This is a genomic window from Microcoleus sp. K1-B1, from assembly GCF_036704705.1.
Lineage (GTDB): Bacteria > Cyanobacteriota > Cyanobacteriia > Cyanobacteriales > Microcoleaceae > Microcoleus.
Genome location: NZ_JAUBSH010000011.1, coordinates 57184 through 114854, shown reverse-complemented (window position 1 = coordinate 114854; position 57671 = coordinate 57184). Strand labels below are relative to the sequence as shown.

The 57671-nt window shown below is 47.9% G+C and carries 39 protein-coding genes (2 of these 39 only partly in view); 24 read left to right on the top strand and 15 right to left on the bottom strand.

Annotation, left to right across the window (positions count from 1 at the left end):
• A protein-coding gene (locus tag QUA83_RS06235) for a CHAT domain-containing protein (RefSeq protein WP_333292134.1) crosses the window boundary here: on the bottom strand, window positions 1-3252 show its 5' portion. Its footprint begins 1635 nt before the window's first position; 3252 of the gene's 4887 nt are visible here — the first part of the coding sequence; the start codon lies at window positions 3250-3252; its stop codon lies beyond the left edge, outside the window.
• Between the two features lie 413 nt (window positions 3253-3665).
• Between QUA83_RS06235 and QUA83_RS06230 the strand changes: the two genes are divergently transcribed.
• Window positions 3666-3860, top strand: a complete 195-nt coding sequence (locus QUA83_RS06230; protein WP_333162645.1) for a hypothetical protein — start codon at window positions 3666-3668, stop codon at window positions 3858-3860.
• Between the two features lie 105 nt (window positions 3861-3965).
• Here the strand turns inward: QUA83_RS06230 and QUA83_RS06225 are convergent, their stop codons facing one another.
• A complete protein-coding gene (locus QUA83_RS06225; protein ID WP_333292133.1) occupies window positions 3966-4256 on the bottom strand; it encodes a hypothetical protein in 291 nt (96 codons plus the stop codon).
• A gap of 220 nt (window positions 4257-4476) precedes the next feature.
• Between QUA83_RS06225 and QUA83_RS06220 the strand changes: the two genes are divergently transcribed.
• From QUA83_RS06220 to QUA83_RS06210, 3 genes are all read left to right on the top strand, one after another.
• The gene (locus QUA83_RS06220; RefSeq protein ID WP_333292132.1) at window positions 4477-6051 is read left to right on the top strand and encodes a nucleoside transporter C-terminal domain-containing protein; all 1575 of its coding nucleotides are present in this window, start codon (window positions 4477-4479) and stop codon (window positions 6049-6051) included.
• A 380-nt stretch (window positions 6052-6431) separates the two neighbouring features.
• On the top strand, window positions 6432-7037 hold the full coding sequence (locus QUA83_RS06215) for a DUF3318 domain-containing protein (RefSeq protein WP_333292131.1): 606 nt from the start codon (window positions 6432-6434) through the stop codon (window positions 7035-7037).
• A 143-nt stretch (window positions 7038-7180) separates the two neighbouring features.
• Window positions 7181-8368 carry an RNA-guided endonuclease TnpB family protein gene (locus QUA83_RS06210; RefSeq protein ID WP_333292130.1) on the top strand — a complete coding sequence of 396 codons (1188 nt, stop codon included), beginning with the start codon at window positions 7181-7183 and terminating at the stop codon, window positions 8366-8368.
• Here the strand turns inward: QUA83_RS06210 and QUA83_RS06205 are convergent.
• The 3 genes from QUA83_RS06205 to QUA83_RS06195 all read right to left on the bottom strand — a co-directional run bounded on the left by QUA83_RS06205 (window position 8337) and on the right by QUA83_RS06195 (window position 11400).
• Window positions 8337-8663, bottom strand: a complete 327-nt coding sequence (locus QUA83_RS06205; RefSeq protein WP_333292139.1) for a type I restriction endonuclease — start codon at window positions 8661-8663, stop codon at window positions 8337-8339. The two genes, QUA83_RS06210 and QUA83_RS06205, sit on opposite strands and share 32 nt — an antisense overlap.
• A 44-nt stretch (window positions 8664-8707) precedes the next feature.
• Complete coding sequence (locus QUA83_RS06200; RefSeq protein ID WP_333292129.1) at window positions 8708-10849, bottom strand: DUF3352 domain-containing protein; 2142 nt, start codon at window positions 10847-10849, stop codon at window positions 8708-8710.
• A 293-nt stretch (window positions 10850-11142) separates the two neighbouring features.
• Window positions 11143-11400: a helix-turn-helix transcriptional regulator gene (locus QUA83_RS06195; protein WP_333292128.1), complete on the bottom strand. Its 258-nt coding sequence runs from the start codon at window positions 11398-11400 to the stop codon at window positions 11143-11145.
• Between the two features lie 151 nt (window positions 11401-11551).
• On the opposite strand from QUA83_RS06195, the gene QUA83_RS06190 reads away from it, so the two are divergent.
• Window positions 11552-11962, top strand: a complete 411-nt coding sequence (locus QUA83_RS06190) for a hypothetical protein (RefSeq protein ID WP_333292127.1) — start codon at window positions 11552-11554, stop codon at window positions 11960-11962.
• 377 nt (window positions 11963-12339) lie between these two features.
• Here QUA83_RS06190 and QUA83_RS06185 read toward each other — a convergent pair whose 3' ends face one another.
• Entirely contained in the window at window positions 12340-14133 is a 1794-nt protein-coding gene (locus QUA83_RS06185) for a glycosyltransferase family 39 protein (RefSeq protein WP_333292126.1), read from the bottom strand.
• A 113-nt stretch (window positions 14134-14246) separates the two neighbouring features.
• Window positions 14247-15464 carry a glycosyltransferase gene (locus QUA83_RS06180; protein WP_333292125.1) on the bottom strand — a complete coding sequence of 406 codons (1218 nt, stop codon included), beginning with the start codon at window positions 15462-15464 and terminating at the stop codon, window positions 14247-14249.
• 140 nt (window positions 15465-15604) lie between these two features.
• On the opposite strand from QUA83_RS06180, the gene cofH reads away from it, so the two are divergent.
• Window positions 15605-16750: a 7,8-didemethyl-8-hydroxy-5-deazariboflavin synthase subunit CofH gene (gene cofH, locus QUA83_RS06175; RefSeq protein WP_333292124.1), complete on the top strand. Its 1146-nt coding sequence runs from the start codon at window positions 15605-15607 to the stop codon at window positions 16748-16750.
• A gap of 44 nt (window positions 16751-16794) precedes the next feature.
• On the opposite strand, the gene QUA83_RS06170 is transcribed toward cofH, so the two are convergent.
• Both QUA83_RS06170 and QUA83_RS06165 read right to left on the bottom strand, forming a co-directional pair.
• Window positions 16795-17457 (bottom strand): Uma2 family endonuclease, encoded by a 663-nt coding sequence (locus tag QUA83_RS06170; RefSeq protein ID WP_333292123.1) that lies wholly within the window; start codon window positions 17455-17457, stop codon window positions 16795-16797.
• A gap of 165 nt (window positions 17458-17622) precedes the next feature.
• Complete coding sequence (locus tag QUA83_RS06165; protein WP_190731698.1) at window positions 17623-17886, bottom strand: hypothetical protein; 264 nt, start codon at window positions 17884-17886, stop codon at window positions 17623-17625.
• A 215-nt stretch (window positions 17887-18101) separates the two neighbouring features.
• Between QUA83_RS06165 and QUA83_RS06160 the strand changes: the two genes are divergently transcribed.
• Genes QUA83_RS06160 through QUA83_RS06150 form a run of 3 tightly spaced genes read left to right on the top strand, consistent with a single transcriptional unit; the run spans window position 18102 to window position 20540 of the window.
• Complete coding sequence (locus tag QUA83_RS06160) at window positions 18102-18344, top strand: helix-turn-helix transcriptional regulator (protein WP_333042059.1); 243 nt, start codon at window positions 18102-18104, stop codon at window positions 18342-18344.
• Window positions 18345-18354: 10 nt separating this feature from the next.
• The gene (locus QUA83_RS06155) at window positions 18355-19080 is read left to right on the top strand and encodes a restriction endonuclease (RefSeq protein WP_333292122.1); all 726 of its coding nucleotides are present in this window, start codon (window positions 18355-18357) and stop codon (window positions 19078-19080) included.
• On the top strand, window positions 19077-20540 hold the full coding sequence (locus QUA83_RS06150; protein WP_333288363.1) for a class I SAM-dependent methyltransferase: 1464 nt from the start codon (window positions 19077-19079) through the stop codon (window positions 20538-20540). The genes QUA83_RS06155 and QUA83_RS06150 overlap by 4 nt, the downstream gene beginning before the upstream one ends.
• A 248-nt stretch (window positions 20541-20788) precedes the next feature.
• Here the strand turns inward: QUA83_RS06150 and QUA83_RS06145 are convergent, their stop codons facing one another.
• On the bottom strand, window positions 20789-22027 hold the full coding sequence (locus tag QUA83_RS06145; RefSeq protein WP_015176997.1) for an LL-diaminopimelate aminotransferase: 1239 nt from the start codon (window positions 22025-22027) through the stop codon (window positions 20789-20791).
• Between the two features lie 213 nt (window positions 22028-22240).
• On the opposite strand from QUA83_RS06145, the gene QUA83_RS06140 reads away from it, so the two are divergent.
• The 4 genes from QUA83_RS06140 (at window position 22241) to ccsB (ending at window position 31987) form a co-directional block, all read left to right on the top strand.
• Window positions 22241-23332 carry a hypothetical protein gene (locus tag QUA83_RS06140; protein WP_333292121.1) on the top strand — a complete coding sequence of 364 codons (1092 nt, stop codon included), beginning with the start codon at window positions 22241-22243 and terminating at the stop codon, window positions 23330-23332.
• 320 nt (window positions 23333-23652) lie between these two features.
• Window positions 23653-25410, top strand: coding sequence for a DUF3352 domain-containing protein (locus QUA83_RS06135; RefSeq protein WP_333292120.1), 1758 nt, complete (start codon window positions 23653-23655; stop codon window positions 25408-25410).
• 1222 nt (window positions 25411-26632) lie between these two features.
• Window positions 26633-30772: a CHAT domain-containing protein gene (locus tag QUA83_RS06130; protein ID WP_333292119.1), complete on the top strand. Its 4140-nt coding sequence runs from the start codon at window positions 26633-26635 to the stop codon at window positions 30770-30772.
• Window positions 30773-30916: 144 nt separating this feature from the next.
• A complete protein-coding gene (gene ccsB, locus QUA83_RS06125; protein WP_333292118.1) occupies window positions 30917-31987 on the top strand; it encodes a c-type cytochrome biogenesis protein CcsB in 1071 nt (356 codons plus the stop codon).
• Window positions 31988-32102: 115 nt separating this feature from the next.
• Here the strand turns inward: ccsB and QUA83_RS06120 are convergent, their stop codons facing one another.
• Window positions 32103-32252, bottom strand: coding sequence for a hypothetical protein (locus tag QUA83_RS06120; protein ID WP_333292117.1), 150 nt, complete (start codon window positions 32250-32252; stop codon window positions 32103-32105).
• A gap of 19 nt (window positions 32253-32271) precedes the next feature.
• Between QUA83_RS06120 and QUA83_RS06115 the strand changes: the two genes are divergently transcribed.
• Window positions 32272-32697, top strand: coding sequence for a KGK domain-containing protein (locus QUA83_RS06115; RefSeq protein WP_333292116.1), 426 nt, complete (start codon window positions 32272-32274; stop codon window positions 32695-32697).
• 127 nt (window positions 32698-32824) lie between these two features.
• Window positions 32825-33970, top strand: a complete 1146-nt coding sequence (tilS, locus tag QUA83_RS06110) for a tRNA lysidine(34) synthetase TilS (protein WP_333292115.1) — start codon at window positions 32825-32827, stop codon at window positions 33968-33970.
• Here tilS and hmpF read toward each other — a convergent pair.
• Window positions 33967-35712: a pilus motility taxis protein HmpF gene (hmpF, locus tag QUA83_RS06105; protein ID WP_333292114.1), complete on the bottom strand. Its 1746-nt coding sequence runs from the start codon at window positions 35710-35712 to the stop codon at window positions 33967-33969. The genes tilS and hmpF overlap by 4 nt on opposite strands.
• A gap of 987 nt (window positions 35713-36699) precedes the next feature.
• Here hmpF and QUA83_RS06100 point away from each other — a divergent pair.
• The 8 genes from QUA83_RS06100 to QUA83_RS06065 all read left to right on the top strand — a co-directional run bounded on the left by QUA83_RS06100 (window position 36700) and on the right by QUA83_RS06065 (window position 50871).
• Window positions 36700-37125: a hypothetical protein gene (locus tag QUA83_RS06100; RefSeq protein ID WP_333292113.1), complete on the top strand. Its 426-nt coding sequence runs from the start codon at window positions 36700-36702 to the stop codon at window positions 37123-37125.
• A 220-nt stretch (window positions 37126-37345) separates the two neighbouring features.
• Window positions 37346-38584, top strand: coding sequence for a response regulator (locus QUA83_RS06095; RefSeq protein ID WP_333037496.1), 1239 nt, complete (start codon window positions 37346-37348; stop codon window positions 38582-38584).
• Between the two features lie 500 nt (window positions 38585-39084).
• Window positions 39085-39282, top strand: a complete 198-nt coding sequence (locus QUA83_RS06090) for a hypothetical protein (RefSeq protein ID WP_333292112.1) — start codon at window positions 39085-39087, stop codon at window positions 39280-39282.
• The gene (locus QUA83_RS06085; RefSeq protein WP_190661936.1) at window positions 39282-39815 is read left to right on the top strand and encodes a chemotaxis protein CheW; all 534 of its coding nucleotides are present in this window, start codon (window positions 39282-39284) and stop codon (window positions 39813-39815) included. Before QUA83_RS06090 ends, QUA83_RS06085 begins: the two co-directional genes overlap by 1 nt.
• A gap of 147 nt (window positions 39816-39962) precedes the next feature.
• A complete protein-coding gene (locus tag QUA83_RS06080; RefSeq protein ID WP_333292111.1) occupies window positions 39963-43055 on the top strand; it encodes a methyl-accepting chemotaxis protein in 3093 nt (1030 codons plus the stop codon).
• Between the two features lie 140 nt (window positions 43056-43195).
• The gene (locus QUA83_RS06075) at window positions 43196-44014 is read left to right on the top strand and encodes an HNH endonuclease (protein ID WP_333292110.1); all 819 of its coding nucleotides are present in this window, start codon (window positions 43196-43198) and stop codon (window positions 44012-44014) included.
• A 78-nt stretch (window positions 44015-44092) separates the two neighbouring features.
• Window positions 44093-49366 (top strand): response regulator, encoded by a 5274-nt coding sequence (locus tag QUA83_RS06070; RefSeq protein ID WP_333292109.1) that lies wholly within the window; start codon window positions 44093-44095, stop codon window positions 49364-49366.
• Window positions 49367-49665: 299 nt separating this feature from the next.
• Entirely contained in the window at window positions 49666-50871 is a 1206-nt protein-coding gene (locus tag QUA83_RS06065) for a Rid family detoxifying hydrolase (RefSeq protein WP_333292108.1), read from the top strand.
• 62 nt (window positions 50872-50933) lie between these two features.
• Here the strand turns inward: QUA83_RS06065 and QUA83_RS06060 are convergent, their stop codons facing one another.
• From QUA83_RS06060 to QUA83_RS06050, 3 genes are all read right to left on the bottom strand, one after another.
• Window positions 50934-51311: a hypothetical protein gene (locus QUA83_RS06060; RefSeq protein WP_333292107.1), complete on the bottom strand. Its 378-nt coding sequence runs from the start codon at window positions 51309-51311 to the stop codon at window positions 50934-50936.
• 4 nt (window positions 51312-51315) lie between these two features.
• Window positions 51316-51531, bottom strand: coding sequence for a hypothetical protein (locus QUA83_RS06055; RefSeq protein ID WP_333225325.1), 216 nt, complete (start codon window positions 51529-51531; stop codon window positions 51316-51318).
• A gap of 376 nt (window positions 51532-51907) precedes the next feature.
• Complete coding sequence (locus tag QUA83_RS06050) at window positions 51908-54061, bottom strand: polyribonucleotide nucleotidyltransferase (RefSeq protein ID WP_333097397.1); 2154 nt, start codon at window positions 54059-54061, stop codon at window positions 51908-51910.
• Window positions 54062-54622: 561 nt separating this feature from the next.
• On the opposite strand from QUA83_RS06050, the gene QUA83_RS06045 reads away from it, so the two are divergent.
• Window positions 54623-57671: the 5' portion of an SNF2-related protein gene (locus QUA83_RS06045; RefSeq protein ID WP_333292106.1), read on the top strand. The gene runs 1652 nt beyond the window's last position; only the first 3049 of its 4701 coding nucleotides appear in the window; its start codon is at window positions 54623-54625; its stop codon lies beyond the right edge, outside the window.

The following is a 57671-nucleotide window of genomic DNA, read 5'->3' as shown; positions in this document are numbered from 1 at the left end:
TGGTGCAGGAGTAGAGGGCGCGTCCGGTGTAATTAGGGAAATCTGATTTGGTAAACTTCCTTGGGTGTAAGTTTGTCCAACAGAAAAAGTGGGCAAAATGGCATTTCCCGCGCCAGCATTAATGCTTCCCAGGGTTCCATTGTCGATCGCACCACCAACTACAAACGGTCGATCGATAGCGCCTCCGTGGCGAATTGCGATCCTCCCCGCCCCCGCACCTCCTGCAGTAGAAATACTCGAAGAATTGCCCGATATATCGTTGAAAACATTGTTCGAGCGAAACAAACCGAGGGTTGTCACATCAACGCTGCCACCAGCGCCACCAGGGCCACCTTGAGCATTGATAAAGCCCAACTGAATGTTATCAGTCGCGTTCAGGGAAACGCCTCCGCCGTTGCCGTTGGAAGTGCCGCTGGAGTTGATATCTAGAGCTGAAATGCCCGCTTTCGAGGTGACATCAATATTTCCGCCGATCGCCCCCGAAGCGTTCAAAGCTCCGGCAGTTAAAGGGCCGGCAGTGGTTTGGAGAGCGATCGCGCCTCCTGTGCCCGCCGATGACGAGTCGATCGCACCTGCCGCAACAGTATTCCCCTCAACCCGAATCCTCCCACCGTTCGAGGTAATATTACCAGTCCGAACCTCGCCGCTTCCTTGCAGGTTCACGCTGCCGCCATCCGTCCTTAAATTACCCTCTAGGAGGACATTTTCTGCCTTGATATCGGCTCCCAAAGCAGCCGTGCTGTCCCCCCCGAAGGTAACGGCATCTCGCGCGTTAACGCTCAAAATGCGGGCGGCAATTGTGGAAACAGCCGTCACACTAGCAGCATCGGCCGAAAGCAGGCCCAACCTCTGAGTTTGACCGACTCTGCCGTCAAAAGTAATGTTGCCGCCAGCGCGCAGCGTCAAATTATTAGCCCGGCCCGGTGTGCTGTCGAGGGTATTGGCAAAAGTGATATTGCCGGTAGTGGCGGCTAGGGCGGCGGTGCGATCGACTGTGACGTTACTATTGAAAGTCATGTCGCCAGATGTCGCAATATTGCCCGATACCTCGGTACTGCCGGCGTTTACAGTCAAACTCGCCAGCGGTGCAGCTTGACCGACTGTACCGCCGAACAGCACTCGCTGAGCGTCTAGTCTTAGGGCGTGAGATCCGTCTAGGCTGCCGGAGAACAGAATGTTGCCGCTAACTTCCGTGCTCAAAGCCACGTCAGCATTGAGGGATGCGTTGCCTGTAAAAGTGAGATCGCCGCCGGATGTCGCAATGTTGGCGTTGAGATCAGTTTGGGGCGCGTCGAGAGTCAAGCTAGCGCTGCCACTGGTTCTCAGGGGATTGTCGATCGCGATCGAGCTGCCTTGAAGTGTCAGCGGGCTGTTGAAGGTAATGGGTGCGACGATCGCGATCGACGAGCTGCTACCGTTTTCGCGCCCGATCGCGATCGAGCCGAAACCCCCCCCCAAAGCGCCGAGATCCCTTGCCGTCAAGTCCAAAATGCCCAAAATATCGCCGGTACCACCGATCCGAATCGCTCGGCTGTCGTTGGGTTGCAAGCGAATTGTTCCCCCCACACTGCTTACGGAATTGCTGCCGCCCCTAAAGTCAATGCCGTTAGCCGTGAGAGCGATATTCCCGCCGTTAGCAGTGACTCCGCCCAGAGAGATGCTGCTGGCGAAAAAGTTGATGTTGCCACCTTGAGTCTCGATTAAATCGTTGGGGTCATTGACAAAAAACACTCCGCCCGCTCTAAATGTTACGGTGTCTCCCGTTCTCGCTTGCAGGGAAAGTTTGTTATCGGGCAAGTCTTGGAGGGTGATGTAGCCGGGGGTTTCTAGAAGCACGTTGCTGCCGGCCGCCATCTGTTCCAACTGCACTTCTGAGATCGATGTTTCATTGGGTTCTGGTTCCGATTCCAGTTCCCCGCCAGTCGAGTCCCCGCTGGTATCGCCGTTACCGCTGACGATCGTAATATTTGCCGGATCGAGGAACAAATTGCCGATCGCACCGTTAGTCGCGCGGGTATCGACCTCTCCTTGGAAAGTTAAAGCATTTTTGCCGGAAACTTCTACTCTGCCGCCGTTACCTGCGGCAGTGCCGCCGCGAGCAGTAATATTGCCCAAGAAGCGAGTTATATTGTCTGACCAAATTACCGCAGTGCCGCCATTGCCACGGTCGATCGCGTTGGCTGCGATCGTAGAATCAGGACTAACATAAGTTACCTGGGCGTTTGGCACTGGTTCCATCCCCCGGAAACCGCCTCCGACGCGCACAGTACCTCCGCCGTCAGTGCCGGAAGCATCGATATTTGCGCCGAAGAGTCCGACTTTTTCCCCTAAAATATTGACTGTGCCGCCAGCATTCCCAGAAGGGCCAAATACATTTACAGAACCGGAGACGATCGCACTTCCCGGAACGGCCGGCACTGTTTGGCCGCCAGTCAGTACCAATTGCCCTTGTTCGTTAGTCGTTAAACCTGTGGCTGACGCTGCGCCGGGCCCCGTTAGCAACTGAGGCAAAGAAACCGGGGCGAGCGCCGAGTTTTCTGACTGCAAAGACGGAGTAATTTCTAAACTTAATAAATTGCCAACTTGACTGATACGGACTGCATTTTCTCCCTGAACAGCAGCCACAGTAATTTGACCGTTGGGAGCGGATAACTGTCCTGTATTAATAACGGTGCCACCGAGCAAAGTTAAACTTTGCCCGTTGCCAACTGCCAAGTTTCCAGCATTTATAATTGCACCAATTTGTGATTTATTAAAATTAAATTGATGGGGATTTCCCAGTAAAGCTTTGTAATCATTAATTTCCGCCGAATTGAACCAGCGATCGCCGAAACCAATACCTGTAGCAGTTGTCGCGAAAAAAGACCCCGGCACGTTTAATCTAGCATTTTGACCGAAGACAATTCCCGCCGGATTCATTAAGAATAAATTTGAGTTGCCACCGCTTACAGAAATCAGACCGTTAATTATGGAAACATTGTCGCCGGAAATCCGCCCTAAAATATTTTGAATATTTGGATTAGTTAGAAAATTAGCTATTTGACCTTCGCTGAGATTAAATTGGCTGAAGCTGTGAAACAGATTTGCCCCGTTTCCTGACAGTTGTCCGCCACTAATGTCTGTGCGGTTTTGCTTGGACTGAACAACAGTATTCGTGCCGTCAGTAGCGGGAACGACAGGTTGCGATCGCACTGCTAGCGGTAGCAGCCCAAAACCTAATGTCAAAATTAGAGCAGAACGAAAATAGGTCATTGGAGGAAGCCATTAGTCATTAGTCATTAGTTCTTAGTCATTAGTCATTAGTCATTAGTCATTAGCCGGAAGGAAGAGGGATTTCAGAAAAGCCAATTCTCCATTACCAATTTTTATCTCTTCTCGTTTTGATTTTTTTTGAGCGGTAATGTTCCGGCAAAGTGCCAATAAACTTAAAAAGCTCGATCGAACACCGCCACCGCCGGGGGTCGATCGCACTCCAAAACCACCCGTTGCCAGAATGTTGGAAATTTAAGGCAAATTTTGTATCGATCTGTAACCAGTGTATTGACAAAAGCCCCCCAGAGTCCTATGATTGGGGCACTGATTGGGTGGGACGGCAAAAACCCGCGCAATAACTGGCTCCTCTAATAAAGTTAAAAACAAAATATTGATGCTTTTAGAGACCAACCATGCAAACTCCAGCTTTCCCATTTCTAACTGAACAAATAGTAGAGCGGATATTTTCGTCAGGCGAACTAACTCGCGATGACAGACAGCGAATTCAGTCAATGCTCTTAAATGAGTCGATCGGCGAAAATGAATTGAGCTTAATTGAAAGAGTCATGGAAGGCGTAGTCAAGGGAATACTTGACGTAATGAATTAGTTGATAACTAGCGCTAACATATCTCAATGTAGGGTGCGACCGGGCGCACCTTACCCTAATTTTAAATAAAATCGAAAAGCGAAAAGCGAATATTCTGTCACCGTTCTAAAAATCATCATCCGGGCCGTCATCCGGGCTCTCATCGGAGCTCTGATCGCGACGCACAAGTTCAGAAGGAGGCCTATCGTTACTCCAGGCCCACCACACGGAATCGCACTGGCAGCGGTAAAATTCTTGCCACTTGCGACGGTTGAACTCGGTGTATACTGGCGATCGGCGATTAATCCAGACCTCAGTGGCATTCGTGCAGCTAGCGCCGCACTTGGGACAGCAAAACTCATTAGCGTGAACCGCCGTCGCAGTCCATTCAGGAGGATGTGGAGCAAAAGCTTCCATGTGTTAGAGTTTCTATCTAAACTGCTGGTAATTACGGCAAATCAAGGCTTGCTAAAGATCCGCAGAGTTCGGAATCACCTAAGCAATGACATAACTACGCTATTGAGTGCGTAATTCATCTGCCCGTTATTTTTTTTAGCATTTGCCGTCAGATGAATAGTATAACTGATGTGGTGCAAGCCGTCGATCGGCATTCTCAACTATTTCAAGGACTAGGCTTATGTCTATCTACAATCTTATCTCGTTTCTGGGCATTTTTGGCTTATGTGCGATCGCCTGGGTTTTTTCAGAAAATCGCAAAGTTCAGTATATACCTTGGCGCGTCATCATCTGGGGCATTGGACTGCAATTAGTCTTAGGATTTTTAGTATTCCTGTTCCCCCCAACTCGCATCGCCCTAGAGTGGTTTACTAGCTTACTGGATGGAGTATTCACCGCTGCTGACGCTGGAGCGAGGTTTGTATTCGGGAGTAATGTTGTACCAATACCTGGTAAAGAGCCGGCAGTTAATTTAGGATATATTTTTGCCTTTCGAGCTTTACCGACAGTCATCTTTTTTTCTGGCCTCATGGCCTTGCTATACAACATCGGCGTGATTCAAATTATCACCGAACTTTTTGCCAAAATCTTTTATACGACAATGCGGTTGAGTGGTGCGGAAGCCCTCAGCGGCGCGGCCAATATTTTCGTAGGAATTGAAGCGGCAATTGTCGTCAAACCTTATTTGCCGAAAATGACTCGTTCCGAACTTTGTGCAATCCTCTCTTGCTGTTTTGGAACTGCAGCTTCTTCAACTTTAGCAATTTACGTCAGTTTTCTTAAGCCTGTTTTTCCCAATATTTTAGGACACTTAGTTTCCGCTTCAATTATCGCCATTCCCGCTTGTTTTGTTCTATCCAAAATCTTAGTACCTGAAACAGGAGTGCCCCTGACAATGGGAGGCATTCCCAAGGAAGAACGGAAGCCTCAAGGCCGCGAGTTTGTGGGCGAAGAAATTTCCGAAAATGACGGTGAGATCCGCCAACAAGAGACAGTTGGGGGAGAACCCATCGAACGAGTCAGCCCTCTCGATGCAGCGATAATTGGTGCATTGGACGGTGTAAAAATGGCAGTGGCAATTGCCGCTGTTTTGATTTTAATCTTAGGCTTAGTTTCTTTAATCAATCAATTCTTTGGTTGGCTGGCAATTTTGCCCAGCCCAATTGGTGGGTTTTTCAAAGTTGTCACCTTAGCCAACATTATGGGATTTTTATTTTATCCCCTGACGCTATTAACAGGAGTTTCCATTGACGACTCTTGGCAAGCATCAGTAATCATCGGACGGCGGCTGTTAGAAACAGCGATTCCGCCCTATCAAAGTTTAGCAGAAGCATCGGCAAAAGGACTCGTGAGCGATCGTACAGTTTTAATTGTCAGTTACGCCCTTTCCGGCTTTGCCCACTTAGCTTCCGTCGGCATATTTGTCGGCGGCACGATCGCCCTAATTCCATCCCGCCGCAAAGACATCTCCGAACTCGGTTGGAAAGCATTATTTGTCGGCACTTTAGCGACAATGATGATCGCTTGCATCGCCGGTACCTTCGACACCGGAGACGCCAGCATTTTAGGCGCTAAAACAGCCCCTGCTGCCCCGCTAACAGCCCCTGAATCTCCAAAATCACCGGCATCCCCAGCCGCAAATTCAAAGCCGTCAGTTGCCCCAGCAATTGCCAGTCCGAAACCTTCGACTAATACCGAAAAAGTGGCTCCGAGAGATCAAGAATCTCCCTCTCCTGCCTCCAAGAAAAACCCTTAATTATCTTCTATGGAGTTGTATGCGCGGGTTTTACGAACCATATTTAACTCCCGTCAAAAATCTACATAAACGCGCCCCCACACAACCAATAACCTAGATCAACTTTGATTTGCATAAGCTCACTTATGGACACGCTCAAACCAAAGAAACCGGGTTGTTCATCAAATCTGTGGTTGTCACAAAGTATTCTCGCAAAAACCCGGTTTCTGGCCACCCGTGCATCAGATTGCGATTTGCCCTTGGGTGAGTGAGGGCGGGTTTTAGAGATTGTAGGTTTTAGACAATTATGGTTGGTGATCCCGCCCCTACAGGCCCCTGATGGATGTTGTTGTTTTTTATGCCGATGCAAGCAATTCCCAATTCCCAATTCCCGAAAATTTATGAATCCCGATCCCGAAATTCGTCGCCTGTTAGATGTGATGCCCGCTTCCGGCCGCATGACGTGTAAAATTATTAATAAACCCCAACAATCAACGGTAATTGACTGCGATTTTCCTTTGCCTTGGAATCAATCTCGCCCGATTTATATTAATTTTGATTTGTGGCGGCTGCTATCTAAGCCGCAGCGGGATTTACTGCTATTGCGGAATGTAAGTTTTCTGTGCAATTTTAAGTGGTTTAAACCGGATATTTATCAAGGTGCGGCTCTGGCGGGAATTGTCGGGACAGTTGTAGAATTGTTGCAGGGAGATGCGATCGGCACTGCGATCGCGGGCGGTTTGACGGGACTCGCGATGACTCGAATTTGGCGCCATAACCGCAGTTCCCAAGTAGAGTTAGATGCTGACGAGGGGGCGATTAGAGTCGCGGGAAGGCGCGGTTACAACGAAGCGGAAGCGGCCGGACATTTGCTGGGGGCGATCGAGACTGTGGCGCAAATTGAAGGGCGCAGTTTGGATTTTAATGAGTTGATTCGGTGTCAAAACTTAAAGGCGATATCGGGTATTTCGGCGGTGGGCGTACCCGATAGTGTGAGGAAAGAGTAATGCGATCGCAAATTATAACCATTCATCAATAAAATGGGGTCTGAAACCCCGTCCTTATAGGACGGCTTTACATTAGCTTTTGTTAAAGCACTCTATTTCACATAATATGTGTTATTATGTGAAACAAGAAATTAAGAGCAAGAATGACACTAAAAGCCTTCAGCTATCGATTATACCCAACACCGGAACAAGAAAGTTTGTTGCGGCGCACATTGGGCTGCACTCGTTTAGTCTACAACCGTGCTTTAGCAGTAAGAACTGAAGCTTGGTACACAGAACAGAAACGAGTGGGGTATGCTGAGACTTCTTCAATGTTGACCGAGTGGAAGAAAACTGAAGAACTAGATTTCCTCAACGAAGTTAGCTGTGTGCCGTTGCAACAATGCTTGAGACATCTACAAACAGCTTATACCAACTTTTTTGATGGACGGGCAAAATATCCTAACTTCAAAAAGAAACGCAACGGTGGCAGTGCAGAATTTACCAAGTCGGCATTCAAGTTCAGGAACGGGGAAGTCTACTTGGCAAAAAGTACACAACCGTTGCCGATTCGTTGGAGCCGTACACTGCCTGATGGCGCAACGCCATCAACTATTACTGTAAAGCTTGCACCGTCCGGTAGGTGGTCGGTTTCTCTGCTGGTAGAGGTTGAAATTGAATCCTTACCCAAAACAGAGAACCAAGTCGGCATTGACCTGGGAATTACAAGCTTGCTCGCTTTAAGTACAGGCGAGAAAATTGCCAATCCCAAAGGTTTCAAAGCAAAGTATCGAAAGCTTAAAAGAACGCAAAAAGCTTTAAACCGCAAGCAAAAAGGGTCAAACAACCGACACAAAGCACGGCTTAAAGTAGCGAAAGTGCATCAAGAAATCGCTGATGCGAGAAAAGACAATCTTCACAAGTTAACGACACGGTTGGTGCGCGAAAACCAAACCATCGCCGTAGAAAACTTAGCTGTGAAGAATATGATCAAGAATCCCAAACTTGCTCTCGCTATAAGTGATGCAAGTTGGGGCGAATTAGTCAGGCAACTTGAATACAAATGCGATTGGTACGGTCGCACTTTAATTAAGATTGACCGCTGGTTTCCTAGTTCAAAACGATGTGGAAATTGCGGTCACATTTTTGAAAAAATGCCGTTAAATATCCGGGAATGGGATTGTCCTAAGTGCGATACGCACCATGACCGAGATATAAATGCGGCAAAAAATATTTTGGCGGCAGGGCTTGCCGTTTCAGTCTGTGGAGCGACTGTAAGACCCCAACAGAGTAAATCTGTTAAGGCTGGTGCGAAATCCCCTAGGGGACAGAAGCAGAAACCCAAGTCGTGAGTCTTGGGAATCCTCGCCCTTCTAGGGCGGGGAGGATGTCAATTAAGCCATTATTGCGACTATTGCAAATACTAAATAAATCTGACAGCGCATATTGATTTATTTCCCCGCGCAGCAGCTTCAGGAAAATATATTCTTCGCCGTTAGTTATCATCCCAAAAGTAGAGTTTTCGGGGTAAGGATTTCCCATCATGTATGCTAAAATCTGGGGAATCGCCCGCGAAACACTGAAACCATATTCTTTACTTTCAATTACCACTATCCAAAATTGATTTTGAATGACTAAAGCATCAATTTGTGTAGACGCGGTTGCAACCGCCGATTTATAAACAGAATAACTTATTCTTCTGCTCGATCGACCGCCAGCTTCGCATACTTCAAATTATTTTGATATTCTACAATCTTTTGCTGGCTAATTTTGTATTTAGGACTATTAGCAGGTATTTTTTTCATGCCAGCAATTGCTTGTTCCCAGGCAACAATCACCTGTTGCCACTGTTGTTTTGTTGTGGCAGTTTGAGTTAAAGAAGCTGCACGAGTTGCTTGATTTACTGCTTGCCGAAAATCATTGTCAGCATTGGTTGGAGTTGCTGGCGGAGTTACTTTTGGATTCGCGGGTAAATTTGTCGGCCCAGGAGTTTTGCTGGGAGTGGGATTCGCAGGTAAGTTTGTCGGTGGAGTAGTTTTGTTGGGAATTGGAGACGGAGTTGCTGTTGGATTCGCGGGTAAATTTGTCGGTGGATTAGTTGGTGAAACAGCGGGCGGAGTAGCAGGTAAATTAGCTGACGGAGTTTGTAGTGATGCCCCGGCAGTTGCTGGCTTGAGTGCGATTAGCATCTCATACCTCTGCGTCGATTTATCTACTTCTGCAGTTGTCATGGCTATGCCGCGTACAGAATTAAGAGCCGCGATCGTCCGATCGAATTCTGCTATATTTTCTTTGGGTACAGATGACTCGATGAAATTTTTAGATGCAGCAGAATTGACCATGGTCAGAATTTGTTCAAAATTGAAATAACCGTAGCCGCTGTTAGGCTTTGGTAAAGAACTCGTAATTGTTTGAAAGTTTTCGCTTTGTGCTAAGGTTGGATTTGATGTAGCTGCGATCGCTGGTAATGTTTTGGCATTCCCTACAGCGATAAATACTGAATTTGCATCTAACCAACCGTGTCCCAATACAAAGTCTTGACTGGGCGCTTGCCATTCAGTTATAGCTCGATCGGCAATCTGTTTTTCAGATACGGCTATACCATTACCTCGGGCAAGCACATTCAATTTAGCAAACGTGCTTTTAGCTGCTTCAGGATTGCTGGTTTGAATTACTATTTTTACCCCGATCGTACTTTCTAAAGATACGTCTGGCAGTGAAATTACTCCGAATCCGTATTCTCCATCCATCCAGCCAAAAATATCTTTATCTAAATCGAGATTTAATGCTGCTAAATTTCCTCTAACTTGAGTAAGTCCCTGGCTGAATTCTGGAATATTTTGTGTTTGGCTGACAAAACTACCCCAATTATTATTGATGCCTTTCCCCGTAAATAAAGCAACTGTTTGCTGGGTAAAATAACTAATTATTTTTTCAGTTGCGGGCTGAAAGTTGGTTTGAGTGGTGGCATTCGGCTGCAAATTGGCAACAGTATTAATCCGAATCCCAGCATCATCAATGCCAATACCGCCGCTTAAAGACTTTATCGGATATAGTTCCGGTCGATCGAGCAGCGGTGCATTTTGAGTTTGAGGAGCATTTGCCACACTCTCCTTTATCAAGGCTAAACTATCAAAAATATAAAATTGAGCTACTGGATTGTCAATTTTTAAATCGCTTGATAATACTTTGGCAACTTCTGCCTTGCTTGCTAAAGATGGTTGTCCTTTGTAGATATCAATAGATTTTTGGACATTTTGCTCTTTGTCACTGCAAACAAGATAACGCTTCACGATCGCGCAGTAGCTTTTATCGCCTTTCTTAGTAGTAGACTCCAGTATTTTAAATCCTTTGTAATCAATCTCTTTAAATTTTTCGTCAGGATTAATCTTGCTGAGCTTTTGATTTAATTGCCACATACTCAGCTTATTTTTAATCGTAATTACCCCGATAAATTCAGGAGTAGGCGATTGCTGTTCTTGGGTTTTAGCTGATGGTAATGCAGCCCAGACAACAGTACCCAGCCAAGGTTTGATATCTCGATCGTAATTCAGTTGAGGACTTTCCTTAGCAACTTCTTTCTCATACTCTTTCCAAGCTCGATCGAAAAGTTCCCTAGCTTCTGGTGTGCCAAATTTCTGTAACTTTGACCAAGACTCAGGGTTGAGATCGATCGTGCCGCCTACTAAAGCATCACTCGGAATCAGTTTAGCATTATCTAGGGGTTTACTATCAGCTCCTAAATAACCATCCGAGTACAGATATGTTGCCGCGCCGCCGATCGCAAGTAAACTCAAAACAGCAACGGTGGTTTTAGCGAATTTGCCAGCCATAATGTTTTTTTAAATAAAGATTGTTTGAGACGATATTAACTTCCAACTGTTTGTAGTGCGGACTTGGTGTCCGTAATTTCGGAGCGGACACCAAGTCCGTACTGCGAACTAATTTTTGAGAAACTAATTTTTTGACGGTCGATCGAGCGGACATTGCATAATACAATATTGTAGTTTTCTAATTTTGGAGCGTCAAGAGCGGCAATCTAGCGGCAACAATTCTTATTAGGTTGTTTGAAAACCATGAATTTGGAACTGAATTGTTTGTATAAAGTTACGATCGATCTATCCCCCTATGACTCCTCCTCATCTACTCGCCGACTGAGATAATCCGGCAACTCATCAAAACATACCCCCACCAAACGGCAAAAATCCCTCATTTGCCGAACAGTCATCGTAGGTTCGTCTCCCTTTTCCCATCGCCGCACCGACGAAGCCGACACCCCCATCCGCACAGCCAACTCTTCTTGGCTCAAATTAGCGTCCTCCCGCAGTCTCCGAAAAGGCAACTCATTTTCTGGTTGCCGTTGACGTTGCCTTTTTTTTACCATATTATTATAACAGATTAAATTAAACGCCTAATTTAAGCGATTAAATAGCTTGTGATAGGCACAGCCATAGCCAGAACAGACTGCACTAAAAATAAAAGGTGCAATTCTGTCACTTTTCTATGGGCAAACATACCCAATTTACAATACAGCCATGAACACCCCAGAAACTGCGAATGCCTGGATTATTTACCGACTGCTGCCCAACTTTCAGCGCTTACCCGTCGCGCAATTTCGCAGCCGCAGCGAAGCAGAATCTTCCCTGACAGTCATCCGGCAAATGCTACCCAATACCGAATTAATACTTGCTTTCGAGGTTGGGCCAGAAAGTCCAACTACCGAACTCAATCAGCCCCCTGCTAAAGAACCAAACTTGCCAACTTCAGTTAACCGAGAACTCTTGAAACTTTTCATTATCAGTTCTCGTCCTGTGGTTTCCCGCGTCATTCATTCTTTTCATCGCGATAATTTTGCCTGCGTTTCTGACTGGAGTCCGCTTGTCCCAACTCAGAATCCAGGTGAAGTGATGAGCGTCTTAATTAAACATTTGGCCGCTGACTCTTAGCGTTTGATTGAACAGTCCCGATCGTATTGATAGCGGTAAGGTGCGCCCAGCGCACCCTACATCTACATCAGCGGGGTGATGCTTATTGGTAATAGCTTTAGCAATGTCACTTTATTGAGTTATAAATTTATCGCTCGCTCTTTCTAGTCGATCGGATCTGATATCTTGTACCATTGTCAGCAACGGGCTAGAAGCCCGTTCCACAAAGAATTGATTGTCTTGTGGGGAGTAGGGGTTGGGCGCGTCAGCAACGGGCTAGAAGCCCGTTCCACAAAGAATGGATTGTCTTGTGGGGTGGGCTTCTAGCCCGCCCATAAAAAACTTATTGAGAATTTTGCAAGATGTAAGTCGGATCGTAGTTGCGGGCGATCGCCAAATCAGGAACAATGATAAACTTGATATTCATACCCATCCACCGCAGGTAAATCGCGCGATTCAACCTGACATTTTTGTGCTTCTAGATTTACAGGTGCGCGAAAATTAACCAACCACAAATCAAGCGGGCGTTCTAATTGACTGAGTGTTTTGTCAAGAGTCCCTGCCGCTATTTCCGGCGCATCCCTTCTCTGATTAGCCAAAAGAAACAGCGGAGAATCAAAGGCTTTAACTTCTTCTTTCTTCCTAACATCCGTTACATCCGTTACATCCGTTACATCCGCTACAAAATCCGTTGCCGAACTTCTTTCCCATTCCCACCCTATCCCCATCAATTCTCCTATTTCTACATGAGTCTTTTGAGTAGTGGCAATTAACACGGGAACTTTCGATAATTCGCTGATAACCGGAATTAAAAGGTCTGGTTTGTAATATTTGCGATAGCCGAGATTGGAATTTACTGTGACACCGCTAAAAAAACCCATTGCTAAAATTAGCACCACTGCTTTTTTGCCAGGAACTTCGATCGCCCGTAAATTAAACCATTGACTTTTTGCTGTAGGTGTGTTAAAAATAACCGCCAAGGTTGCTCCTAAAAGCAATATCACCCCCGGAAAGTAGACGAAATTGTATCGTGCGCCGCGAGTTAGGTCAATCCCTAGAATATATGCAAAGCTGAAAAATAGGAAAATTGCTCCTAGCACAAATCCGCCGAAAATAACAGTACCTAAACGAGTATCGGGCGCTGTTAAGGACTTTTTAAGAGCGCTAAACAGGATGGGAAGCACCAATATAAAAAATACTGTCATTACGATCGCCGATACAACTACTACTGCCAAATTTGGCGATTCCACCGGCAGCAGAGAGATGACAGTGATCCATCCAGCTAAAGCTTGAAAAATCGGCGCGATCCAATTTAAAAATGTGCGATCGCCGCTGACAATCCAATTAGTTAGTTCGCTGCCGTATTTATTTGACAAAAATACCGGCAGCCAAACTAAACCACCAGCCAAAGTGCCCACGGCTACTGCGAAAAGCCGCCACAAGATTTGAAATTGCCAAATATTAGGCTGCTGGCTGTTTGAAATTGGCAACTTTCCAGTAAAATGCTGCCAGATTACAGCAATTAATGCTATTGCTTCGGCACACAAAGTAAGTGCAAAAAAGTAGTGAGCCGCAATCCCTACACAGTTAACAACTACCCACAGCAGCATCGCCCAAATAGGCATGGGAGCGCGCTGTTGCAGCTTTTTTGCAGCTAAGGTGAGGCAAAAAAGAGAGGCAATAACTAATAAGATTCCTAAAGTGTAATGGCGAGCTTCTTGAGCGAGATAAATGCCGTAGGGAGAAACTGCCATCATCGCTGCCGCACATTGACCGACTAAACGAGAACTAAAAGCAAACTTGCCTACAAAGTAGATAGCTGGAACTGAAATCACGCCCAATAACGCAGGAAGAGCTCGCGCAATCCAAACTAAACTATCCTCGGTCGGCCCAAACAGTCGCATCCACCAGTGGGCAAACATAAAATACACTGGTGGATGGTTGCTTTCTAGCAGCAAATTGCGGAGCACGTCGGCGGTGTCAGCATCGGGGCGCAATTGTAGGGGTTGTAATAATGTAGAAAGGTCGATCGCGCGATCGATCGGCACACCGCGAAAACTGTTGCCCAAACTAAAAACTAGAGTGGAAAACTCGTCAGTCCACAGCGGTTTCGAGTCTAAATTGGCAAAGCGCAAAATAAAGGCGATTGCCGTCCACAGAAATAGCAACAACAGTTGTTTGTTCTTAATCATTAATTCATTCATCTCAAGGCAGTTGGCAGTTGGCTGTTGTCAGTTGTCAGTTGGGAGTTTTTAGTTGTCAGTGCCAATAACCACTAACAACTAACGAATAGCCAAACTAAAAACTATTTTTGAACGTCCGTCACCCGCCAACTCAGTTTCATATTGATCCAGAAATTCCACAGAGTCACAGTTGCGATCGCCATCAACTTAGCGCAATATTCGTTTACCTTAAAAACATTAAACAGCAGATTCACCAGCAGCACATTCATAATCAAGCCAATCAAACAAATCACATTAAATTTCAACAGCCGTTTCAAGCGCTGGCGCTTTCCAGGCTGCCGCTTAGAAATATCACGAAAAGTCCATAAATCATTCCACAAGAAATTATTGATAATTGCCACTTCAGCAGAAAAGATTGCACTGCGAGTCAGCCCCAAACCAAGGACAGTCCGCAGCAGGTAAAAAACTCCCATATCCACAAACACGCCGCTGAAACCAACCACGCCAAACCGCAGGAATCGGCCCATCGGCCAGCGGGCAAACCGCAACCGAAGCAAATGTCGCAAATAGTCAATATACTGTTTCCAGGTAACTTTGCTCTCGCCTTCTTGCCGCTCCTGAAACACGTAACCAACTTCTCCAATCCAGCGGATATCGCCTCTGCCGAGCACTTCAATCAATATTTTGTAACCAGCAGGATTCATGGTTTTGCCGGCTATGCAAGTGCGGCGCACCATAAAATAGCCACTCATCGGATCGGAAACTCGGCCCACCACTCCCGGCAGGATCACCAACCCCACGGTTTGAGCGCCCCGCGATAAAAATCGCCTGACAACGCTCCAGTCGCTCACCCCACCCTCGCCCACGTGACGACTTGCAGCAGCTAAATCTGCTCCCCGCTGAATTTCTGCTAAAAGCTGCAACAGCGTCTCCGGGGGATGCTGCAAGTCGGCATCGATGACGCCCAAAACCTCACCGCGAGCGACCTGCCATCCGCGAATTACCGCTGTGGAAAGTCCCCGCTCCTCTTCCCGGCGCATTACCCGCAATTGCGGATATTCCGGTGTCAGGGACAGGGCGGCTTCCCAGGTGCGATCGGGGCTGTCGTCATCGACTACAATTAATTCGTAGTCGCCGGGAAGGATACCATCGAGCAATTGGCTCAATTTTTCCACAATACTCTGGATATTCTTGTACTCGTTGTAGGTGGGAATTACCAGGGAAAAATAAATTGGCGGTTTGCCTGCGTGTACAAAAGTTGAACCGAAAGTCTGTATAGCAGGAATTTGCAAAGGCCCCGACGGCACTGGCAAGACCTGATTTGGTTGGTAGCTGCCCATAATTTCAGTGTTCAGAAAGTCAAGAATAGTTTAGTAGCACTTGAGATTGTAAAATATCGTTCCTCCATAATTGATTAGTTAAAATATAAAAACGCCTTAATTCTAGTCAGTAATTCTGTAGCTGAGTTAAAAAGAAAACTGTGGATGCAATTCTCGATCGAGCTTTACAAGGTTATAACATTTCTTCTGCAGAGGCATTGGTACTTTTGCAGCAAACAGAGCCAGACGCGCGAGCTTCTATTCAAACAACCGCTGACTTGCTCCGTCGCCGACAATCAGGGGATACTGTCACCTACGTTATCAATCGAAATATTAACTTTACTAACATTTGCGAGCAGCATTGCAGTTTTTGTGCATTCCGCCGCGACGAGGGAGATGAGGGCGCTTTTTGGTTAGACGCAGCTCAAATTCAGGAAAAGGCAACTGATGCAGTGCAGCGGGGTGCCACGGAAATTTGTATGCAGGGGGGCTTAAATCTTCAAGCTAAGCTCAATGGCGCATCTTTGCCTTATTATGTGCAATTGGTGAAAACTATTAAGGATAAGTTTCCTCAGTTGCACTTGCACGCTTTTTCACCTCAAGAGATAGAATTTATTGCCAGAGAAGATAATCTTAGTTTCAGCTATGTAATTTCGGCTTTGCAGGATGCGGGAGTTGGTTCGATGCCGGGAACCGCTGCGGAAGTTCTCGACGATGCTGTGCGACGGGTGATTTGCCCGGAAAAACTCAATTCGGCAACTTGGCTGGAAATTGTGGGAACTGCTCACAGTCTCGGTTTGCCGACAACGAGTACGATGCTTTGCGGGCATATTGAGACGGCCCAACAGCAGGTTTTGCATTTAGAAAAAGTGCGATCGCTCCAACAAACTGCGATCGACAAAAACTATCCAGCACGCATAACAGAATTTATTTTACTACCATTTGTCGGGCAAGAAGCACCGGCTCCTTTGCGGAGTCGAGTCGGTCGCAACCAACCAATTTTAGCAGATACATTGTTACTCACCGCTGTATCGAGAATCTTCTTAGGCAATTTGATTTCCAATCATCAACCGAGTTGGGTAAAATTAGGTTTAGATGGAGCTACAGAAGCGCTGAAATGGGGCTGCAACGACATCGGCGGCACATTGATGGAAGAGCACATTACGACGATGGCCGGTGCGGTTGGCGGCAGTTGTCAATCTGTCGAAGATTTGCAAAATGCGATTAGTTCTTTGGGGCGGAGTTATCAGCAAAGAGATACTATTTATCGACCTTTAGGGGTTGACAATTTGGCAGTAAGTGTGTGATTTTTTGGAGGCGAAGTGCGAAGTGCGTAACGTCTCCTACGAGTTTAGCCGTTAGCGAAGCCCTCGGAGAGGATCGCACTTTCAAATTCTTCTAGCGCTTGCAAATTTCCAACCTGCCAAGCACGTTCCACTGTAGCAGGAATCAGTTGGGCGATCGCGATTTCTGGAAAATTCGGACTAATATCGGATTCTAAATACTCTCCATCTTGCAGCAAATAAATGCGAAGTCGGCCGCTGTCATAAACCCATACTTCTGGAACTCCAATAATTTTATAGGCATCGATCTTAGTTTTAGAAGTAACATCCGTCTCAATTGCTAAATCGGGCGGCGGATCATCCGGTAAAAGTCGGCGGCGGCTAATCATCCGCTGATAATTTAGAATATAAAAGCAAGCATCAGGTTCAACTCCTGCTGCACCTTCCCGTTTGAAAGTAGTAGAACCAAAAGGTTCATATCTTCTGCCCGCTGACTTGAGTAATTTTTTTACAATATCGGAAATTAAATCTTTCGGAATTTCCCGATCTAGTAAGGGAACCATAATTTCTAAGGTACTGTTGCTGTAGGCAATTCTAGTTCTTCGTTTTTCCCCTAATTCCTGCAAAATCGACTCGAATTCCAGCCAAGTTATATTGGGAATAGTTATGACACTACCGGGAGTAAGCTCGATCTGGCTAACAGGTTTGAGCACGGGGGTGATAACAATCATAAGCTGAATTGCGAGCTAGTTGTTAAGTTTGTGCCAAGGGCAGGCAGGATGCCTACCCCACAAGAGTTTTTGGATATATCTGTTGAGTTTAGCACGGGCAACGAGAAGAGATTCGCGATCGCACTTTTGACTCAATTCTAGAAACATCGATCGCACATTTAGACTTCATTGCAACCGGATTAATTTGACTAACAGACTCATGATTTCTCCCTGATCGGGTGTAATAATGATGCGATTGTCGGGAATCGCGATCGGATGAGTCCAACGAACAGCTTCCTCGTAGCGCAATGCGTGCAGTTGGTGGATAGTTCGCCGTACCCCCAGCGGCGAACCGATGATGACGTGACGGACTGCTTCGCGATCGGCCTCAAAGGTTTGGTTGGTTAAAACATTCGGCGATGTTTGGTTCGATGATGAATCTTGCAACATAGCTTTGACCAATAATTTTGGATAGGTTTGATGCTTTGTAACGGTAAAACCGCGTACAATAACAAGTTGAAGAAAAGACAGCAATTCCCCTACAGCACAAGTGGCTTAGCTGGTGCTGTCTAATCTCTATTGCTACAAGCGTAAATCAAATAACGGTATGCGTCAACGTATTTAATAAAACCGTGCATTATTTAACATAAAGTAACAAATAGCCTATGGAAATCTCAGAAAGAGCCGAGCGATCGCCCCTAATGCGACTGAGAGTTCAGCGGTTTTTGACTCAAAAGCAGCTAGCAGAAGCACTTGGCGTTACGGAAGCGACGGTAAGGAACTGGGAATCTGGGCGATCGGTACCGAAGCTAACGCCTGTTCAATACAAGAAGTTGTTAAAGATTTTGCAAATTACTTCCGATGAATTACCAGACCAATTTGGTTTTCCCAGCGAGGGCGATCGATAGAATATTAAGAGTGGCAAATAATAATGATACTGTTTACCTTCTCAGCCAATTAAAAATGTGGTGGTTCATCAAAATGACAACTCTGACCGTAGAAATTCTTTGTTCTGAGGCGGCAATATTTTCAGCAGCCGAGTCTCAACACCCGGAACCTCTGCTTTACGGAATCACAGACGGAAAGGCTGTTGGAACATATTTGGAGCAAAAGTTCAAACTCTATCTCAAGCAGCAATATGAATTTATAGATGGCAATTCAGCAAGCGGCATCGATTTCCCAGGGATATTGGTTGACGTGAAGGTAACAAGTGTTAGGCAACCGCAGTCGTCATGTCCTTTCAAATCTGCAAGGCAAAAGATTTTTGGGCTGGGATATTCACTGATTATCTTTGTTTACGAAAAGACAGACAACAGTACCATCCGAACTGCAACGCTGAATATTTTGCATACAATTTACGTTAGTGCCGAAAGAACAGCAGATTTTCAAATGACCCGTGGAATTCGCTATATTTTAGATAACGAAGGCAATAAAGATGATTTGCTTGCTTTCATGTTTGACAAAAATCTACCTGTTGACGAAATTGAAGCAGGTAACATTGCAGACGAAATACTGAGAAACCCACCCTTGCAAGGTTTTTTGACCATTTCTAATGCGTTGCAATGGCGACTTCAGTATGGAAGGGTCATTGAGCGTGCCGGACAACAGGAAGGTGTTATCGCAGTTTATAAATCTAACCAATGAGTTCTAACAATCGCAAAACCAAACTAGAATACGGCGATTTTCAGACACCGCCGGCATTAGCCGAGATGGTATGTCGAAAATTAGTAGAACTTAATGTCAATCCTGGCACCATAATTGAGCCGACGTGCGGTATCGGTAATTTTATTCAAGCTGCTGCACGTTCGTTTCCATCCGCAGCCAAAATTATCGGGGTTGAAATAAATCAAAATTACTTAAAAGAAGTCAGACTAAATAAGCAATTATTTCAGGATGAGAGATGCGATATTTGGCACGGAGATTTCTTTGATTTTGATTGGAAATCATTAGTCGATCGATGTAGCACTCGACTGCTTGTACTCGGCAACTTTCCGTGGGTGACCAACTCGCAACAAGGAACTATTGGTAGCGAAAATTTACCTAAAAAAAACAATTTTCAAAATCACAGTGGCTTAGATGCTCTCACAGGTAAGAGTAACTTCGATATCTCAGAATGGATGCTGATTCAGGCGGTGCAATGGCTGCAAAAGCGCGATGCCGATCTAGCGATGCTTTGCAAGACTTCGACTGCTAGAAAGTTATTGAATTACCTTCACTCTCAAAAACTCAATCTCGCTGACTGTGCAACTTACAAAATAGATGCTAAAAAATATTTTGATGCAAATGTTGATGCTTGTTTGTTAGTCTGCAAATTTGATGCTCATTCGCGAAACTACTTCTGCGATGTATTTAGCAGTTTAGAAACTTCAGACTGTCACCGAATTGGATATCACAACAATCTCTTGGTTAAGGATATAAATTCTTTCAGTAAATTGAGTAATTTATATGCTGTGAATTCAGGGACAAAATGGCGATCGGGTGTAAAGCACGACTGTTCTAACGTGATGGAGTTTCGCAAAATAGACAATTATTTTGTAAATACATTCGGAGAAGTTGTCGATATTGAGGACACTTATCTGTTTCCGCTAATCAAAGGCTCTGGTGTTGCTCAAAATCGAATTAATGCTACGGATCGATATATGCTCATTACTCAAAAATTTATCGGGGAGTCAACTGAAAATATCAAAAAAATAGCTCCTAAAACCGGGCGCTATCTGGAGGATTGCGGGCAATATTTAGATAATCGAAAAAGCAAAATTTATCAAAACAACCCTCGATTTTCGATTTTTGGAGTTGGCGATTATACCTTCAAACTTTGGAAAATTGCGATTTGCGGGCTTTATAAAAAACTGGATTTTAGGTTGATCGGTGAAATAGCTGATAAACCTGTGGTTTTTGATGATACTGTTTACTTTCTCGGCTTTGACGACGAGGGAGTTGCGCGTCAAACTTTTGAGCTTTTGAATTCACCGGCGGCGATTAACTTTTATTCAGCGATCGTATTTTGGGATGAAAAGCGCCCGATTAAATCCAGTATTTTAAATTGTCTGAATCTGGCACTACTGGCAGATTGGGAGTTTGTAACCGCAGATGCACGCAGATAAACGCAGATGGATAGAGATATAATTTATATTATCAGTAATTCTGAAAACCTATAACTCTAACTTTACCCAAGCTCGTAAACTTCGAGGAATTTGTGGAGTGGCTGCCTGAAAATTCGGCAGTAAGCTGATTATAACTCACATTTTTCAGCCTTTGCATGAACAGGCAAGATGCCTGTTCCAGAAGAGATCAATTTTCTTGTGGGGTGGGCCGAAGAACCCGGCCCCAAAAAGACTTATCTCTCGCGCTTTTACACCTTAAACTTCTCCACAATCCGTCTCATCGCCTCCTCCACATTCTCCCGACTGTTAAACGCCGAAATGCGGAAATAACCCTCACCCGCCGCACCAAAACCAGAACCCGGAGTTCCCACCACATTGCAAGTTTCCAGCAACTTCTGAAAGAAATCCCAACTCGACAAACCGTGAGGCGTTTTCACCCACACATAAGGTGCATTTTCGCCACCAAAAACCTCGATTCCCGCCGCTGTCAATTTCTCGCGAATAATCGCAGCATTTTCCATGTAAAAATTGACTAATGCCTGAATCTGTGCCTTGCCAGCCTCAGAATAAACCGCCTCTGCACCGCGCTGCACGATGTAAGAAACGCCGTTAAATTTAGTAGACTGGCGGCGGTTCCACAGCTTCCAAATTTCGACATCGGAACCATCTGCTGCTTTTCCAGTCAAAGTCTTCGGTACAACTGTCAACGCGCAGCGAGTACCCGTAAAACCAGCATTTTTGGAAAAAGAACGAAATTCGATCGCACAATCCCGCGCCCCTTCAATTTCGTAGATAGAATGCGGTAAACTCGGATCGGTAATATACGCTTCGTAAGCCGCATCGAAGAAAATAATCGAACCGTTAGCTTTAGCATAATTTACCCAAGCTTGCAAGTGTTCCTTAGTTGCAGTTGCCCCCGTCGGGTTATTCGGGAAACACAAGTAAATTAAATCGACTTTTTTGTCGGTGGGAATTTGGGCAGTAAAATTGTTTTCCGCTGTAATTGGCAGGTAAACCAAGCCGCCGTATTCGCCATTTTCGTTCGCATCTCCCGTGTGTCCGGCCATCACGTTAGTGTCTACATACACCGGATAAACTGGATCTGTAACTGCGATCGTGTTATTGTTGCCAAAGATATCGAGAATATTGCCACAATCGCACTTAGAACCATCAGAAATAAAGATTTCCGAAGCATCAACATCGCATCCCCGCGACTTGAAATCGTGCTCGGCAATTTTCTCCCGCAGCCACTCATAACCTTGTTCCGGGCCGTATCCTTTAAAGGTATCCCGCGAACCCATGTCTTCCACCGCCTTCACCATCGCCTCCCGACAAGCAGCCGGTAGCGGTTCCGTCACGTCGCCAATCCCCAGCCGAATGATGGGCGCTTCGGGATTCGCCTCTGCATAGGCTTTCACCCTGCGCCCAATTTCGGGAAACAGGTAGCCAGCTTTGAGTTTGAGGTAGTTGTCGTTGATAGTTGCCATAGTTCGATCGCTACAAATGTCGTAGAATAGCTTACTGCTAATTGGCAGTTGACTGTTGACTGTTGACTGCTAACTGTTGAGTGTTGACCGAAAAGCCCTAGGATTCATCCGTGAGAGTCATCCTAAAATTTAAAACCTAAAATCGGCAGGGTACTTGACCAAAAAATCAAATCTGCTTGTATAATCAGAATAGTGTGCAGTGCAGAAACCATTATGGACGAGATCGAGTACGCCAAACTCTATCAGGAACTGGCGGCAATTCTGGATGAGTTTAATTTGGGTTGGGTGGTTCAACAAGTAGCGGATACTGTAGAGATAGGCAAAGTAATTGAAGAGCGATGGCTCAAAAGAAAAACACCCCTGCTCAAGATAGAAGATTATACCGCAAAAGAACAACTTTTGCTGTTAATTAATGCTGTCGAACAAGCGACGGTCAACACTTCCGAAATGGAAGACGAAATTGCTTATTTCTTGAAAGTAGAATCAGAAACCTCTCCCCTCGGCACAAAAATTACCTTTGCCAATTCAGGTGCCGAAACTGCCAAAACCATTGAGTTTACCTCCAGCGTCACAGCCCCCCGTCACAAACAGGCGATCGCCCTCAAGCACTTGCTGGAAAAACTGCCCTCCGGGCCCAGCAACTACGCCATCAATTCCGAGATTAAAAGCACATTAAAAAGCTCGATCGATCCCGAATTTAACACAGCGGCAGAACAAGCCAGAATTTTTGACACTTACCTCTTCACTATTCTGCTAAAAGCAGTTGCTAATGAAGGCGGTACTATTTATTACAACAATGTTTTAGACGACGAAACACCGAAATATTTAACATTTAGAAAAACAGCGGGAAAAATCCACGGAACTGCACATCCCTATACTCATGCTGTTGTGGAATTTCCCGACAAACCAGCCCTGGAAGTCCACCTAGGAGTAAAAGTCCAAGGTAGAGCCGGAGTTCTGCACAACTGCAACGTTTTAATTTTATATCAAAAAGAAGCAAATATCTGCCGCTTGCTCAACCGCGAACCCCGGCACTCGCAGGTAATTTTAGCAATAAAATCCGAACACAGCACCTCGGAACTAAAACTAGAAATGGCTGGTGCTTTTATCGGCTTAGCGTCAGACATTCGCTACGAAGGCGGCAGCTATTTCATTTCTAACAGTTACTCCCAACCCGTAGCCAAACTGCTAACTACCGCTCGCAAAAAATGGGAACTCAACATCTTTCCGAGAGCCACAAACGATGTGCACCGGCTGATGTACTCGTTTCAAACTATCTTTAAAGACTTTAAGGCCAGAAACTAACTTTAGGGCATCGGGCATCGGGCATCGGGCATCGGGAATTGGGGATCGGGAGTAGTTAGTGTAGGGCTTATGCGTAAATTCGACAGAAACCAGGTTTTTTACCAGGATTCAACGTTCAAATCCAGTATTTAGTAAAAAAACGGTTTCTGCGTCTAGGACTATAGTGGTTAGTGGTTACTGGTTAGTAGTTTTTCTAATAACAAATAAAAAACAACAAATTACCAATGCCCCATGCCCCATGCCCCATGCCCAATTCCCCATGCCCCATGCCCATCCCCAATATAATTTATGATGTTGCGAGCACCCGAACCTTACGAATAATGTTTAAGAAAGATAAATCTTCCCTGCTGTTTACGATCGGAGCCGCCACACTTCTGATCGGTTTAGGCTTTGTCACCTACTACCTCGTCATTTCCCGTGGGCCAGCCAAAGATTTGCCGCCGGGGGCAACGGTTGTCCCGCAAGATACGATGATGGCCCTATCCCTCACCACCGATGAATCGCAGTGGAATAGACTGCGAGAGTTTGGGACGCCGGAGTCAAAAGCTTCGTTTGAGAGGTTTTTAACTCAAATGCGCGATCGCCTGCTCACAAGCAACGGCTACGCCTACCAGCAAGACATTCAACCCTGGGTGGGTAACACAGCAATGGTAGCCTTTCTCCGCAACAAAATAGCTATACCAGCCCCCTCGCCGGCACCCAACACGCCCCCATCTCCGCCAATTCAACAGTCAGTGGCAATTATCCTGCCAATTGCCAACCCGATCAAAGCCAAAGAATTATTAGCAAAACCCAGACCCCTTAGCCAAGGAAAAATTGTTGAGCGTAATTATAAAGGCGTGCAAGTCACAGAAACTCAAGGCGTACCCGATCGCAATTTCTCCGTCGCGGTATTGGGAACCAGGTATCTAGCAGTCACCACAGATCCTAGCGCTACAGACAGAATAATCGACACCTACAAAGGCGAACCTTCCCTAGCAAAAACCCCTGGCTATGCAGACGCCATAGACAAAATAAAAAGTCCGGGTGCCTTCGGTCAAATCTACGTCAATATGCCCGTTGCCACCGCCTATGCCGCCGCCAACTCAGCCCGCGAAATTTCGCCAGAAAGCCTCGAAAAACTGCAACAAAATCAAGGATTTGCCACTACAGCGACGCTGGATTTAGAAGGAATTGCCTTCAAATCAGTCTCTTGGCTAAAACCAGATTCTACCAGAAGGATAGCAGTAGAAAACAATGCTCTAAAAATGGTTAACCGCCTGCCTAGCAATACAATAATGATGGTATCCGGTGGCAACTTGCAGCGTTTGTGGCAAGACTACGTATTAGGAGCCGAGGCAAACCCGATTTCCCCGATTAATCCCCAAGTTTTACGCACAGGTTTAAAATCCACTACCGGCATGGATTTAGATAAAGACTTGATGAACTGGATGGCGGGAGAATTTTCTCTATCATTAATACCAGCGCCCGCGCAGAATCCGAGAGACAAATTTGCTGCCGGATTTGTATTTATGGTGGAAACAAATAACCAGGGCGCCGCGAACAAATCCCTGAAACAGCTTGATGAAACCATGAAAAGTAAAGGATTTAGAGTGGAGGAAATTCAAGTCGGCGGCAAACCGGCGATTAAATGGACATCGCCGTTTGGAGGGATTACGGTAACTCGCGGCTGGATGAACAATGTAGCATTTATGACAGTAGGAGCTCCCGTGGTTGATGCGATCGTTCCGGAACCGAAAAGTCCGCTTTTAAGCAGCGAACTGTTCCAGAAAACAGTACGATCGCAACTTCAACCCCACAACGGCAATTTCTTCATCGACACCGAGAGTGCGTTCAACCCGAAAAACCTAGCTTTGCCGGAGTTTCCTCCCAACCAAAAAATGTGGATAGATGCCACGCGGTCGATCGGCGTTACAGCGGCCGTCATTGGCGATCGTACCACCCGTTATGACGCTTTTGTCGGTCTCAAAAAATCCACCCAATCCACTCCTTCACCGGGCCTTGCTTCACCGCGCCTGGGTTCACCGCGCCTGGGTTCACCCAGTCCCTCGCCCACTGTCCAAACTTCACCCAATTAACTCTTAAATCCTGCCACAAATCCGCCTGCACACCCCCTTAAACACCAACAGGGCGATCGATTAAAATCCAAAACCCGCCGAGCGAAATCGGCAATAGTGGAGTTGACTATAAGAGGGAAATAGAGCCGGATTTAAGGAGTTTTACTTCACAAAACCTCACACAAATAAACCCAAAAACCCGGTTTATTATTTAAATAAACCGGGTTTCTGAATACTCTAACAATTTGACTTACTGAAGAAGAATTCAGAAGTCAGCAGCCAGAATATCGAAGGGATTCTGTGCGAAAGGATCGAAAATCGAGGCTTAAGCCCCCCGATTTTAATGGTGGGTCACAAAAAATCACTTCCGTGACCGTTAACCCTCACTTCAGGCATGGGGTATTCTGAATTCTGAATTCTGTCTTCTGACCCTTCTTATTTCTTATTTTCAGAATTTTAATTTTCGGCAAGTGTAGAGTATTTTTTGTTTTGTATAAAATATTTTGGGATGTTTCCGAGTCAGTCTTGGACGCAGAAACCTAGTTTTTGAAGCCCGATACTTCCTTCAGACTCTCAATAATAGTTAAAAAACCAGGTTTCTCCGGGTGGGAGTGCCTCTATGAAGGCCGTTTTTGTTTTTTTTTATTAATATGTCATGCGGAAGATACAGAGCCTAGGCATTTCGAGTTATATTTAGATTGTGGAGAAGATACGCTGAGAAAATTGCAAAAGCAGAAGCCAATTCTACCCATTGACTCCTAAAAGCACTTGCAGTCAGAAACCCGGTTGCTTCATAAATATAGCGTCTTCAACCGTTCCGAAAAACCTATGCAGATATTGGCATTCCTAGTCAGCACCTGTACAACATCGGAACCTGCAGTCAAGCATCTTAACTGACTACGTTCATCTGGTCACGACACCGTGATGTAAACGCCAGCATTATGCACTGTCGAAGGCGATTAAGGAACGAGTGAACAGGTTTATAGCCAAGCGTATCGCTTTCCTAACAAGGAAACGTGAACAATTACCAGGCAAACCTTACTTAGCAATAAGACTGACAGAATAACTCACAAATACCACCTCTGAAAATGAGGGGTAAATTTGCAATCTTCTAGGCACATTGACCAGACACAGCACAGATGTGCAGATATTTAGTGACACAGCCGTCAACCCAAGTTTTTTCTACAAAGCCAATTTCTTTACCTAATTTCTGTGATTTATATATTTTACCCATTAAAAACCTATGAAAACCGTCAAAATTATTCAAAAAACGTCGAAATCCCTATCTAAAGCAAGAATAAGCAAACTGGCACTTGCTCTGCAAATAGTCTTAATAAATCTTTACTTTGTGCAAGCAAAAGCTGAAGGTCAAACAATTGTGCCAGCGGCGGACGCAACGGGTACTACCGTCACTCCCGCAGCGCAAAACGGAACTCCTGGGCAGCCAACTCGCTTCGATATTGAAGGCGGACAATTATCGAGCGATAAAGCAAATCTTTTCCACAGTTTTACAGAATTCGGCTTGTCGGAAAATCAGATTGCCAACTTTATATCAAACCCCAACATTCGCAACATTTTAGCGGGCATAGGCGGCGGTAAACCCTCGATTATTAACGGCTTAATTCAAGTAACCGGCGGCAATTCTAACTTGTTTCTGATGAATCCATCCGGCATCATATTTGGCAACAGTGCCAGCTTAAACGTGCCGGCTTCTTTCACAGCAACCACCGCCACCGCTATTGGATTTGGTTCAAACTCGTTTAACGCTGTCGGTACTAGCGCCTACACATCTCTGACAGGCGCGCCCAGTTCCTTTGCTTTTGGGGCCGATCGAGCAGGGGCAATTATCAGCACGGCAGACTTAGCAGTCAAGTCAGGGCAGAACTTAACCTTGCTCGGCGGCACCGTTGTCAGCACCGGCAGCCTTTCGGCCCCAGGCGGTCAAATTACCGTAGCATCAGTCTCCGGGACAAATTTAGTGCGCGTCAGCCAGCGAGGCAATTTGCTGAGTTTGGAAATCGAGCCGCCCTCGGGGACGAGCAGCACTAGAACATCCAGCGCGACAGATTCGACATTGCCGATCGCATCCTTGCCCGAACTGCTCACGGGCATCGGTGAAACAAACGCTACAGGGATCGGCCTCAATGCCAGCGGTGAAGTGGTACTCACGGCGTCTAACCGAGCCGTAGCTGCGGGGGACGTGGCACTAAAAGATGCAAACGCTCGGGCGATCGAAATTCAAGCAGCCAACACCATTGCAGCCAGCGGAAACCTGACAAGTTCGCAAGGCGGCGCGATCGCCCTAGAAGCTAGTGGCGACATTAGCACTGCGGATCTCGACTCCCACTCCGACACCACCGCAGGCGGCAACATCACCGTCACCAGCCGTACAGGAAAAGTAGAAACAGGCAATATCAACGCAAGCTCGATCGACAAAACCAGCAACGCCGGAGGCGTTAGTATTGCAGCACCCTCAAGCAGCATTCAAACAGGATTCATAGACGCCAACTCCGAAGAAAAACAAGGCGGCGAAGTCACCCTCAACGCGCGCAACGACATAGAAGTAACCCATATCAACACCGAAGGCCGAACAGGTGGAGGAGAGATTGACATTACAGCCGGCGGTAATTTCCGAGCTACAGGCACTTTCACAAACGATAACAACTGCTTGTCGCAAGCTTGCAGCATTTCCGCATCCACTACTGGTAGCGCCAATGGTGGAGATATCACCATTCGCCACGGTGGCGAAGCCTCGAACACTCTTTTCAGCGTCGGGGCCGACTATAACAAACTCAACGGTACTGCTGGCAGCATTGCCACTGGGGGTCCAAAGAAGGAAAATGTTATTACACAGGGAGGTTATTTCAGCCCCACCCCTCAGATAGTACAGCCGACGCAAATTAACATTACTGCTTCTTCAATATCGCCGACACCCTCACCAGCGCCGACACCAGCGCCGACACCAGCACCAACACCAGCACCTGCACCTGCACCTGCACCAACACCAACACCTGCACCTGCACCTGCACCTGCACCCGCGCCAGCACCAGCACCAACACCAGCACCAACACCAGCACCAACACCAGCACCAACACCAGCACCTGCACCTGCCCCAGCACCCGCGCCAACACCAGCACCAACACCAGCACCAACACCAGCACCTGCACCAGCACCAGCACCCGCGCCAGCACCTGCACCTTTACAAACACTAACGCCGGAACCAGCGCCAACACCTGAACCAGCGCCAACACCCGCGCCAACACCCGCGCCAACACCTGAACCAGCCCCCGCACCAGCACCAGCACCAGCACCTGCACCAGCACCAGCGCCCGCACCAGAACCCGCACCAGAACCAGCGCCCGCACCAGCGCCCGCACCAGCACCCGCGCCCGCACCAGCCCCCGCACCAGCGCCCGCACCAGCGCCCGCACCAGCCCCCGCACCAGCCCCCCCACAAACATTAACGCCGACGCCAGCGCCAGCGCCCGCACCAGCGCCAGCACAAACATTAACGCCAACGCCAGCACCAGTCTCAAATGTGCCGATCGCACCGATAATTACTCAAAATCCAGCACCGGTATCAAATGTGCCGATCGCACCGATAATTACTCAAAATCCAGCGCCAGTCCCAAATGTGCCGATCGCACCGACAATTACTCAAAATCCAGCGCCAGTCTCAAATGTGCCGATCGCACCGACAATTACTCAAAATCCAGCGCCAGTCTCAAATGTGCCGATCGCACCGATAATTACTCAAAATCCAGCACCGATATCAAATGTGCCACCAGCACCGACAATTACTCAAAATCCAGCACCGGTATCAAATGTGCCGATCGCACCCACAATTACTCAAAATCCAGCACCGGTATCAAATGTGCCGATCGCACCCACAATTACTCAAAATCCAGTGGTTGCGCCTGCTGCTGCGCCCATAAATCTCGCACCGATACCGACACCGGAGCTCGCAGCCAACCAGCCACCCAGTACAAATCCTTTATTTTCGCCCAGCTTGCAAGAGCAAAACCAGATATCTAATTCCTTGCAACAGCGCATTTCACCTCCCGCGTTTGGGAATCTTGAAGCTTCCAAGTTGCCAACTAACGTCGGCGCAGTTATTTTTCCCGTCGAGGAGAGATTTACCAGTGAGTTTGTCGATTACCTAAATTTGCCATCAACAAATACGATCGCCACCTTAGAAGATGCCCAAAATACCCTTCGCAGTGTCCAACAAGCCACAGGTATCAAACCCGCTCTCATTTATATCAGCTTCGTACCCAGGGGTTCTACAGTCGATCGGCCTTACAGCAGTTCCCCCATCTTGCGCGTAGAACAGCAAATTCAAGCCTCTGACGAACTGGAAATGATGGTGATCACCCCGGAAGGTGTGCCCGTTCGCCAGCGCGTCCCTGGAACCTCTCGCGCCGAGGTAATGGAAGCTGTTCGGAAATTTCGCGATGAACTGACTAATCCGGTAAAGCGCAACACTAAAAGTTATTTGCCCTTGGCTCAGCAACTCTACCAGTGGATGGTAGCGCCGCTGGAAGCAGAACTGCAAGCCAAAGGCATTGAGAATTTATCTTTTATCTCAGATATGGGGTTGCGATCGATACCGATGGGCGCCCTGCACGACGGCAAAGGCTTTCTGGTAGAGCGTTACAGTGTGGGATCGATGCCGAGTCTGAGTTTGACCGATACCAGCCCCGCCAATTTCAAAAATACCCAAGTTCTGGCAATGGGGGCGTCGCAATTTCCAGAGATGAGTCCTTTGCCTGCGGTGGAAATAGAAGTATCGACAATCACCCCGCAGCAGTGGCCGGGTAAATCTTTCTTGAACGAAGCTTTCACCCTGGCCAATTTGAAATCGCAGCGCCAGCAGCAGCCTTTTGGGATGATTCACTTGGCTACTCACGCCGAATTTCGATCGGGAGATCCCAGCCAATCCTTTATTCAGTTGTGGGATACTAAATTGCGTTTGGATCAGTTGCGGCAAATGAATTGGCACAGCCCGCAAGTGGAAATGTTAGTTTTGAGTGCTTGCAAGACTGCTGTGGGCGATCGAGAGGCCGAGTTGGGCTTTGGCGGGTTAGCCGTGCAAGCCGGGGTTAAATCGGCTATGGCGACTCTTTGGTATGTCAGCGACGAGGGCAGTTTAGGATTGATGACGGAGTTTTACGGGCAGTTAAAAACTGCTCCGATTAAAGCAGAAGCACTGCGGCAAGCGCAATTAGCGATGTTGCGCCAAGAAGTGCGAATTGAAGGGGGGATGTTGCACACTTCTGTTGGCAATCTGCCGTTACCCCCGGAATTGGCAAACACGACGAGTCAGAATTTCTCTCATCCTTATTATTGGTCTGCTTTTAGAATGATTGGCAATCCTTGGTGAGTCGATCGCCCACTCGCACCTCAACAACAGCCAATCACTCATAATTGCCACAAAAATTCAAAATCCCAAACCCAAAACTGCCTAACCCCAGTACGATCGATCTAGTTAGCAAAAATAAGTAAAAACACTACCGGAGTAATTTTTATGGATCTGGTCGTACTCCAGAACTGGCTGGACAACATCTCCTTTGCCGTTTTGTTCTCCACAATGCTCATTTACTGGGTTGGCGCAGCATTCCCCGGCATTCCCTACCTGGGGGCCCTAGGAACCGCAGGAATGGCCGTCGCCAACCTATCCATCGCCGCTTTACTCGGTTCTCGATGGATAGAAGCCGGCTACTTCCCCTTAAGCAATCTCTACGAATCCCTATTTTTCCTAGTTTGGGGAATCACCGCCATCCACCTAGTCGCGGAAAACATGAGTCGTTCCCGCTTAGTAGGAGTAGCCACATCCCCCGTAGCAATGGCAATATCCGCCTTTGCAGCCCTGACTCTGCCCGCAACCATGCAATCTGCAGAGCCCCTAGTACCCGCCCTCAAATCAAACTGGCTGATGATGCACGTTAGCGTCATGATGCTTAGTTACTCAACTTTAATGGTAGGAGCGCTACTGGCGATCGCATTTTTAATCGTCACCCGCGGCCAAAAAATCGAACTCACCGGTAGTTCCTTCGGCACCAACAGCAACCGCAACAGCAACTACCGCCTCCAACGCCCTCAAAACCCCGAACCTCAAAATGCAGAAACCAGCGCCGACAGCGCATTAGTTTTCAGCGAACCCTCTTTCAACTCCAACAATAACGGTTTGGGCACCACCGCAGTCCTCGAATTAGCCACCGTTCAAACCGCATCAACTGCCCCAACTCAAACCGCAGAACTTCTCTCGCCCCAGCGATTGAATCTAGCAGAAACTCTTGATAACATTAGCTATCGCATCATCGGTTTAGGATTCCCCTTACTGACAGTTGGCATTATTGCCGGTGCGGTTTGGGCTAACGAAGCTTGGGGCTCATACTGGAGTTGGGACCCGAAAGAAACTTGGGCGCTAATTACTTGGTTGGTATTTGCTGCCTACCTGCACGCCCGCATTACTCGCGGCTGGCAGGGAAGACGCCCAGCAATTTTAGCCGCCACAGGTTTTGTGGTAGTTTGGATTTGCTATCTAGGCGTTAATCTGTTAGGCAAAGGTTTACATTCCTACGGTTGGTTTTTCTAATTCCCGATCCACCAATGGGCCAAAGAAGAACAGGATAAGTCAAAGAATCGGGATTAATATCATCTCCGGTTGTAGGGTGGGCAATTCCCACCTTACTCAACCAGCGAGATAATAATTAACTCCCTCTTCCTTCTTCCCTTTTTTTACCCACTCCCGAAGTCGAAGGGCATTCTTCCCTCTTCCCTCTTCCTTCTTCCTTCTTCCTTCTTCCTTCTTCCTTCTTCCTTCTTCCTTCTTCCCTCTTCCTTCTTTCTTCTTCATTCATTAAAATAAGGACAATTAATATGGACGAATCGCCAATATTTCCCCAAGAAGACGATGTTGTGTCTGCGCCTACCAGCGCTTTGATGTATCAATGTACATTCAAAGTCAGCGAATTTATGGCAATTATGCAGTCAAAATTGGTAGACGAAAAATTATTTTCAGACGGCCTGGATTGCGAGTTACTAAGTGCTGGCAAAGACTGGACTAAAGGAAAACTTAGAATGCGTCTGGAGTTCATTCCGCTCGAACCTGAAATCAAAGAACAAAAAGCCCTTCCTGCCGCTGCCGAAAGATCGGACACCGTGCAAAACTACGCCGTAGCTAGCTCAACTCAAACCGATATAGATGAGCCATTAAATCAGTGTGACTCAACAGAAATAAATAATCATTTTCCTATTTCTAGGTATCCAGACCGCGACCCCCAAAGTATAGGAATGTGGAGCTAGGAAGGCAAAGACTCAGAGATTGGGAGAGGGGGATGCTTCCCCTTCTTTGCTCAAAATCCATCCGTTAAATCCCGGATACTTCTGGTTTTCTAACTTCCTGATTTTTGCTTAATAAAAAACTGCTGTCATGGCTGAATTTTCCTATTGGACGCACCTGCACGCTCAAGTGCACAGGACGCTGCTGTACCGACAAATATTGCCATCAAATCAGCGATTGCTAGTAGCAGTATCGGGCGGACAAGATTCTCTGTGTTTAATTAAATTACTGCTAGATTTGCAGCCAAAATGGGGGTGGAACCTAGCGATTGTTCACTGCGATCATCGTTGGCGTTCTGACTCGGAAGCCTCGGCGAATCATGTAGAACAATTAGCTAAAAGCTGGGGAATATCCTACTATTTGGAAACAGCCTCGGACATCCCCAAAACAGAAGCAGCGGCCAGACAGTGGCGATATCAAGCTTTAACCGAAATTGCGATCGCCCACAACTACCCCTACATTGTTACAGGCCACACAGCCAGCGATCGCGCCGAAACACTCCTCTACAACCTGATTCGCGGCAGTGGCGCCGACGGACTTTCTGCCCTCACCTGGACACGGCCCCTGCTCGATTTTCGATTGCCGATTGCCGATTTTAGATTGGGGAATTCCGGCGAAAATCCCAACTCCCAAATATCTGCCGATTTTAGATTGGAGAATTCAAGTGAAAATTTCCAATCGAAAATCCAAAATCTCAAATCTCAAATCTATTTAGTTCGTCCCTTGCTGGAAATAACTCGATCGCAAACAGGTCAATTTTGTCAAGAGCAAAAACTACCCATTTGGGAAGATTCGACAAATCAAGACTTGCAATATAGTCGCAACCGGATTCGATCGGAATTATTGCCTTATTTGGAAACTCATTTCAACCCAAAAGCCCAACAAGCCCTAGCTCAAACAGCCGAACTCCTGCGCGCCGACGTAGAATATCTCGAACTTGCAGCCAGCGACTTGCTACAGCGAGCAATGTCTCCAATTGCAGACAGCCCGCAGGTAAATTTTCAACTTCCCGTCAAGTTAAATCGCCCGATTTTGCGCGAAGCACCCCTGGCCTTGCAGCGACGGGCAATGCGGCAACTACTGCAACAAATATTGCCTTCGGCGCCCAGTTTTGAAAGCGTAGAAAAACTAACCAGCTTAATAGTAGCGCCCAACCGATCGCAGACCGATCCATTTCCTGGAGGAGCGATCGGTCGAGTCGAACACCCTTCGATAATTTTAGATATTAAATTTTAAGCTGAGAGTAAACCCGAAAGAACTTGCCGCAACTCGGAAACTACCCGATCTTGCTCGTCTCCCGTCTCCTGCACCCGATCGAGTTCCCCCGCCACCGCTTCGAGCTTTTGGCGTAGCGCAGTCAAATTGTCCTGCACCGGCTGCAACATTTCTTGATAAACATTTACCCTGCCCCAGAGTTGCGCCACTGCACCTTTCTGGTTGAACAAATTCTGCTCTAACTGCTTGAGTTCGTAGCGTTTCGCTTCACTTTCCCCATTTTGGCGGTTGACATTTGCCTCAATTTGGGATATAGCTTCCCGCACCTGCTGAATTTCGTTTTCCAGTCTTTGCAATTCTTGGCTTTGCTGCTGCCGCTGAGTATTGAGCTGTGCGACAATCGGCGCCAAATCAATATCTCCTCGCTCTTGTTTGGGAGCATTAGCAGTACCCAGCCGCCGCCACAGCACCGCCTGATGCTGCTTTAAAACATCTTCCCGTTCCTGCAACCGGAGGCGCTGTCCCACCAGAGTTTCGTTTAACATCTGATAACTTTCGAGTTCATCTGCCATTTCATTTTCCAAAGCCATGCGATCGTACTCGCTAGCAGCTTGAATTTTCCCTTGCAGCTCCTCGATTGTCTCCCGCTGCAGAGTCAACTCCTCCTCTTGATCGTTAACAAAGCGGAACACCTTTTCCAAATCCTGTTGCAGGTGTTGCACCAGCCCCTGTAACTCGTCAACAGGCATCTTCTCCAAAGCTGACACGTCTACTTTCTGCTCCGTACCCGCAGCACCCGAAGCAGATGCGAGCCTGGAAACTTGCTGGTAAAGCTCCTCAACAGCCCGCACCTGCAAAGACACCGACTGAGCCTGGTCCTGTTTAGCGCTGAGGGTACTTTGCTGCCCTTTAAGCTCCGCCCGAGCTTGCGCCAAAGTATCTTGAGATTGGTACCACTCTTGCCAGCGGTTTTGGAGGCTCTGATTTTGTCGATCGACCTCTTCTTGTTGCTGTTGAGCTATGCTCTGTTTTTGCTCCAACTGCTGCCAGTGCTGATCCAGAATTGCCTGCTGAGCACCCACCGAACCAAAAGACTGATTCAGTTGTTCCCGCACCCCTTGGGCCGAAGCAATTGCCCCTCCCAACTTCTGCATCAACTCCTGAATCCTCTGGGTTTGCTGCTCATCAACCACTGCCCCCTGGGGAACCTCAGACTGCTGCTGGGCCACCCGTTGCTGCTCGCCCCGCAACTGTTCCCAAGCCGTCTCAATTTCCACGCGACTGCGATCGACTTCTTCTCGCAGTCGGTTAGCTTCATCTCTAGTATTTTCAATTTCTGAGCGCTGAGCCTCAAGCCGCTCCAACTCCTCTTCCATTTGAGCCAACTGCTCTTCGCGGGCTTGCATTTCCATTTCCCGGCGATTGAGTTCCTGACTCGAAAACGTCAGAGAAGCCTTCCACTGTTCAATTTCCTCTTCTTTATCCTTAAACTTGTCCTGCAATCGCGAGAAATTTTGCAGAATGCTCACCAACTGGCGGGCCGCCTCCTGAATCCGCTGCACTTGCTTGCTAGCGCTCAACTCAACCAGCACCAGCGTGCCGTCGTTAAACTTATTAGCTTCCTCAACTGGTATCCCGTCATCGCCTGGTACGGCGCTCCAGTTATGTTCGCCCCGCTGACAAGCTAGCAGTTTCAGTTCAGCCTTACCGCCACCGAGACCAAAGCCGCTTTTCTGTTTTTGTACTTCCGCTAGATACAGCACACTAATAGTCCTCTGCTTCGTAAAACCTATCCCAACTTACTTTAAGTTACTTAAAGGCCTAAAAGATAAGTGGTGTTTACTTCCTACGCTGTTGGGTAGACGGCTAATTCCAACATAAGTAGGCTATCCCCCTTAAGCCAAAGGTTCTTGACTAAAGATAACACTGCGTGTGATTTTTAGTCAACTTACCTAAAGTAAACAAGTATAGGCAAGTAAGGATAACTTTTTGCCAATTAAGTCTTACTTTTTGGTATCGTTTGCCCAATCGGGGGATAGCATTTTTTTCTAACTTTTCTTCAGCACTCACGCATAGCACGTCCTCACGGGAGAACTTCCAGAAAGTACGGCCGCCACCTGTTGTCTGGAGGAATGAGAGAGCAGTACCACTGCCGCTTGATTAAAGAGTAGCTCTCACTGCGGAGACTGCCATAGGCCAAACCTGAAAAAGGTCAGTCCTTGAACCTCCCCACATCTAAAGCCGGGGGATTATTGCCCACCTTCAAGAGGACAACGGGACATTCAAATATCCCTCTACTCACTCAAAGAACTTTACTGATCCCGGAGCGCATACTTGCTGAGTCCTTCATATTTTTAAGGTTGAACGTGACCTATGCTGCAATGATTTGCCCTTTAACTATTCCGAATTAATCGGATTAGTGCGTTACCGGGGTTGCTCGCCCTCTAGGATATTTCAATGGTTTGAAAATTATTCTTACTCTGGCGAATTGCTCTGTGCCGATTATACCACTCTGGTTTTAGCAACACAATCGTTTCACGAGACTTAAAAATCCCTACCGACTGAGCGCCCGGTCTAAATCCCCATGTCGTTACCCCAGGGCTTGCCTCTGGCGTTTCGATCCAAAAGTTCTATAGATTTTACAACGCTTTAGTTATGGGTCGAGCGTGAGAAAAGCCGTTGCTCGCCCCAAGCTGGCGTCTGGTTCCGGCGGACTAGGGATTTGAACCGCCCTGCCTTAGAATAAGGTAATGACGCGAGCCTATGACGCGAGCCGCGGGCGAGCAAAAATGTCGATCGGCACTGAGGGTTTTCCTGACAATTGCCAACAAAGGTTCATTTTGACTGCACCTGATTTTAGGGCTGTGGCAAACCCAAAAAAAACCTCGATCGCAACTCCTCCAACCCAACAGACTAGCCTCAAGTTCCCATCGGGCCTTGATCGGCACTTGCTGCTGGTAGCAGCGGTAAAACCAGAAAATCCTCGGTATTTTGAAGTTGACCTACGCCAAGATGTGTTGGAGAAACTGACGGCATACTCAGCCAAAAACTTCAAAACTTTGGCGATCGAAGACTTGAACCAGTCGGGAATGCCAGCGTTGCACACTCGAAGAACCCGTGCAATCGTGCAAGGTGGATTCTACGAGTTTAGGCAACGCCGTGGGAATACAAGGTGAAACTCTACACTTAGAGAATGCCGCGAGTTTCGCGGTTTCAGCTTGAGGACTGGTAGCGCGGCCGAGGAGCGGCAGCAAGTATCGCCCTTTCGTCAATTCCCAATTGTGAGATCGGCATCAGCACGTAAATTATTGACGGAAACTAAAGTCAATCTTTTCGCCAGCACACAGTCTTTCCGAGCTCAGACGCCAACGGTTTTAAGGAGGATACTTTAGCTGCATGCAGGGAAATTTGAGTGAAATAGACATCCGCAGCATCCTGCAATTGATTGAGTTAGGTCAGCGGACGGGAGAACTGTTCGTAGAGGCCTACACCTCCACCGGTAGCAGCACGGGTACTCAACCTACCCTGCGCTCCCTTGCAGGACAATCCTGGTATGTCTTCTGCTTCAACGGTCAGATTATTTATGCTACCCAGAGTGCGGGCAGTTTGTTTCGCTTGCGCGACTACCTGCGCCGGTACAAAGCAGATACCGCCCTCGACAAAATCCAAGTTCCCTATATGGCATCTACCAATGCCCCAGAATACGGCTACCTATGGGCCCTGCTAGAAAACCACATCCTCACCCCAGCTCAAGGGCGCAACATCATCCAGAGCATGATCCACGAAACCCTATTTGACTTGCTCAGTCTCCACCAGGGTTCCTTCACTTTTGAAATGGGCCCAGCTTTGGCTCCTCAACTGACCAGCTTAGAAATTAGCTCGCTGCTGGCCAAGATTGTCAAACAGGTGCAGCAGTGGAAGCAGTTTCACCCTCACATTCAGTCGCCCAACCAATGCCCGGTGATTTCAGATCCCTCCGAGCTGCGAGTCGCGCTGCCTGTCAATACCTTTAATACTCTCAGACGCTGGGCCGACGGGCACACTTCGATCCGCCAAATGGCGCGCTACCTCAACCGAGACGTACTCACTGTCGCTAAGGCGATTTACCCATTTGTGCAGCAGGGATTGGTGCAAGTATTTTACGAACCCTCTGTGGCCCCCACCAATAACAAAAAAGAATGGTCGTCCCCAGAAACCAAGGTTCCCAGAGTTGTCTGTATTGACGACGACAATACTATTCGCAAAACAGTCGAGTCAATTTTAAATGAACACGGTTACGAAGCTACTACGATCGGCAATCCCCTCCAAGCCCTGAGTTTGGTGTTTCCACTCAAACCCGATTTAATTCTGTGTGATATCGCCATGCCGGAACTCGACGGCTACGAAATTTGCGCTATGCTGCGTAGTTCTAGCGCTTTCCGGCAGACGCCGATCGTGATGCTGACGGGCATCGACGGATTTATCGACCGTGTTAAAGCCCGCATGGCTGGAGCTACAGACTTTTACACAAAACCTTTTGGTGAAAGCGAGTTATTGATGCTGGTAGAAAAATATGTGGGTCCGGGCTACCCTCGGCTCAATCTCTCGGAAAGATTATTAGACCGCTCGCTAGAAGACCAATTAGAAGAAAAATAACTTTCGCACCGATGCCATGATGGGAGCTTTTTTGTACCTGCGGTTAGATCAAGTCTCGGCCGCCACAAAGAGAAAGCTGGGGGTACTATTGGCGATCGCACCATAAACTAGAATGTATTAATCCGCGCGCTGGCATAAGGGCGTCGGTAAAACTCTGTTCAATTTCTAGGCCCAAGTGGGTCTAACACGCTCAAAGTGCAAATATAATATACTTGTTCTCCACTTGCAGCCGCTCCGAAAAACTGATGCACAGAGTTACTTATTGCTAGGTATTTCTGTACAACGTCAGAGAGTCCAATTCTCCGTCTTAAGTGACTCCGTTCATGATTGTCGCGACACCAGCCATGTCAACAACTCATCGCTAATCCGAGTATCGGTTTAGCATTCATCGCAGAAATTACCCAGAGTTTTACCAATGGAGACGGCGGTGGGATTACAAAGTGAAGCTTTAGGGGTTTCAAATTAATTGTTCGTAGTCGATTTGAGCTAATTTGTAAGCATTGTCGCGCGAATTTATTGATGGCAGTCAATTATTGACGGAGCAAATTTATTGCCAAGCACCTCCGGCAGTCGCCCCATTCACCCCTTGGCTGTGTCAAGCTTGGCTGTGTCAAGTTTCGACCATCGAAGTGTCGATCGGGTTCTTCTTGGCGGGAAACCTCAACAATTTGCTAGAAATGCAGGTGTCAGAATTATGATTAGCGGTAGCCCAGACTTTATATTACCAGGACTAGGCGTCGATCCGGCTCCGGAATTCCAAGAACTAGAAACTCCCGAAGGCGAGCTGCACCTGCGGTTCTACGTTCCTTCGGGGAACGAGTTCGCACTGCCGGCGACAGGGATTAGAGAGGTACTATCCCCTTCCCCAGACCGCATGACACCGATCCCCAACGTTTCCTCTTTGCTTTTAGGTACGCTAAATATGAGAGGACGAGTGATTTGGGTGGCAGACCTCGGCCAATTTCTGGGAGACCAAACACCTCTGAACACAGATAGACCCGAAATCCCGATCGTGGCTGTGGAAGACCAAGACACGATTTTGGGGCTGGCAGTCGATCGAATTGTGGGGATGGACTGGCTCGACGTAGAGCAACTGCACTCTCAGAACAATGCACCAGACGGCATGATTCCATTTCTGAGGGGAGAATGGATGTTAGGTGCACAAGCTCAGAAAGTGCTCCGACTGCTAGATCAAGTGAAAATTCTGCGCTCGGCGCGGTGGGCAGCGTGAAATCGATTTTAGATTTGCGATTTGCGATTTTCGATTGAGGTCTAACCATCAACAGTCACACGACTTGAGGCGCGCATCTAAACATTCAATTCAAGATAAAAATCAAAAATCTCAAATCTAAAATCTAAAATCCAAAGAGGGCGGCAAATGGCAACAAGTACCAACTTTCAGCAGGACTACCAACGGGCAGAAGCGGCCTACATGGATGGCAATTATTCAGAAGCCGCAGCCCTAGTTTATCAATTAGTAGAAGATTTTCCCGAAGACCCCAGCGCTCGCCTGCTGTGCGGACACATTTATTGCTACGGACTGCAACAGTATGAGGTGGCGCGGGAACAGTACACGGTTGTGCTAGGCCTGAGTGATGACCCGAGTTTGGTGGAACACGCTCACAACGGAATTACCTACACAGACCAATTTTTATCTGGAGAGCTGCAAACGGAAAATTTCGAGGCTTTGTCTGCTGAAACTGAATTAGAATTCTACCCAGACTTATCTCTTGATGAAGGGTTAGAAGACCCGGATTTGGGACTTTTCCAAGGAAATTCCCCATCCCTTTCCTATACAAGTCAATCCCCAGACGAAATGGAAAACGAGGACTTGGCAGACTTGGGAATGAGTGGCTTGGGGTGGGAAGCAGAAGACGACGATGGCGCAGGCTCAGTCCCAGATTTAGCCTCACATTCTAACCCATTTGGTGGCGACAGTGGCGGAATGGCAGCTTATGCTGAGAACTCCGACTCGCTAGACATAGACGAGTTTGCCGACTCGGACTTTGGAGACCCTTTTGCCTTAGATGATGGAGGGTTTGATGCTGCTGACTTGTCTAGCAGCAAAGTCTCTGGGAAAAGCGCACCTTACTCAGGAGATTCGTTTTCAGAAGCTCCGACTCAGATGCTCAACGGTCAAAGTTTTGCCTCTTCAGAAACCGGGAATTCCTTCGACTCGAACCAACTAGACTCCCCCATCGGGCCCTCGGACAATTTTGGCGAACCTTTTGCTGGGCTCGATTTGCCAGACGAATTCGACGATAACTCCGACTACGACTATCAATCCCCGCCCCAGAGCGGCCAAAATTACGGTCATAACGCACCTGGGGCCGAAGAGGAAGACCCGTTTGCCGAGGCGATGCCCTCGTCGGGTTTCGGGTCTTCTCGACCTCAAAACAAACAGCCGAATAACGGGTCGGACTACTCGTCAAACTATTCGCTGGCGGAAGACGAAACGCTGTTGATGGGAGGTGCTGTCCCCAACTCTCAAAGTCAAAGGTCGAGCCGGGGACAATTTAATTCAGTCGATCGAGCTTCCGCCAACAGCAACGGTTACAGCGACTCGGAACCCCCGGCATTTAGCTCTAGAGACAACTTCGAGTTAGATGCTTTTGAAGACGACGCTTTTAGCGATTCTTTCTCTTTCGACGAAAACGAACAAGCGACAGCTTTCGGGGCGTCCGACAAGAACAACAGCGGCTGGTCGTCAAAAGCAGGGAACGGTCAAGAACACAGCGACTTTTTAGACGAATTTGACGAATTTGACGATTTGGGGAATTTGCCGGACTTTGATATCTCAGAAGATGCCACCAGTTCGATCTTGACTAGAGGTAACACCAATTTCGGCCACTCGACCAGCGGCATGATGGGAACGACCGGCAGCAGCCTGGACTTTGACAACAGCGATGGCTCAGCAATTCGGGATGACGAGATATTTAGCATAAACGGGCCGGCTGATACGTCGGTGCCAACTTTTTCTCCCAGCGAAACAGAAGCGCTCGATACTTCGGTAACAGTAGAACAGGGGGGACTGGCTTTCTTGGAAAATGCCCCTTTGTTTACAAAACAGTTGTACACGGCAATCGGGGCGGGACTGGTTTCTCTGGTAGCTGTGGCTTTCGTCACCAACATTGCTTCCTATCAAGCTCTGCGGCAAGACAAACCGGAGGCGATCGTTTACCTGCGCCAAACAGGCTGGGTAATGACCGCAGCCGCAGGCTTTACCAGCTTTTTAACTTCTTGGGGCATCGGCCAGTTGATCGCCAAGCAGGTACGCAAGTCGTCGGACAATTTGCAAGCTCAGTTCGATGCCGTATCTCAAGGAACTTTGGATGCTCGCGCTACGGTTTACTCGGAAGATGAATTTGGTAAAATGGCTGCTAAATTCAACCACATGGCGAAGGTCATCCAAACCACGATTAGCGACACCAGGCGCAAGTCTGACGAGCAGGAACAGGCAAAAGAAGACTTGCAGCGCCAAGTGATTCGCTTGCTAGACGACGTGGAAGGCGCGGCACGGGGTGACTTGACGGTGACTGCGGAAGTGACCGCAGACGTTTTGGGTGCTGTTGCTGACTCGTTTAACTTGACAATTCAAAATCTGCGCGAAATTGTCCATCAGGTGAAGCAGGCGGCTCGGGAGGTCAGCAAAGGCGCTACAGATAGTGCTAAGTTTGCGGGCGATTTGTCTTCCGACGCGCTGCGGCAAGCTGAGGAACTGGCGGCAACGCTGAATTCGGTGCAAGTCCTCACCGACGCGATTCAGCGGGTCGCAGAGAGCGCTAGAGAGGCGGAAGAAGTAGCCCGGGGCGCGGCGGCAACGGCTCTGAAAGGGGGCGAGGCTGTGGAGCGGACGGTGGCCGGGATTTTGGAAATTCGAGAAACGGTAGCAGAAACTACGAGAAAAGTCAAGAGGTTGGCGGAAGCTTCTCAAGAAATTTCTAAGATTGTGGCTTTAATTGCGACGATCGCCTCCAGGACGAATTTGTTGGCCCTCAACGCCAGTATTGAGGCGGCGAGAGCTGGGGAAGCGGGCAGGGGTTTTGCGATCGTGGCAGACGAGGTGCGACAATTGGCAGATCGATCGGCGAAGTCTTTGAAAGAAATCGAACAGATCGTGATGCAAATTCAAAGCGAAACCGGCGCGGTAATGACGGCGATGGAAGAAGGGACGCAGCAGGTTATTGAGGGGACAAAATTGGCAGAACAGGCGAAGCGATCGCTTGAAGATATCATTCAAGTAACTAACCGAATTGACGTGTTAGTGCGATCGATTACTGCCGACACAGTAGAGCAAAACGAAACAGCTCGCGCGGTCGCCAGTGTGATGCAGGCCGTGGAGTTAACCGCTCAGGAAACGTCACAAGAAGCGCAGCGAGTTTCGGGTGCTTTGCAAAACTTGGTAGGCGTTGCTCGCGACCTTTTGACATCGGTGGAAAGATTCCGAGTAGAAACAGCAGAAAGACAATAATTAACTGTCTACTGCTTTTTTATCGGCTGATTTACCAGCACATTAGTGTGGCAATGATGGCATAGAAAAAGCAACCTCGCAGTCTTGAAACCCCTGCGGGGATGCTAATTCAACACCTAAAGGAAGTAGGAGTTGCACAGATGGACGATAACATAGTAGAGGTAATACCGGGCATCTTTGGTGAAGTTCAGCCGACGGGCTGTATTATCTCTACTCTCGCTAAATCTAGTAGTGGCTATGCAAACAAGAGACTTCGCATTAACGGTGAATGGAAAACTTTTAATGTCCACCGTTTAGTGTTAGAAAATATTTTAGGTCGTCCGATTAGACCGGAATACTTTGCTTGCCATACTTGCGATGTTCGGAATTGCATTAATCCAAACCATTTATGGGAAGGTTCTCGACTGGAAAATTCTAAAGACAGGTTTAAGAAAGGAAGAATTAAAGATGTAGGAAGTACATCAGCCCCGAAACCTCAAAAACAACGGCGATGCCAAGAAATAATTCCAGGCATTCGCGCTGAAATACAGCCGAACGGCTGCATGATTTGTACGTTGGCTAAAAGAAGTGATGGTTACTCGGTGAAAACTATCAAGATTAACGGGAAAAATCAAAGCTTCTATCCCCACAGACTTGTACTGGAACACAAACTGGGAAGACCTGTTAAACCCGGTTATTTTGCGTGTCACAGTTGCGACGATCGCGGTTGTATCAATCCCGACCATTTGTGGGAAGGAACCCCCGCCGATAACTCCCGCGATGCTATAGAAAAAAACCGCTTTCCTTTCGTTCCAGGCAAGATATGTCCTAACCGCAAACTCAAACCAGAACAAGTGCAGCAGATTCGCTATCTTTTAAGTGAGGGCATATCGAAAGCAAAAATAGCCAGGACATTTGCCATATCTCGCAGTCAGATTATTCTCTTGGCAAGGGGCGAGATATACAGAGAGCTTCTCTAGAACTACTAACATAGACCCAATACAATAACGCTTAAAATCAGGAATAAAACTATGCTACCGGAGCAACAACAGAGGATAATGGGCTACTTTATTGAGGAGGCCAAAGACCACCTCAATACGATCGAACAAGGGTTGCTGAATCTGCAAACCACGATCGAAGACCCAGAACTGGTCAACGAAGTATTTAGGGCCGCTCACTCTGTCAAAGGAGGAGCAGCAATGCTGGGGCTGACGAGCATTCAGCAAACAGCTCACCGACTAGAAGATAGTTTTAAAGTTTTAAAAGAGTGCAGCGTTAAAGTAGACCAACAGCTAGAGTCCCTGTTTCTGCGAATTTTTGACACATTGCAAGGGCTGTTAGAGCAACTGTCGGGGCCTTTTGGACTGACAGAGGAATTGGGAGAACAGATGGTTCGAGAATTAGAACCAGTATTTGAAGAGCTCAACGGGCACTTGGGGGGACTCGTTGGACACGGAGAACACCATGCAGACGAGAGCTACGCGATGTCAGTACCCGAACCAGTTATGGCGGGGGTGGGCGTCGGGGCCTTTGCCTCATCAAAGAGTTTTCCAGATTCGCGGTCAGTTTACGCACCTGATGCCAGAGCAACAGAAGACAGCGCGCTGCAGCTAGTATTTGACTCGGACGTGCCGGCGAGGATGCGGGAACTCCTGCAAGAGTTCAAACAGCCCGAAGGGCCCGAAAGCAGGCGGCAACTCAAGAACATTTGTCGGAACTTGCTCAGGGCGGGGGAAGAATTTGAACTGCCCTGCTGGATAGAATTGATCCAAGCTGTATCAAAGGCGATCGCCAATCCAGAAAATAGCTACCGCACCTTAGCCCCAACGGTGATCAAAGACATCAAACAAGCGCAAGAACTGGTAATTTCTGGTCTAGAATCGTCGATCGCACCAAGCGCAAAACTTCTGGCGCTGCAGCCGGCTGTTCTGGTTCCAGAAACAGATTTTGAAGATTTGCTGGCCTTCGCTCAACCGAGTACATCCGGGAAAAACGTGGTTTCTGTTGAGGATGAGGCCTGGGATCTGGTGGGATCGGGCGATTCCGGGGATGGATTGAACAAGTTGCTGCCGACTATTTCTGGGCTGAGTATAGACGAGCTGTTCGACCAACTAGACAGTGGCGACAGCAACGATGACAGTGGCATTCGATCGTCCCAGTTCGACGAGGATTCCGCCTTCGCAGACTCGGATATGGAGACGGGTGCTTTTAGAGGCTCGACCCGCACCGGCCCGGAAGTGGGCGCTGCAGAACTCAACACTTTAGCTGACTTGTTTGACGGGGAGTCCCCGGATCTCGACGGCGCTTGGGAAGAAGAAGAAGACCTCGACTCTGCACAGTCTTCTGGGATATCGGCGGCAGGAATGCTCGGTTTAGACGACGACAATTCCGGCGATTTTACTGATTTGTTGTTTGACGAATACGATGCGGAAAGTTCCGAAACGAACACTAAGCCTCCGATTGACGACCTGACGAGTTTGTTTGGGGAGGATTTGCTGTTTGGAGAGGAGGCAGAGGGCTCGGCAGTAGCTGCAGCTCAGAAAAATGCGGGTTCGAGCCAGCGGTTAACTCGCAAACAGGTTAAAACGGGTAACGGTAGAGGCGGTTTGGAGCGGCGAGACGACACGGTGGCCCCAGTCACGGGACAAGCTGACGAAGATGCTCTCGGTACGCTTTTGGACGAAGTGGCGGCCCAAACTTCTGCTGGTGTTACGGACAATGCTGATTTCGATAACTTGTTCGGCGATTTAAGTTTATCTGAGGCAACAGGTGGGCCGGCAGTCTCTTCGGAGTATTCCCTGAAGTCTGAGGCTTTAGACGGAGAATCGAAGGAGCCTGCAGCAGGGGGGGGCAATGATTCAGCGGATGCCGAAGCGCTTGCTCTGTCTGAAATGGATGATTTCGAGTTGCTCTCTGAGCTTGGCGAGGATTCGGATTTGAGCGAGCTGTTGGGGATTACTTCTAATTTCTTTTCTTCAGAAGACGAAGGTGGGGAGAACGGGGGCGATCGAGATCAAGCTGCAGGCATCGCACAAAATGAGGAAATGGGCAACGTTCTTAACATGACATCAAATTCTGATTTAGATATCTCTGCGGATGAAAACTGGCTAGAAGATGCTTTCGGCCTGGAAGACGAGTCTGTGCAATCGCTCAACCTGGAAGTGGACGATACAGATTTAGATGCGCTGTTTGGGGATATGACCTCGGGTTCAATTTCTGAGGATGAACAGACTGTACAAGGAGCGGCTACTTCCCGAGAAGCCGCAGATTTGACTGAGCTGTTCGGTTCTGTACCTACGGGTACCGAGTATGACGGAGAAGCTTCGGGGCAAGCCCGTGGGGGTTGGCTCAATGATGGGGATGCAGAATTGCTGAGTGCCGATGTAGGAGTTGATGAGGGCGACTTGGGGAGTTTGTTCGAGAATAATGGTGCGCCTGTTTCCGACCAAGGCTTGACAAATTCGCCAGAGGTTGAACTTGGGGCTTTGTCCGACGATCGTCCTGAGTCGGAAATTTCCAATGTCGAATCTGATGAGGGCGCAGCTTTCGATTTCTTGGAGGATATGTTTGGCGAAGGCATGGTGCACCCAGGCGATGCTGGAGCGGCGCCAGATGACGGGGCTGCTGTGGATGTGAATGAGTTGTCTGCCCAACCTGCCGAGGGTTTGTTCGACGAGGCGGGTGCGGATTTGTTCGATCGAGCCGAAATAGATGCCGGCGGGGAGTCTGAGGGCGAAGATGATTTGTTTGATGCCCTGGAAACGGATTTTTTGAGTGCGGATTTAGAGCCGCTGCCTGCAGAATCTCTCGATGGTATGTTGGAGGGCGATGCTGACTTGCTCTCGGCGATGGAAACCGGGGCTACTCTCAACAACGAAGAGTTGGAGGGTTTTGATGATTTGTTGGATTCGATCGATGCTGAGGTTCTGGTGACTTCGGAACTGACGACGGGTTTTTGGGACGCTGAGGACGAGTCGGGCGAGGCCGATGCCTCGGAGTTAGAGGAGGGGTCGCTGGCAGACTTTTTTGCCGAGGGCGAATCAGGCGATGAGGATGCCGAAGGCAATTTTGACGATTTAGAAGCACTGTTAATTGCAGGGGGTGCGGTCGCTGTCATAGCAGCTTCTGGAAGCACAAATCAGAGTCCGGTAAATACAGAAGTTTTCTCTGATCTCGAAGAACTCCTCAGCGAGAGCGCAACTATGCCGGAAATTCCTGCACCGGCGACAACTGCTAGTAAAGCTCCGCGCACTGCTGCAGATGAGAGCGACGACGAATTTGGCGATTTGGAAAAACTGCTCGAAGATCCCAAGGACAGCGGCCGCCAAGGGGAAGGCAATATGGGGCCGTCAGCGATCAACAGACCCAGGCGCAATATGCGCGCGGGCGGGTTCGGCGACCAGACGATGCGGGTACCGGTCAAGCAACTGGACAACCTCAGCAATTTGATGGGGGAACTGGTGGTGAACCGCAACAGTTTGGAGCAAGACCAAGAACGGATGCGGCAGTTTTTGGACAATTTGCTGCACCAGGTAACGCTGCTGAGCGATGTGAGCCAGCGGACTCAGGATTTCTACGAGCGGAGTCTTTTGGAGATTGCTTTGCTGGCAAACCGGCAGGGACACCGATCGGCATGGCGCTCTGAGGATTCGGCCCACACCAGGGACAGTGCCTGGAGACCAGAGGAAATGGACAGGTTTACTCCTTTCCACAGTTTGGCTCAAGAGATTATTGAGCTGATCGTGCGGGTGCGGGAGTCGGCTGCGGACATTGAGTTTTTGGTGGATGAGGCGGATCAGGTGACTCGCCAACTGCGGCAAGTTACGACTCAACTGCAAGAAGGTTTGACTCGCGCCCGGATGAAGCCGTTTGCGGAGACGACGGACAGGCTGTTCCGGGCGGTGCGGGAAATTGCGATTAAGTGCGGGAAGCAGGCTCAGTTGCAGGTTGAGGGTAAGGATATTTTGATCGACAAGATGATTGTGGATCAGCTTTATGACCCGATGACTCATTTGGTGAACAATGCCATTACTCACGGGATCGAACCGCCGGAGGTGCGTCTGGCGGCTGGGAAGCCTGCTGTCGGCAGGATTACCATTCGCGCTTTCCACCAAGGGAACCAAACGGTGGTTTCGGTTTCTGACGACGGGGCGGGAATTGACCCGCAAAGGGTGAAGGCGAAGGCGATTAAGCAGGGTATGCTGACGGCGGCTCAGGCTCAGAGGATGTCTCGCTCGGAAGTTTACGATTTGCTGTTTATGCCTGGTTTCAGCACTCAGGAACAGGCGACGGAGTACGCCGGCCGGGGGGTCGGTATGAATGTGGTGCAGACTTCCTTGCAGGAAATTCGGGGTACTGTGTCGATCGATTCCACCATCGGCAAGGGGACTGTGTTTACGATCCGTTTACCTCTGGTGTTGAGTATTTCTAAGGCTCTGACTTGCATTAGCGATCGCGCTCGCATTGCTTTCCCGATGGATGGGGTCGAAGATATGATCGATGTGCCTCGCGATCAGGTGACGACGGGGGCGGACGGTTTGCCTTGCATTGAGTGGCGGGGTCAAAGCTTGCCGTTCCGGCCGCTGCGGGATCTGCTGGCTTACAGCCGCCATTTGGGTCGGGGCAGTGTTTACGGGTTCAATACTGACGATGACATGATTTCTGTGATCGTGCTGCGCTCTGCTGGCAATTTCTTGGCGGTGCAGGTGGATCAGGTTTCGACGGAACAGGAAATTGTGATCAAGCCGTTGGAAGGGCCGGTGCCGAAGCCGATCGGGATTGCTGGGGCCACGGTGCTCGGTGACGGTCGGATCGTGGCGATTGCGGACGTTCTGGAGCTGATCGATTTGGCTACGGGAAGGCTGCGGAAGGACACTGGCGGTACGCTTTGGGATGAGGGCGATCGGGCTGCTGCCGAGGCAGAAATCGAGAAGACTGAGCCGACTGTGCTGATTGTGGATGACTCGATTACCGTGCGATCGCTATTGTCGATTACTTTCGAGAAGTCTGGCTATCGTGTGGAAGAAGCTCGCGACGGTAAGGAAGCTTGGGAAAAGATGAAATCTGGTCTGCCTTGCGATATCGTTTTCTGCGATATTGAGATGCCGAGAATGGACGGTTTGGAACTACTTTCTCGGATGCAGAAGGATGCGGTTTTGTGTGAATTGCCGATCGCGATGCTAACTTCTCGCGGTGCTGACAGACACCGCCAAATGGCTTACAGTTTGGGCGCGAAGGGCTATTTCACTAAGCCTTATTTGGAGGAGCAATTGCTTGATGCTGCTTCTCGGATGTTGAAGGGTGAGGTTGTTGGTGCTCCGGTTGGTGTGTAATGTGTAAATCTGCTTTTATCTGCGGTTGAAAAATGGGAATTTGTTAACCGCAGATGAAATTGGATTGATTAAACCGCAGAGGACACAGAGAACGCAGAGAAAGAGAACAGAGAGATCGATGATTCTGAGGAAGGACGAATTTGATATAATTTATAGGCGTTTATCTGTGTTTATCTGCGGTTGAAAAAGGGAGTTGATTGACCGCAGATGAAAATGGATTGATGCGGATTTAGATCGCGCTTTCGGTTTTGGTGATAGGCTGGGAATGTGGGGTGTAGCGGAAGGGCGATCGGTGATTTATGGATGCTGAAGAACTTTTAGAAAAATATGCAGCAGGACAACGCGACTTTAAGAACGCAAAGTTAAGTGGGATAGACCTCAAAGGTGCCGATCTGAGTGGGATAAACCTATACAATGCAAATTTGTCTGGAGCCAATTTGTCTGGATCTGAGTTGAGTGAGGCAATTTTTACTAAGGCAAACCTGGATGGAGCAAACTTCAGTAGGGCTTACCTCAGTGGTGCTGATTTGAGTAAGGCAAGCCTCAGCAGTGCCAACTTGAGTAATACTAAGCTGGACAATGCAAATCTGAGTGATGCCCAATTACACTCTGTATCGTTAGCTAAAGCCTCCTTGAAGGAAGCAGACTTAAGTAGAGCAAATCTGAGCTATTCAAAATTGACTAAGGCAAACTTGACAGGAGCAGAATTGAGTCAAGTAAAGTTAGAAGGTTCTAGCCTCCAAGATGCCAACTTTCATAGAGCCAAACTCCGAGGCGTTAATCTGTCTGCATTTAACTTATCAGGCGTTAATCTGGCTGAGGCTGATCTTACGGCAGCCGACTTCACAGGGACAAACTTAAAAAAAGCCTGTCTGGCAGGGACAAATCTCGAAAGAGCGAGTCTTCAAAAAGCAAATTTAATGATGGCAAGTTTAGAAGGAGCCAACTGTCTGGAAGCAGACTTGACTGATGCTCAAACCTATGGTTGGGACATCAAAAATGCCGACTTCACTGGTGCTATAATGCCCGATGGAGAACTCTACCACCCCGAAACCTCTGACGGACAAATCTACCAGCCTGAAACTTCGGAAAAATTATCCCAAAAAATGACATCTATGACGCGCAAAATTATTCGTACTGACAAAGCACCGGCACCCGTGGGCCCTTACAATCAAGCGATCGCCGCTACGGGCACTATGCTGTTTGTAGCTGGTCAAATTGCGATCGACATTAGACTAAACGATATTGTCTACACCGACGATGTGGCAAAACAAACCGAACAAGTTATGGCAAATCTCGAAGCGATTCTCACAGAAGCCGGCGCTACTTGGTTGGATGTGGTAAAAACTACGGTTTTCCTCAAAGATATGAATGATTTTGCCGCTGTAAATGCGGTTTATGCGAAATATTTTGATGCGGAAACTGCACCGGCACGCGCTTGTGTGGAGGTTTCGCGTTTGCCGAAAGATGTGTTAGTTGAGATTGACTGTATTGCTGTTATTTGATTTCATCTTCTTTTAGATGCCAGACTTTTTCAAGAAGTCGGGCATCTGGATATTATGTTTTTTTAATGTTTTTGCAGTTGGGAAACTTGAATCTTCGGCAATTCTTTCCATTCGGGATCAATAGGTGAGTAGCAACAGTAGCACACCGCTAAACAGTCGTATTCAGCATTCGGAATTTCAGGCCTGTACTCCTCTACGCGCGAAACCTCCCAATCTCCCCAGCGAACGTGAGTGCTCGCAGCAGGGGATTTAGGATCTGCACTCTCCTTAAATTGGCCAAAGTTTCGCAGGCGATCGCCCGTTTTAGGCAGAGGTTTGTTTGAGTAGTCGTAGTGTTCTGCTAGGATACTCGTGAGAGCACCTGTATGGGAAAGCAATCTCTCCTCCCATCCAGGGGAAGAAAGCGATTCTGTTTTGAAAATGATCAACCGTTTTGGCATTGATTTATTCCTTTCTCTCGTGTTCGGGTTCGTATGGACTCGGTGGAAACTCTGTCAACCCTTCAAAGACACAATCAACCTTAAGTATCGAATCGTTTGTTTTTTCCCATCGGATTAATTCCCATCCCTGACGCTTGGCCATTTGATCGCATTTCTCTGGATCAGTTGCACTATGACGGCTAATATTCTCGTCTGGATCGTAGCGAGGTCTTAATGTCATCTTTATCTGCGTTTTTCTACAGACGCTGATGAAAATCCCACCTGCTATTTTCACCTGCGATGTCTGCGGTTTACAAGCCTAGATCATATCCTTTATAGTAACTATCTAAGCATACTTTATATTTTATTCAGTCCCCCTCTGCTGGGACTTCATTTATGTAGTTGCGGTTTCAACCGCCGAGGGTAAAGTGCGCGACTTTATTAACTTCTACAGCCGATCGCACTTTTGTCGATCTGTCGCTGTCGCGCACCTACTCCCAAATCAATCTGAAACAATCAGATTTAATCTCAATTAGCAATTAGCAATTACTAATCACGAGTTACCAATTAGCAATTAGCAATTACTCTATAAGTAATTACCAATTACCAACCGTAAACTATTTATTCAGCGCTTCGCGGGCGGCTACCGCTTCGTCGGGATGAATATTCAAGCGGGTCAAATTAATTCGACCTTTATTGTCAATTTCTCGCACTTTGACAATCACTTCATCGTTCACAGCTAACTCGTCTTCCACTTTCCCAACGCGGTAGTCCGCTAACTGGGAAATGTGAATCATTCCTTCTTTTCCGGGCAAAATTTCCACAAAAGCGCCGATCGGAATAATTCGAGTTACGCGCCCGACATACACGTCTCCTGCATTCAACTTGCGCGTCATGCCTTGGACAATGTTGTAAGCCCGCTGAGCTTTTTCGCTGTCGTTGCCAGCAATTGTCACGGTTCCGTCGTCTTCGATGTCAATTTTGACACCGGTTTCTTCGGTGATGGCTTTGATCGTTTTGCCACCAGGCCCAATTACCAAACCGATAAATTCTGGATCGATTTTCAGGGTTAGCAAACGCGGTGCAAACGGCGACATTTCCTTGCGGGGAGTGTCGATGGTTGACAGCATTCTTTCTAAAATGTGCAGTCTGGCCGGTTTGGCTTGGCGGATGGCGGTGGCAATCACATCTAAGGGTAAACCTTTGATTTTCATGTCCATCTGCAAAGCAGTAATCCCGGTGTCGGTACCGGCTACTTTGAAGTCCATGTCGCCTAAAAAGTCTTCAATTGCCTGAATGTCAGTCAAAATTCGGACTTCATCGCCTTCTTTAATTAAGCCCATTGCCGCGCCGCTGACGGGTTGGGAAAGGGGAACGCCTGCATCCATTAATGCTAGCGTTGAGGCGCAAACTGAACCCATTGAGGTGGAACCGTCGGAAGAAAGGATTTCTGAAACTACGCGAATCACGTAGGGGAAATCTTCTTTGGATGGCAAAACGGGCAGTAAAGCGCGTTCTGCAAGGGCTCCGTGACCGATTTCTCGCCTTCCGGGCGATCGCATCGGCTTGGTTTCTCCCACGGAAAACGGGGGGAAATTGTAGTGGTGGAGGTAGCGTTTGTCTTGCTGCGGGTGCAAGTCGTCTCCTAAGTCTTGGGCGTCGCCTGGGGTTCCCAGGGTAGCTGCGGACAACACTTGAGTCAAGCCCCGATTAAACAACGCACAGCCGTGTACTCGCGACGGCAGCACGCCTACGCGACAAGAAACGGGTCGCACCTCGTCTAGCTTGCGACCGTCTACGCGGATGCCATCTTCGAGGATCTGCTTCCGCATCATTTTTTTGGTAACGTCTTTGAAAACGTTGCCGATCGCCTTGCTGTTGGCGGTGGCCGCTACTTTTACCGGGTCCTCTTCCGGGAGTTCGGCGATCGCAGCTTCGACTTCATTTGCCTTAACTTCGTCCAATGCTGCATTCCGTATTGTTTTGTCTTTTTCAAATCTTGACAAAATGATGCGGATGGGTTCTTGGGCGCGATCGCGAATGAAGGTTTCCAGGGCCGAATCTTGCGATGGCCGTTCCTCTACCACCAAATCGATGCCCAATTCGGCCATAATTTCGCGCTGGGCTTGAATTAAGTCACAGGCTGCTTCATAGCCGAAGTCGATCGCCTCGATGATATCCTGTTCCGGCAATTGGTTAGCGCCGGCTTCTACCATGATTACTCCGTCAGGAGAACCAGCTACCACGAGATCCAACTCGCCTTCTTTGATTTCGCTGTAGGTGGGGTTGATGATGAAATCGTCCCCTACCAAACCGACTCGCACTGCAGCCATCGGCCCGTAAAACGGCATTTTCGCCAGCAGTATCGCCACCGAAGCCCCCGTCACCGCCAAAACGTCTGGTGGCACTTGTTCGTCCATCGAAACCGTTGTGGCTACAACTTGGATGTCATCTCGCAGCCAGCTTGGAAATAGCGGACGCAGCGGTCGATCGATCAAACGGCCAGTCAAAGTCACTTTTTCCGGGGGACGCCCTTCCCTTCGCAAAAATCCACCGGGAATTTTACCGCCAGCGTAGAGTCTCTCTTCGTAATCCACCAACAGGGGCAGGAAATCAATTCCTTCTCTCCCCTGCGATCGAGTCGCTGTCACCAAAACCGCCGTGTCACCCGACTGAATCAAAACTGCACCGCCTGCTTGAGGCGCTAGTAAACCAATCTTCAGTCTAATATCCCGTCCATCGAAGGATATTGACTTGTCTATCTCTACCATGTAGCACTGCTTCCTTATCTACCACATTCTTTCTCTGTCGGGATCGTAACATTACCACAGGATGTTTGAGAGTCCGACGCCAAAAGACAGGGATAATCGCCTCGCGATCGACTGTCTGCGTCTGGCTTATGAGCATTTATAGCCTTTCTCAGTAACATGAGGTACTCTCGCGGGCATTGGGCATCGGGCATCGGGCATCGGCATAGGACTCGCCCCGATACCTCACCACGCTTGAGAACCGCTATATACTCGAAGTTATTTTTTGCTGCTTGGGGTCGATTCTCCGGTCGATCGTCCGCTAAACGCCTTCCATAGATGGTACGATCAATTTTCGTTTGGGAATTGGGACGTTGAAGGAAGAAGGAAGAAGGAAGAGGGATTTAGTTATCTAGGTCAGGGAATAAGCGGTAAGGTGTGCCATAAGTACCTAAATATACAGGTTCTACCTAATTCCTATCTCGGTCAAAATTTCCTTGGTTTGTTTTAAATAAAATTTTCATAAAGCCCATATAAATGCTGTAGTCAACCTCGCACTTAAATACAAATATCAGGGTAAAAAAGATGGCAATTTTACACGGCAGTTGGCTCCTAGATAATGAAAAAAGTTGCTTATTTATTTGGGGAGAAACTTGGCGAAAGCTTGAGGCAATTGAAATCATAGAATCGGGGACAAGTTTACCGCATCCCTTAGCAATGACCGAAGCGGAATTTAAGAATTTCCTCAATTCCTTGCAGCAGTCGGGAAAACTGGATTGGCAATTACCGGAAACCGCAGAAACTCCACCGGAAAAAAGCAAAAAAACTAGGCGATCGCCCAAAACTCCCAACGAAGAAATTAGCCCACCCAACTCCTCAATTAAAAGGGAAATTCGGGCGATCGCACTTCCCACCCAAATCTCAGAATCGAACACAACTCTGATGCCGCAGCACTCAGCAGCAGCACTTGAGGAACCCGCTAAAACCGAGGAAATTTACCTTTATCCCTGGCAAGTCGAGGGTTTTTGTCTCAACCCTCAAGCAGCTTTTGTTTTCTTGCAATCACTACCGCTTAATAGCACAGAACTAGACTCATTTGTCGGCTCAGATTTGCGTTTTTGGTCTCATATTGCTAGGTGGAGTTTGGATTTGTTGGCAAGATGCAAATTTTTGCCTGGATTGGAGAAACAGTCGGACGGTTCTGCTATTGCTAAATGGCAACCGTTGTTAGATAGTTCTACAGATACACTCCGCCTCGCCACTTTTGTCAAGCAAATGCCGACTGCTTGCAGAACATATCAGAAGAAGGAAGAAGGAAGAAGGAAGAAGGAAGAAGGAAGAGGGGAAAAGGAAGAAGAATCGAGTCAATTGCCTTTAGCGGTGGATTTGCCGATGGGGGCGGAGGAATTGGTGTTAGGCTTTTTGAGTAGTATTGTAGATAGTCAAGTGCGATGGGCTGGTAGCTCTACTTTAGACATCAAAGCAGTTTCTCCTGTGCGCGACTGGCTGCAAGCTTTGCAGCAGGAATCTGGGATAGTTCAAGTAGAATCAGCAGCATTGGAAAATTTGGCAACCAAGCTGAGTGCTTGGACTGCACCGCTGCAAAACCAATTATCTCAACAAAGTCAATTTCGCACTTGCTTTCAACTCATACCGCCATCTCCGGGTAAAGCCAACTGGAATTTAAATTATTGCTTGCAAGCAGCAGATGAAAACGAATTTTTGGTGGATGCGACAACTGTTTGGAACAACTCAGTCGAGCGTTTGGCTTATGCGGGGCGGACAATAGAATTGCCTCAAGAAACTTTGCTCAGCGGCTTGGGTTTAGCCTCGAAACTTTATCCGTTAATTGAACCGAGTTTGCAAGCACAGCGGCCTCAATCTTGCCAATTAAATCCCCTGCAAGCTTACGAGTTTATTAAGTCTGTAGCTTGGCGGTTTGCTGATAGCGGGTTGGGCGTAGTTTTGCCGCCGAGTTTGACAAAGACGGATGGTTGGGCGAGTCGTTTGGGTTTGAGCATTCAAGCGGAAACTCCGAAAGTGACTCCGGCGAAAGGCGGGTTGGGATTGCAAAGTCTGCTAAATTTTAAGTGGGAATTGACGATCGGCGGACAGCGCATTTCTAAGGCAGAATTTGACAGATTGATCGCGTTGAATTCGCCTTTGGTGGAAATTAACGGCGAGTGGGTGGAGTTGCGCGCGCCGGATGTGAAAGCGGCTCAAACTTTTTTTGCCAGCCGCAAAGAGCAAATGACTCTTTCTTTGGAGGATGCTTTGCGTTTGGCGTCGGGCGATACTCAGACGATCGAAAAATTGCCTGTGGTGAATTTTGAGGCTACGGGTCAACTTCAGGAATTGTTGAATACTTTGAGCGATAATCAAGCCGTAAGTGCGATCGCAACTCCGGCTAGTTTCCGAGGACAATTGCGGCCTTATCAAGCCCTAGGAGCAGGCTGGTTAGCATTCTTAGAACGCTGGGGTTTGGGTGCTTGTCTCGCGGACGATATGGGAACTGGTAAATGCGCTTTACCACAAACTTTGCTTTTTGTCAATGGCTTTTTACAAAAAGCTGAAAAAATATGGGAAACTTATGCCGGAAAAACAGAATTCGACGGTGAGGGCTTTTGGTCTGAACCTAACGAGCAATTACTGGTAAATTCCATAAATCAGGAAACAGGCAAAATTGTACAGGCGACTATTCGACGACTTTACCGCCAGCAAGTGCAAGAAAAGTTGCGAACCATCAAACTACAAGATGGTAGCAGCATCACAATTACCCGCCGCCACAAATTGTTAGGACGCGATGGCTGGACTAATGACCTCAAGGTTGGAGATTATGTTTGCGTTCCTGCTAAATTGTATTGGGAAGGAAAGCCGGAAGATCCCGATTTGGTCAAGTTTCTGGCTTGGCAGATTGCTGAGGGATATGAGCAGCGCGATCGAGCTGTACTCTCGATCGCACAAAAAGATGCGACAGTTCTGGAAGAGTTACGTGTCGCACTGCACCGGATCAGCGAAAAGTATGGAGTAAAAATCAATAATCCTGCTGTTCGTACTCGTGCTAAGCAGATAGCAGCAGACTTGGTTGTATGCAGTCGATCGTACCAAAGCTTTCTTGAGTCTAAAGGCTACGAGTGGGGGAAACTGTCAGCCGAGAAAAGCTTCCCACAATTTATCATGCAAGCCAATCTTGATAGCATTCGGATTTTTCTCAAAAACTACTTTGATGCTGAAGGTTCTGTCATTCCTAAAATGCGGACTGTCGAAATTAGCACCGCTTCGCCTTTAATCATCCAACAACTTTCTACACTGCTGCGGCGCTTTGGAATTTGGCTGCGAATCGCCACTAAACAGAAACGCGCCACCAAGGGCAGCGGGATTTTTCGCACCTATTATATCGGTACCTTCGGCGGTAACTCAGCGCGCATATTTTTGCAGGAAATTGGCTTCGGTTATCCAGAAAAACAGCAAAATTTAGAGAAAATTTGCGAAGTTACTGCCAATACAAATGTCGAAGGAATTCCGGTTTCGGATATTGTGGCCGATGCAGTGGAGATGACCAAACTGCCGCTACGGCATTTCCGAATGCACAATCCTGTTTATATTAACGGTTCCCAGCAGTTCTCCCCCATCA

What these genes read in the sequence shown, in the direction of transcription:
- QUA83_RS06230 (WP_333162645.1), top strand. Translation starts at nt 3,666, where the DNA reads ATGCAAACTCCAGCTTTCCCATTTCTAACTGAACAAATAGTAGAGCGG.
- QUA83_RS06225 (WP_333292133.1), bottom strand. Translation starts at nt 4,256, where the DNA reads ATGGAAGCTTTTGCTCCACATCCTCCTGAATGGACTGCGACGGCGGTT.
- QUA83_RS06220 (WP_333292132.1), top strand. Translation starts at nt 4,477, where the DNA reads ATGTCTATCTACAATCTTATCTCGTTTCTGGGCATTTTTGGCTTATGT.
- QUA83_RS06215 (WP_333292131.1), top strand. Translation starts at nt 6,432, where the DNA reads ATGAATCCCGATCCCGAAATTCGTCGCCTGTTAGATGTGATGCCCGCT.
- QUA83_RS06210 (WP_333292130.1), top strand. Translation starts at nt 7,181, where the DNA reads ATGACACTAAAAGCCTTCAGCTATCGATTATACCCAACACCGGAACAA.
- QUA83_RS06200 (WP_333292129.1), bottom strand. Translation starts at nt 10,849, where the DNA reads ATGGCTGGCAAATTCGCTAAAACCACCGTTGCTGTTTTGAGTTTACTT.
- QUA83_RS06195 (WP_333292128.1), bottom strand. Translation starts at nt 11,400, where the DNA reads ATGGTAAAAAAAAGGCAACGTCAACGGCAACCAGAAAATGAGTTGCCT.
- QUA83_RS06190 (WP_333292127.1), top strand. Translation starts at nt 11,552, where the DNA reads ATGAACACCCCAGAAACTGCGAATGCCTGGATTATTTACCGACTGCTG.
- QUA83_RS06185 (WP_333292126.1), bottom strand. Translation starts at nt 14,133, where the DNA reads ATGATTAAGAACAAACAACTGTTGTTGCTATTTCTGTGGACGGCAATC.
- QUA83_RS06180 (WP_333292125.1), bottom strand. Translation starts at nt 15,464, where the DNA reads ATGGGCAGCTACCAACCAAATCAGGTCTTGCCAGTGCCGTCGGGGCCT.
- QUA83_RS06170 (WP_333292123.1), bottom strand. Translation starts at nt 17,457, where the DNA reads ATGATTGTTATCACCCCCGTGCTCAAACCTGTTAGCCAGATCGAGCTT.
- QUA83_RS06165 (WP_190731698.1), bottom strand. Translation starts at nt 17,886, where the DNA reads ATGTTGCAAGATTCATCATCGAACCAAACATCGCCGAATGTTTTAACC.
- QUA83_RS06160 (WP_333042059.1), top strand. Translation starts at nt 18,102, where the DNA reads ATGGAAATCTCAGAAAGAGCCGAGCGATCGCCCCTAATGCGACTGAGA.
- QUA83_RS06150 (WP_333288363.1), top strand. Translation starts at nt 19,077, where the DNA reads ATGAGTTCTAACAATCGCAAAACCAAACTAGAATACGGCGATTTTCAG.
- QUA83_RS06145 (WP_015176997.1), bottom strand. Translation starts at nt 22,027, where the DNA reads ATGGCAACTATCAACGACAACTACCTCAAACTCAAAGCTGGCTACCTG.
- QUA83_RS06140 (WP_333292121.1), top strand. Translation starts at nt 22,241, where the DNA reads ATGGACGAGATCGAGTACGCCAAACTCTATCAGGAACTGGCGGCAATT.
- QUA83_RS06135 (WP_333292120.1), top strand. Translation starts at nt 23,653, where the DNA reads ATGTTTAAGAAAGATAAATCTTCCCTGCTGTTTACGATCGGAGCCGCC.
- QUA83_RS06130 (WP_333292119.1), top strand. Translation starts at nt 26,633, where the DNA reads ATGAAAACCGTCAAAATTATTCAAAAAACGTCGAAATCCCTATCTAAA.
- ccsB (WP_333292118.1), top strand. Translation starts at nt 30,917, where the DNA reads ATGGATCTGGTCGTACTCCAGAACTGGCTGGACAACATCTCCTTTGCC.
- QUA83_RS06120 (WP_333292117.1), bottom strand. Translation starts at nt 32,252, where the DNA reads ATGAATGAAGAAGAAAGAAGGAAGAGGGAAGAAGGAAGAAGGAAGAAG.
- QUA83_RS06115 (WP_333292116.1), top strand. Translation starts at nt 32,272, where the DNA reads ATGGACGAATCGCCAATATTTCCCCAAGAAGACGATGTTGTGTCTGCG.
- tilS (WP_333292115.1), top strand. Translation starts at nt 32,825, where the DNA reads ATGGCTGAATTTTCCTATTGGACGCACCTGCACGCTCAAGTGCACAGG.
- QUA83_RS06100 (WP_333292113.1), top strand. Translation starts at nt 36,700, where the DNA reads ATGACGCGAGCCTATGACGCGAGCCGCGGGCGAGCAAAAATGTCGATC.
- QUA83_RS06095 (WP_333037496.1), top strand. Translation starts at nt 37,346, where the DNA reads ATGCAGGGAAATTTGAGTGAAATAGACATCCGCAGCATCCTGCAATTG.
- QUA83_RS06080 (WP_333292111.1), top strand. Translation starts at nt 39,963, where the DNA reads ATGGCAACAAGTACCAACTTTCAGCAGGACTACCAACGGGCAGAAGCG.
- QUA83_RS06075 (WP_333292110.1), top strand. Translation starts at nt 43,196, where the DNA reads ATGGACGATAACATAGTAGAGGTAATACCGGGCATCTTTGGTGAAGTT.
- QUA83_RS06070 (WP_333292109.1), top strand. Translation starts at nt 44,093, where the DNA reads ATGGGCTACTTTATTGAGGAGGCCAAAGACCACCTCAATACGATCGAA.
- QUA83_RS06065 (WP_333292108.1), top strand. Translation starts at nt 49,666, where the DNA reads ATGGATGCTGAAGAACTTTTAGAAAAATATGCAGCAGGACAACGCGAC.
- QUA83_RS06060 (WP_333292107.1), bottom strand. Translation starts at nt 51,311, where the DNA reads ATGCCAAAACGGTTGATCATTTTCAAAACAGAATCGCTTTCTTCCCCT.
- QUA83_RS06055 (WP_333225325.1), bottom strand. Translation starts at nt 51,531, where the DNA reads ATGACATTAAGACCTCGCTACGATCCAGACGAGAATATTAGCCGTCAT.
- QUA83_RS06050 (WP_333097397.1), bottom strand. Translation starts at nt 54,061, where the DNA reads ATGGTAGAGATAGACAAGTCAATATCCTTCGATGGACGGGATATTAGA.